Source organism: Streptomyces sp. NPDC040589, assembly GCF_055594445.1.
Map to the genome: position 1 here is coordinate 166,481 of NZ_JBVIWP010000005.1, position 57,074 is coordinate 223,554.

The following is a 57,074-nucleotide window of genomic DNA, read 5'->3' on the forward strand; positions in this document are numbered from 1 at the left end:
GGTTGTACTTCCAGGCCGACGATCTGACCGTGCCGGAGGAGTACCGGGGTATCGGGGTGCGGATCGAGGACGACATCCTCGTGACCGAGAGTGGGAACCGGAACCTGAGTGCGGCGCTGCCCCGGCGGTCGGACGAGGTCGAGGCGTGGATGGCCTCCTTGAAGACCGACTAGAGCAGACGGTCCAGGAACAGTGCGCCCGCCAGTAGGGGCGCACTGCCGCTCGGGCTCCAGGCTCGGCTGGTGAGGTCGGCGTCCAGAGCTCGCAGAGCCTCGGTACCCGGCTCCGTCGCCGTGCCGCCCGCCTCCAGCACCCCCCGCGCTCCCGCCTGGACAAGGCGCAGGCCGATCGGGCCCGCGGTGTGGAGCAGTTCGGTGTCCTGGAGGGTGGACATCACCGTGAGCAGGGCGTTCAGGCGGGCCTCGGGCTCGTCCGCGCCCTGGGCGCGGGATGTGGCGAGGGCGGTCAGGGCGCGGCGGACATGAGGGAAGCCGGCCCTGGCCTCTCCCCTCGCGCCGGCCGCGCCGTAGCGGGCCGACACCGTGGAGCCGCGTGAGGGGCGGCGTGGGGCGCGGCGGTCCGGGTGGGCGGCGATCTGCTTGGCCAGGGCCGTCGTGTCGGCCGGTCGCGCCCCCGGTTTCAGGGCCGCCGCCGCGACCAGCAGGCCGAGCGTCCACAGGGCGCCCCGGTGGCCGCCGCCCGTCAGACCCACGGTGTGTTCGGTGGAGCGGCCGATCGCGCCCAGTTCCGCGCGGAGCCGGGCGCTGGGCTCGCCCGTGCGGCGGGCCGCCGCTGCCATCGCCGTGAGGCCGGGCAGCAGCGCCCTGGCCGACCAGCGCAGGGCGCTGTGGTCCCGGCGGGTGGCCCGGGCGGTCAGATCGCGCGGGTCGGGCAGGCCCGGCTTGGGGGCCAGGGCCAGTTGGCCGACCAGCGCGTCGACGGCGGCCTGCGCGAGCGACTCGTCCTCACGGCTGTTCATCGCCGTACCTCAGGAAGAGGGGGAGGACGAGGGGTTGGGGGCGCCCGTCGGCGGTTCGCCCGTGGGGGCGCCGCTCGAGGGTGTACCGCCGCCTCCGCCGCCGCTGCCCGCGCCCGTGTTCTCGGCATCGGGGTCGATGCCCAGGGTGAGGAAGCCCTTGTAGCCCTTGGACGGGTCCTTCTTGTGCACCGCTGTGAGCGTGAGCAGGCCGCTGGACGCGCCGCCACCGTCGTAGACCATGTCGTCGGCGAGCTTGGTGTAGCTGCCGCTGTGCTTGCTGTACGGCTCCAGGGCGAAGATCGACTCGGCGATCTCGTCGTCGAAGAACAGCTGGCCGGTGAAGTTGACCTTGCCGCCCTCGTAGGTGCCGTCCTCCTTCGCGCCGCCGGTGTGGACCTTCAGGTGGATGTGGCAGGTGCGCGGGGTGTACCAGCCCGGCACGATCGTCTCGAACTTGACGACCCCGTTGGCGTTGGCGACCTGGTAGCCGCGCAGATAGGTCTTGTCGTTCGCGGTGGAGCCGTCCTCGCTCTCGGCGGGGGCCGAGCCGCCGGGGTTCGCGGTGGTGTAGCCGGAGTAGTAGCCCCAGGCGTCGCAGTGCCAGATCTCCACGGCCGCGCCGGGGACCGGGGTGCAGCCGTCCGTGGCGTCCACGACGGTCAGGCGCAGCGTCAGCGGGACGCCGCTCTTGCCCTCGGTGATGTTCTTGCGGACCAGCGCGCCGTCGAGGTAGTACGGCCCCTCCGTGACGCTCGACATCAGCTGCATGCAGGTGCCGGAGCTCGCGGAGGAGGTGGTCGTAGCCGTGGTCGTCGCCGTGGTCGTGGACGTTGTCGTGTCCGCGAAGGCCGACTGGTAGCCGGCCGCGGCCAGGCCGCCCGCGGCGACCGTGCCGCCCGCGACCGCGAGGGCACGGCGCCGGGTGATGGAGGTGTTCTTGTGGTTTCCCGTCATGGACGTGGAACCTAAGGACGCCGGCCGTCAGGTTCGTGAGGCTGGGCTGAGAGCCCGCTGTGAATCGACCGGAGGCATCCGGCCAACGGGCCGCAGGTCAAAAAACAGCAGGTCAGCGGTAGTTGGCGTGTGAGATCATGGCCGACCTTGCCGGGCCGACTCGGGGAACAGGCGATTCGATCATGAAGAACGTCCAGACGGCGCTGACCATGCAGGACGCCGTCCTCACCCTGCAGAAGTACTGGAGCGACAACGGCTGCATGATCACGCAGCCGTTGAACACCGAGGTCGGAGCCGGTACGGCCAACCCGGCCACGGCGCTGCGCGTGCTCGGCCCCGAGCCCTGGAGCGTGGCCTATGTGGAGCCGAGCGTACGGCCGGACGACTCGCGCTACGGCGAGAACCCCAACCGGCTCCAGACGCACACCCAGTTCCAGGTCATCCTCAAGCCCGACCCCGGCAACCCTCAGGAGCTGTATCTGGGCAGCCTGAGGGCGCTCGGCGTCGACCTCGGCGCACACGACGTGCGGTTCGTCGAGGACAACTGGGCCTCACCCGCGCTCGGCGCCTGGGGGCTGGGCTGGGAGGTCTGGCTGGACGGCATGGAGATCACCCAGTTCACCTACTTCCAGCAGGTCGGCGGTGTCGCCCTGGATCCGGTGTCGGTGGAGATCACGTACGGCCTCGAACGCATCCTGATGAACCTTCAGGGCGTGTCCCACTTCAAGGACATCGTCTACGCGCCGGGCATCACGTACGGCGAGGTGTTCGGCCAGAACGAGTACGAGATGAGCCGCTACTACCTCGACGACGCCGACCTCGACACCAACCACCGGCTCTTCGAGGCCTACGCGGCCGAGGCCCGGCGCCTGCTCGACCTGGAGCTGCCGGTTCCGGCGTACCTGTACGTGCTCAAGTGCAGCCACACCTTCAACGTGCTCGACGCGCGCGGCGCCATCAGCACCACCGAGCGGGCCAAGGCGTTCTCGCTGATGCGCTCGCTGACGCACGAGTCGGCGAAGTTGTGGGAGCGGCGGCGGGCCTCGCTGGAGTATCCGCTCGGCGTGGCGGCCGCACCGGCCCCGGCCGAGCGGCCCGCGCTGCCCAAGGTGCCCGGCGTCGAGACACTGCTGTTCGAGATCGGCGTGGAGGAACTGCCGTACGCCGACGTGCCCGCCACCACCGAGGCGGTGCGCGAGTCGGTCACCGCCAAGCTGGCCGACACCCGGCTGGGGCACGGCGCGATCACCGTGATGGCCACACCGCGCCGGATCGTCATCACGGTCGACGGCGTGCAGCCGCGTGAACGGGACACGATGCGGACCGTGCGCGGGCCGAAGGTCGCCGCCGCCTTCAAGGACGGCGCTCCCACCCCGGCTTTGCTGGGCTTCGCCCGCAGCCAGGGCGCCGAACCGACGGACGTGCGGATCGTCGACGTCAACGGGGTCGAGTACGTGACGCTCACCCGTCACGAGGAGGGGCGCTCGGCCGTCGAGGTGCTCAGCGAGCTGCTGGCCGAGGTCGTGTCCGGGCTGCGTGCCGGACGCAACATGCGCTGGAGCGACCCGGGGCTGTCGTTCTCGCGTCCCGTGCGCTGGCTGCTCGCCCTGCTGGGGCGTACTCCCCTGCCCGTGGTGGTCTCCTCCCTCTCCGCGGGCGACACGACCCGGGTGCAGCGTCAGGCCCCGTATCCGGAAGTCCGGGTGACATCCGCCGAGGGCTACCCGCACTTCCTGCACATGCACGGCATCCTGCTCGACCGGGATTCCCGGCGCGGCGCGGTGGTCCGCGGTGCCGTGGAGGCGGCAGCCGAGGTCGGCGGGCGGATCGACGTGGAGGGCCAGGCCGGCCTGATCGACGAGATCACCGACATCCTGGAGTTCCCGTACGCCGTGCGGGGGTCGTTCGACGAGCGCTATCTCGAACTGCCCGCGAGCGTCCTGACCACCGTGATGCGCAAGCACCAGCGCTATCTGCCGGTGCTGGACGGCGAGCGCCTCATGCCGCACTTCGTCACCTTCGCCAACGCCCTGTGCGACGACGACGTGGTGCGGGCGGGCAACGAGGCGGTGCTGCGGGCCCGTTACGAGGACGCCGCGTTCTTCTGGCGGGCGGACCTGAAGGTGCCCCCGGCGGAGTTCCGGAGCCGGCTGGACAAGCTGACCTTCGAGGACCGGCTCGGTACGGTCGCCGACCGCGCCGAGCGCCTCGCCGTCCTCTCCCTCGATCTGGCCGGGCGTGCCGGGCTGCCCCAGGAGGCGGTGGATGTCGTCCGTCGCGCCGGTGCGCTGGCGAAGTTCGACCTGGCGTCCCAGATGGTGATCGAGTTCTCGGGACTGGCCGGGGTGATGGCCGAGGAGTACGCCCGCCGGGCCGGTGAGTCCGCGGAGGTCGCCCGGGCCCTCGCCGAGATGGAGTTGCCGCGCTCCGCCGGCGGTGCCCTTCCCGCCGGGGACGCGGGTGCCGTGCTGTCGCTCGCCGACCGGTTCGACCTGGTGACGGGCATGTTCATCATCGGGGCCGCACCGACCGGGAGTTCCGATCCGTACGGGGTGCGCCGGGCCGCGATCGGGCTGCTCAACGTGTTGCGGAGCCTGCCCGCCGTGGGCGGGGTACGGGTGAGCGACGGGCTGCGCGCGGCGGCCGTACGGTATGCGGCGCAAGGCGTGGAGGTGCCTGTCGAGCGGGTCGCCGAGGCCGCCGAACTGATCACCCGGCGCTATGAGCAGCAGCTCACGGACGCCGGGCACGAACACCGGCTCGTTCAGGCCGTCCTGGTGTGGGCCGACCGGCCCGCCCACGGCGACCGGACGCTGGCAACGCTGGAGCGGCACATCGGCACGGAGGCGTTCGAGGCACTCGCCGCCGCGTTCCAGCGGGTCGTGCGCATCCTCCCCGAGGGCGGCGTCGAGGCGGCGGACCTGTCCCTGCTGACCGCGCCCGCCGAACTGCGCCTCGCCGAGAGCGCCGAGGCCGTACGCGAGGCGCTGCACGGCCGCGAGGACGACCTCGGGGCACTGATCGAGGTCTCCGGGCCGCTGGTCGACGCGATCAGCGCGTTCTTCGACGAGGTGCTGGTGATGGACCCCGACCCGGCGGTCCGTGCGGCCCGGTTGGCGCTGCTCACGCAGGTGGCGGGGCTGGCGCGGACGACGTTGGACTGGGGTGCGCTGTAGGGGCAGACATGGCAGCAGATGTTTCACGTGAAACACGGCGGTGGTGGTTCACACGGCGTGGTGTTTCACGTGAAACAGCACCGCGGGGTCAGACCGCCATCAGCGGCGCGGCGCCCTCGCGCCACTTGAGGACCTTGTCGAAGCTCACCACGGCCCCGCCCCGACCTGGCTTGTTGCCGATGTGAACATGGTCGGCGAGCTCCTGGATGAGGCACAGTCCTCTGCCGTCCTCCGCGTCGGAGTGCGCGGGCCGGATCTGTGGGCGGGACCGGGAGACGGATGACGCGGGGAAACCCGGGCCCGCGTCGGCGACCTCGATCCGGCACTTCTCGCCGTCGAGGTAGGCCGTGACCCGGTACGCCTCGGACCCAGGGCCGCGCGCCATGTCCCCGCCGTGCTCCACGGCGTTCGCGCAGGCCTCGCTGAGGGCCACGGAGAGGTCGTAGGAGATGTCGGGGTCGACGCCCGCGGACTCCATCGTGCCGATGAGCAGGCGCCTGGCGAGGGGCACGCTGGCAGCTTCGCGCCGCAGATGGAGTGACCACCAGATGCTCATGCTCCAGCCTCCTGGCTGCGGCTCGACATACCGTTACGTATTGCCCCCAGCCCCCGCATGTAAGCGTGAAGTTGACGTGATGCCGCCCATACGGCGGATGCGCGCTGGTCCTGATCGGTGTATGCGGGAGCGAACATCGGTGTAAGTAGGGGCGGGCGGGGCCAGAGGGTGACGTTCCGGTCGTACGGCATCTTGCGGACCTGCCGCACGAGGCCCGCAGGGCCAGTGCGATGATGAGCCCGCCATGACTGCCCCCCACGCGCGCGTGACGCGCTCCGGACACCCGCTCCGGATCCTGCGGGCCGCGGTGTTCGCCGCGGTCTGCGTCGTGCTGGCCGGGGCAGGTCACGCGCTGGCGTCGTGCGAGGGCATTCCGCTGTGGACGCTGGGCGCCGGGTTCCTCGGGGTGGTCGCGGTGGCGGCCCCGCTCGCGGGACGCGTGCGCTCGCTGCCGGGCATCGCGGCACTGCTCGCGGCCGGCCAGACGGTGCTGCACACCCTGTTCGGACTGGGCCAGCACGGTACGGCCGCGGCCACCACGTCCTCGGTGCCGGCGGGCGCGAGTGACGCCGCGCTGGTCCAGCAGGCCGCGCGGCTCCTGTGCGGCACCACGGCGGCGGCGATCAGCCCGGCGCAGGCCCACAAGATCCTCACCGACGCCCGGCTCCAGCCGACGGGCGGCACCCACACGCATGTGGCCACGGACGCCGCACCGGCCTCGCTGTGGCCGTCCCTGCCGATGCTGCTCGGCCATGTCCTCGCGGCGGTCGCCGCCGGCTGGCTGCTGCGCCACGGCGACCTGGCGCTGCTGCGGCTCACCGAACTGTCGGCGCAGGGCGTCACCGAAGGGGCACTGATGCGCTCCCTGCGGGCGGCGTTCGCGCTGGTGCGCGCCCTGCGGGCCGGCCTCCCGGGAGCGCCGGAGGCACGTCCGTGCCCCGCGCCCGCCGTGCGGCCCGTGCCGGAGACGCCGTGCACCACCGCACTGCAGCACACGGTGATCCGGCGCGGCCCGCCCGCCGTCACGGCTCCCGCATCCGCACTCGCCCTCGCCGCCTGACGCGACGCGACCGCCACTCCGCTTCTTCGGATTCGAGGAGGGGCCGCCGTCGTGCGGCACGCGCGTGTGCGTGTATCCCTCTTCCTCATCCCGACCCGACTCACAGCGGAGTGCTCCTTCCATGAAGGCTTCCCGTATCGCCGCGGCCGGTGCCGCCGCCGGCGTCGCCGTTCTCGCCCTGTCCGCCCCCGCCTTCGCGCATGTCACCGTGCAGCCCGAGGGGACGGCCGCCAAGGGCGGCTACGCGGTGGTGGACTTCAAGGTCCCCAACGAGCGCGACGACGCCTCGACCACCAAGCTCGAGGTCAACTTCCCCACCGACCACCCGCTGGCCTCCGTCATGCCGGAGCCGGTGCCCGGCTGGGACATCAAGGTCACCAAGTCCAAGCTGGACAAGCCGCTGGAGATGCACGGCGAGAAGATCTCCGAGGCCGTCACCAAGGTCACCTGGACCGCCGACGGCGACGGCATCAAGGCCGGCTTCTTCCAGAAGTTCCCGGTCTCCATCGGCACCCTGCCCGAGGACGCCGACGAACTCGTCTTCAAGGCCCTGCAGACGTACTCCAACAAGGAGGTCGTCCGCTGGATCGAGGTGCCGCAGGAGGGCAAGGAGGAGCCCGACAACCCGGCCCCGGTGCTGGAGCTGTCCGCCGCCTCCGAAGACGGGCACCACGGCTCGTCGGGCGACGAGGCCTCCGACTCTGCGCCGGCCGAGAAGGCCTCCGCCAAGACCGCCGCCGCCGAAACCGGCTCCTCCGACGGCACCGACACCACCGCCCGCGTCCTGGGCATCGTCGGCATCGTGGTCGGCGCGGCGGGCGTCGCCTACGGCGTGCTCGCCGGGCGTCGGCGCTCCAACGCCTGACGCCGCTTCCGTTGCACGGCGCGCACCGGGTCCTCGCCCCTCGGGCGGGGACACCCCGGTGCGCGCCGGGTCACCGACATCTGGGATTTTCTATGCGCACCAAGACCTTCGCCGCGGCCGCTCTGCTCGCCGCCGCCTCTCTGACCCTGACCGCCTGCGGCAGCGGCGGCGACAGCGACAAGCCCGTCGCCGTGGTGTCGGAGGAGGCCGGCACCGAGAAGGCCGCCACCGTCCTCGACAAGCCGTTCGAGAAGCCGGACCTGGTCCTCACCGACACGCAGGGCAAGAAGTACGACCTCCGCAAGGAGACCGAGGGCAAGCCCACCCTGATCTACTTCGGCTACACCCACTGCCCCGACGTGTGCCCGTCGACCATGAGCAACATCGCCGTGGCCAAGAAGCAGCTGCCCAAGGCCGAACAGGACGACCTGCGCGTCGTGTTCGTCACCACCGACCCGGACCGCGACAACCCGGCCGAACTCGGCAAGTGGCTCAAGGGCATCGACCCCCAGTTCATCGGCCTCACCGGCGACTTCGCGACCATCCAGGCCGGCGCCCGCACCCTCGGCATCTCCCTCGACGCGCCGCGGAAGGACAAGAACGGCAAGATCATCTCCGAGCACGGCACCCAGGTCATCGCGTTCTCGCCGAAGACCGACGGCGGCTATGTGCTCTACGGCGAGGAAGCCACCGTCGACGACTACACCAAGGACCTCCCCAAGATCGTCAAGGGAGCGAACCCGTGAGGCGTCGACTCGGCCCGGCGGCCCTCGCACTGGCCGGGGCGCTGGCCCTGGCGGGTTGCGGCGGCTCGGACTCCGGCAGTGACTCCGCGGACGGGAAGGCGGAACTCTCCGTCGGCTCCGCGTACATGCCGCAGCCGGTCTCCGACGAGATGGCGGCCGGCTTCTTCACCGTCACCAACAAGGGCGGCGCCGCCGACGAGCTGACCTCGGTCACGAGCGATGTCGCCGGGCAGGTCACCGTGCACGAGACCGTCGGCGGAGCCATGCAGGAGGTCAAGGACCTGAAGGTCCCCGCCCACGGTGAACTGGTGCTGAAGAGCGGCGGCGACCACCTGATGTTCGAGCAGCTGAAGCGCAAGCCGAAGGAAGGCCAGACGGTCACCGTCGAGCTGCGGTTCGCCCGCTCCGGCCCCGTCAAGGTCGAGATGCCGGTGAAGTCGGCGACCTACCACCCGAAGACCGGACACTGAGGGAGGGACCCCTGTGACGCAGACCATCGCCCCCCGCGTCCGGAACCTGGTGCTGCTGCTCCTGGCCGCGGCCTGCGCACTCCTCGCGGGAGCCGGCCCGGCCTCCGCGCACGCCGCGGTGACCGGCAGCGACCCCGGGCAGGGGGCGGTGGTCCAGGAGGCCCCGGCCCGGATCTCGCTCACCTTCTCCGAGCAGGTCGCGCTGTCCGACGACTCGCTGCGCGTGCTCGACCCCGACGGCAAGCGCGCCGACACGGCCGAGCCGTCCAACGTGAGCGGCACGACGTATGCCGTGGGGCTGAAGCCGGGCCTGCCCGACGGCACGTACACGGTGGCCTACCAGGTCGTCTCCGCCGACAGCCATCCCGTCGCCGGCGCCTACACCTTCTCCATCGGCGCTCCCTCCAAGACATCCGCGACGGTCTCCCAGCAGGCGACCGACGACGGGGTCGTCGGCTGGCTGTACGGCACCGGGCGGTATGTGTCGTATGCCGGGTTCATCGTGATGGCCGGCGGCGCCGCCTTCGTCCTCGCCTGCTGGCGACGCGGCGCCGGGGTGCGGCCGGTGCAGCGGTTCGTCGTCTCCGGGTGGCTCGCGCTCACCGCCGCGACCCTCGCCCTGCTCCTTCTGCGCGGCTCCTACACCGGCTCCGGGAAGGTCGCCGACGTCTTCGACCTGTCCCTGCTCGGGCAGGTGCTGGAGACCAAGACCGGCGCGGCCCTGGTGTCCCGGCTGCTGCTGCTCGCCGCCGCGGCACTGTTCATCTCCGTGCTGTTCGGGGCGTACGACAAGCGCGAGGACGCCCAGGAGAAGCGCGACCTGACCTTCGGTCTCGCCATCGGCGGCGTCGTCGTGGCGGCCGGGCTCGCCGCGAGCTGGGCGATGTCGGAGCACGCCTCGGTCGGGCTCCAGGCGGGCATCTCCATGCCGGTCGACGTCATCCACCTGCTGGCCGTCGCCGCGTGGCTCGGCGGGCTGGGCGCGCTCCTGGTCGCCCTGTACCGGGCACCCGCCGACGCACCCGTCGACGCGGCGGCCGTACGCCGCTTCTCCCGTGTCGCCTTCGGCAGCGTGCTCGCGCTGATCGCGACCGGGACGTACCAGTCCTGGCGCCAGCTCGGCTCCTGGTCGGCCTTCACCGACACCCGGTACGGGCAGCTGCTCCTGGCCAAGATCGCCCTCGTGGTCGTCCTGGTCGGCGTCGCGTGGATCTCACGGCGTTGGACAGGGCGGCTGCTGGAGACGGTGCCGGCATCGGCGGAGCGGGAAATGGCGCGTGTCGGCGCGGGGGCTGAGGCCTCCGGCAGCACAGACTCCGACGCTTCCGGCGGCGACCGGACCGGCACGGACACCGACAGCGAGACCGGCGCCGACAGCGAGACCCGCGCCGACACCGACGCCGACGAGCAGCCTCCTTCCGAGCCCGGCGAAGAAGCCGAGCCCGCCGACGCCGAGCGCGCCGCGCAGCTCGCCCGGCAGCGGGCCGCTCGGGACACCGCCCGGCAGAGGCAACTGCGGGACGCCGACCCCAACCGCTTCGGCCTGCGCCGCTCCGTGCTGGCCGAGGCCGGCATCGCGGTCGTCCTGCTCGCCGTCACCACCGTGCTGACGCAGACCGAGCCGGGCCGTACGGAGCAGGAGGCCAAAGCGGCCGCCTCGTCCTCCGCATCCGCCTCCGCCGACACCGGAGCATCCGGGGCGCTGACCCTGAACATGCCGTTCGACACCGGCGGCGAGGACGGCAAGGGCATCGTCACGGTCGACCTCGACCCCGCGCGCGTGGGCGACAACGAGATGCACGTCTACGTGGAGCGGCCCAACGGCCGAGCCTTCGACATCCCCGAGGTGAAGGTCGACTTCACCCTGAAAGCCAAGGACATCGGGCCCCTGCCCGTCGCCCCCGACCACATCGCTACCGGACACTGGTCGGCGAACGGAGTGCAGATCCCCATGGCCGGCGACTGGCAGGTCGACGTCACCGTGCGGACCTCCGACATCGACGAGGTGACCGTCTCCAAGAACGCGCAGATCGGCTGAACGACCATGGTTGACCAGTCCATTCCGGAGGCCCGCACTCCCGGCACCGCCCCGGGGGAGACCGAAGCGGCCTCCGCCGGCGGCATCTCACGGCGCCGGATGCTCGGCACCGCCGGTGCCACCGGGCTCGTGCTCGGTACGGCGGGCGCGGCCGGGGGATACGCCGCCGCGCCCTCCGAGGCCGCCGCGCCCCTCACCTCGCTCGGCACCGACCGGGCGATGTTTCACGGGAAACATCAGCCCGGCATCACCGACGCCCTCCAGGCCCGCGGCCACGTCGTCGCCTTCGACCTGGCGGCGGGCGCCGGCCGCAAGGAGGCCGCCGCCCTGCTGCGCCGCTGGTCGGAGACGGCCCGGCGGCTGATGGCGGGCGAGCCGAGCGGGCACGACGACACCGACGTGGCCCGGGACGCCGGACCCTCGTCGCTGACGATCACCTTCGGCTTCGGCCACAGCTTCTTCGCCAGGACGGGCCTGGAGAAGCAGCGCCCGGCCTCCCTCGACCCGCTGCCCGAGTTCTCCTCCGACCACCTCGACAAGAACCGCAGCAACGGCGACCTGTGGGTGCAGATCGGCGCCAACGACTCCCTGGTCGCCTTCCACGCCCTGCGCGCGATCCAGAAGGACACCGGCTCGGCGGCCCGGATCCGCTGGCAGATGAACGGCTTCAACCGCTCGCCGGGCGCCACCGCCCACCCCATGACGGCCCGCAACCTGATGGGCCAGATCGACGGCACCCGCAACCCGAAGCCTGCCGAGTCCGACTTCGACCAGCGCATCTTCGTCCCGGAGAAGGGCGAACCCGCCTGGATGGCGAACGGCTCCTACGCCGTCGTACGCCGGATCCGCATGCTCCTCGACGACTGGGAGAAGCTCTCCGGCACAGCGCAGGAGGATGTGATCGGGCGCCGCAAGTCCGACGGGGCGGCACTGTCCGGGGGCACCGAGAAGACCGCGATGGACCTGGAGAAGACGGACGCCAAGGGCAACCTGGTCGTCCCGATCAACGCCCACGCCCGGATCACCCGGCCCGACCAGAACGGCGGCGCGGCGATGCTCCGCCGCCCGTTCTCCTTCCACGACGGCATCGACACCGACGGGGTGCCCGACGCGGGTCTGCTCTTCATCTGCTGGCAGGCCGATCCGCTGCGCGGCTTCGTGCCGGTGCAGCGCAAGCTCGACCGCGGCGACGCCCTGTCGCAGTACATCCGGCACGAGTCGAGCGGGCTGTTCGCGGTGCCGGGCGGGGCCGCGGAGGGCGAGTACGTGGGGCAGAAGTTGCTGGAGGGGTGAGAGTTCGTCTCTGGGCGGTCTTGTGGGGGATGTCGATTCCGCGAGCCCATTAGGGTGAGGTCATGCCAGCGAGCTATGCGTATCTCGGCCCTGAGGGCACCTTCACCGAAGTCGCCCTGCGCACGCTTCCCGAGGCCGCCACCCGGGAACTCACCCCGTACGTCTCCGTCCAGTCCGCGCTCGACGCCGTACGAACCGGCGAGGCCGAGGCCGCGTTCGTGCCGATCGAGAACTCCGTCGAGGGCGGCATCACCACCACCCTCGACGAGCTGGTCGCCGGCGCCCCGCTGATGATCTACCGCGAGGTGCTGCTGTCGATCACCTTCGCGCTGCTCGTCCGCCCGGGCACCAAGCTGTCGGACATCAAGACGGTCTCCGCCCACCCGGCCGCCCAGCCGCAGGTGCGCAACTGGCTGAAGAAGCATCTCCCGGACGCGCACTGGGAGTCGGCCGCCTCGAACGCGGACGCCGCCCGGCTGGTCCAGGAGGGCCAGTACGACGCCGCCTTCGCCGGTGAGTTCGCGGCCGCCCGCTATGGCCTCGAGGCCCTGGAGACGGGGATCCACGACGCGGAGAACGCCCAGACACGGTTCGTGCTGGTCGGCCGGCCCGCCCGGCCCGCGGCGCCGACCGGCGCGGACAAGACGTCCGTCGTGCTGTGGCAGCGCGACGACCACCCCGGCGGTCTGCGCGACCTGCTGGGCGAGTTCGCCACGCGTGGCATCAACCTGATGCTGCTCCAGTCCCGGCCTACCGGCGCGGGCATCGGCAATTACTGCTTCTGCATCGACGCCGAGGGCCATATCTCCGACCGCCGGATGGCCGATGCCCTGAAGGGCCTGAAGCGGATCTGCCTCCAGGTGCGCTACCTCGGCTCCTATCCGCGCGCGGATATGCGGCCCGGGGATGTCCAGCCACCGCGGCTGGGGACGTCGGACGAGGAGTTCGTGGAGGCGGCGGACTGGGTGGCGCGGTGCCAGGACGGCCGGTTCTAGGCCGGTTCCAGACCGGTTCCAGACCGGTTCCAGGCTGTCGTACCTGCTGATTGTCGTTATCCACAGAAGTTATCCACAGGTTGGCTTCTCGACCTGGGGACAAGTCGACAACGAAGTATGAGTCAGTCGACAAATCGCCCTACAGGCCCCTGATGCGTCCATCGACGGGCAGGTCACCCTTCGTCCACCGTTTTCCTTTGCGTAACTCTTCGGGGTGACCTGAATCCACTCGAAAGTGAGGATGGAGCGGGTTTGCACCGCGAATTCTGAGGGGTGAGCGACCCTTCCGGAGTGATCAATTCCGAAGTCCACAGATCTTCCACACAGCCTGTGGATAACTCTTCAACGGGTGTGGATCCCTGTGGACAACTTGACCCCAAGTCCCGTCCCCCGCAAGGGATTCGAGTCAATGCGGCGCCCCAGGGATGCCCCGTTCCGGGGAGAGACGGGCCGTTTATTGACACTGCGCGCAATTCCCTCATAACGGTACGTAACGCGCAGCCGGAATAGTGAGTCGTGGGCGGTCATCGCGCACCGGTAGCCTTGGGCGCGTGATTGACCTTCGCCTGCTCCGTGAGGACCCCGACCGTGTGCGCGCCTCCCAGCGCGCCCGTGGAGAGGACGTCGCGCTCGTCGACGCCCTCCTGTCTGCCGACGAGCGGCGCAGGTCGTCCGGCGTCCGCTTCGACGAGCTGCGCGCCGAGCAGAAGGCGCTCGGCAAGCTCATCCCCAAGGCGGCCGGGGACGAGAAGGCCGAGCTGCTGAAGAAGGCGGGCCAGCTCTCCGCCGACGTCAAGGCGGCCGACGCGGACCGCGACGCGGCAGACACCGAGACCCAGGAGCTGCTCCAGAGGCTCGGCAACCTCGTCCACCCGGACGTGCCCGTGGGCGGCGAAGAGGACTTCGTCACGCTGGAGACGCACGGCACGATCCGCGACTTCGCCGCCGAGGGCTTCGAGCCCAAGGACCACCTGGAGCTCGGCCAGATCCTCGGCGCGATCGACGTCGAGCGCGGCGCCAAGGTCTCCGGCTCGCGGTTCTACTTCCTGACGGGCATCGGCGCGCTCCTGGAGCTCGCCCTGGTGAACGCGGCGATGGCCCAGGCCACCGCGGCCGGCTTCACCCCGATGCTCACGCCGGCCCTGGTCCGCCCCCAGTCCATGGCGGGCACGGGCTTCCTCGGCCAGGCCTCCCAGGACGTCTACCACCTCGCCGACGACGACCTCTACCTGGTCGGCACGTCCGAGGTGGCGCTGGCGGCGTACCACATGGACGAGATCCTCGACGCCGACCGCCTCCCCCTGCGCTACGCGGGCTTCTCGCCCTGCTTCCGCCGCGAGGCCGGTTCGCACGGCAAGGACACCCGGGGCATCTTCCGCGTGCACCAGTTCGACAAGGTCGAGATGTTCTCCTACGTCGCTCCGGAGGACTCGCAGGCGGAGCACCAGCGGCTGCTGGAGTGGGAGAGGCAGTGGCTGACCTCCCTGGAGCTGCCCTACCGCGTGATCGACGTGGCCAGTGCCGACCTCGGCTCCTCGGCCGCCCGCAAGTTCGACTGCGAGGCGTGGATCCCGACCCAGGGCAAGTACCGCGAGCTGACCTCGACCTCGGACTGCACCGAGTTCCAGTCCCGCCGGCTGTCGATCCGCGTCCGTGACGGCAAGCAGGTCAAGCCGCTGGCCACGCTCAACGGCACCCTGTGCGCCGTACCGCGCACGATCGTGGCGATCCTGGAGAACCACCAGCAGCCCGACGGCTCGGTGCGCGTGCCCGAGGTGCTGCGCCCGTACCTGGGCGGCCGGGAGGTCCTGGAGCCGGTGTCCAAGTGACCACCGGTTTCCCCTACAAGCTGATCGCCACCGACCTCGACGGGACGCTGCTGCGCTCCGACGAGTCGGTGTCGCCCCGCACCCGTGACGCGCTCGCCGCGGCCACCGCGGCGGGCGCCGCGCACATCGTCGTCACCGGTCGCGCGGTCCCGTGGACCCGGCACATCCTCGACGACCTGGGCTACCAGGGGCTGGCCGTCTGCGGCCAGGGCGCGCAGGTGTACGACGCCGGCGCCCACCGCCTGCTGACGTCGGTGACGCTGGACCGGCAGCTGGCCGGGGTGGCGCTGGCCAAGATCGAGGCGGAGGTCGGCCCGCTGTATCTGGCCGCGAGCCGCGACGGTCTCGACGGAGAGGTCCTGGTGGGCCCCGGCTACGCGGTCCAGGGCACCCTCCCCGCGACCCCCTTCACGGACGCGTCGGACCTGTGGACCGCGCCGCTGAACAAGATGTACATCCAGCACCCGACGCTGTCGGACGACGAGCTGTGCGAGGTGGCCACGCGCACCGCCGGCGGTTTCGTCACCGTCGTCATGGCGGGCGAGGGCATCGTCGAACTCCTCCCCCTGGGCCTGTCCAAGGCGACCGGCCTGTCCCTCGCGGCCCGCCGGCTCAAGGTGAAGGCGGCCGACACGATCGCCTTCGGCGACATGCCCAACGACATACCGATGTTCGCCTGGTCCTCCTACGGTGTCGCCATGGCGGACGCCCACGAGGAGCTGAAGGCGGTGGCCGACGAGGTGACGTCCTCGAACGAGGAGGACGGCATCGCGGTCGTGCTGGAGCGGTTGCTGGGCTGAACGTCTGGCCTGTTGCTCGGTGCTCGGTGCTCGGTGCTCGGTGCTCGGTGCTCGGTGCTCGGTGCTCGGTGCTCGGTGCTCGGTGCTCGGCGGAGGATGCACGGATCGAACGTGCGCGGGCTTCCAGCCCGACCGTGACTCGCTTCTGATCGAACACGGCGCGAGCCAGTGCCTTACCACTCGGCCAATCCTCCGGGTGGGCGGCCCACGCGAGTGCGATTCGCGTGCTCGAAGCGGCCGCCCCGGGCAGCTCCCCGTATGGGGCGAGCTCTACGGAGTGGGGTAGCGACTACTCCGGAGCCCGCCGCGGGCTGCCCTGAAGGGAGCTGGACGTACTGCCGTGCATGGGCATCGTCCCGCTCCTCTCCCAGAACTCGGCGCCGGACTTCCTTGCCCGGCGGGGTGAACACAACCACTCTGCCCGCCGGGCGAATTGGACGCCACCGATTAAATCGCCCGGCCTCAGCGCCTGCGCCACCTGCGCCGCCGGACCTTGCTGAAGAACCAGCCCGCGGGCGGCTCGTCGGAGCGCCAGGGCTGCGGCTCCGGCTCCTCACGGCGCCAGCGCTCGGCGAGCATCCGGGCCCGGGCGGACGGCTCGGAGGTCCCGGCGGAGCGTATGAAGTCGTCGTCCAGAACGAGGTCGTCCCAAGCATGCTCTCCGGCCCGGGCCCCGGGCTCGGACCCCGACCCGGGCTCGGACCCCGACCCGGGCTCGGACCCGGCCTGACCGCCGTCCTCGTGCTGAGCCTTCTCGCCCGCCATCCCCGTCTCCTCCCAGCCGTCCAACTCCCGTGTGGTTCCCCTACATCCCGTTTGCCCAGTGTGCCCCGACAGGGGTGAAGTCCCCGTCAAGGCCCGGGCACGTCACTCCTCGCCGGCGAGGGTCAGCGAGCGCAGCTTCTGACCGGCGTACCAGGTGGCCAGGACCGTGACGCCGACCAGCAGCACCGTCGCCGTGGTCAGGCCGACGTCCGAGGTCACCAGGTCCCCGCCGGACACCTTCTGGGCCACGGCCAGCGACCACTGCTGGACGCTCAGCGTGCGGGCGCCCGGCACCAGGGAGCCGAACAGGGCCTCCCAGACCAGCGCGTAGACGAGACCGAACACCACCGCGTGCCGGGAGACCGTGCCGAGCAGCAGGAACAGAGCCGCGTACGCGATGGACGCGACGAGCGCCGCCACCGTGTAGGCCACGGCGATCTGCTGGCCGTTGCCGTTCAGGATGAAGCCCGCGATGAGCGTCGGCACCGCGGAGAACACCATCGTCACGGCGACGGCGACAATCAGCTTGGTGAAGATGATGGTCGGCCGTTTGATCGGCTTGGACAGCAGGTACACCACCGAGCCGTCGTCGATCTCCGGCCCGATCGCGCCGGTTCCGGCGATGACGCCGATGAGCGGCACCATCGTGGCGAGGGCGAGGCCGCCCAGCAGGTCCGAGGCCGTCTGGTCGTCCGCCCCGGCGAGAACGCGCACCGCCACGGCGATGACGATCAACAGCAGGGGCAGGGCACCGAGGATGAGGGCCCGGCGCCGGCCGAGCAGGGCCCGGTAGGTGAGCCGGGCGACTGTGGGGTCATACATCAGGGCCTCCTACGCCGCGACCAGGTACGAGAAGACGGACTCGAGAGACTCGTCGGACGGCGAGACCGTGAGCAGGCGGATGCCGTGCTCGCGCGCCACACGCGGCAGCAGAGCCGTGAAGCGGCCGAAGTCGACGGCCTGGATGCGCAGCGCGCCCTCGGCGTGGTCGACCTCGATCCCGGACGTCGACGGGTCGGCGATCAGCGCGGCCGCGAGGGCGCGGTCGTCGCTGGAACGCACCAGGTAGCGGTGCGGCCGGTCGGTCATCAGGCGCCGGATCTTGCGGAAGTCACCGCTGGCAGCGTGCCGGCCGGCGACGACGACCTCGATGTGCCAGGCGAGTTGCTCGACCTCTTCGAGGATGTGGGACGAGAACAGCACCGTGCGGCCCTCGTCGCCCATGCGGCGCAGCAGGTCCATCAGCTGCATGCGCTGGCGCGGGTCCATGCCGTTGAAGGGTTCGTCCAGCAGGAGCAGGGACGGGTCGTGGACCAGGGCGGAGGCCATCTTCACGCGCTGCCGCATGCCCTTGGAGTACGTCTGGATCTTGCGGTCCTGCGCGTACTCCATCTCGACCGTGGCCAGAGCCTTCTGGGCCGCCTTGGCGCCCAGGCCGTGCAGCTCGGCGTTGGCCAGGACGAACTCCTTCCCGGTGAGGAAGTCGTACATCGCCTCGCGCTCGGGGACGACGCCGATGTGGCGGTAGATCTGCTCGTTGCGCCACACGGGCTGGCCGTCGAGGGTGACCGTGCCGGTGGAGGGGGCCAGGAAGCCGCCCATCATGTTGATGAGGGTGGACTTTCCGGCGCCGTTGGGGCCGAGGAGGCCCGTGACGCCGGGGCCGATGGTCATGGTGATGTCGTTGACGGCGACCACGTTGCCGAACCAGCGGGAGACGTGGTCGATGGAGAGCGTGGTCACAGTCCCACCTTCTTGTAGCGGCGCATCAGGAGGCCGTAGCTCGCCGCGATCAGGCCCAGGGCGACGAGGACGAAGACGACGCCCTCGGCGTTGCTCGGGCCCACCCCGCCGGGGAAGGCGGAGGTCGCGCCCAGGAACGCGGACTGCACCCCGTCGACGAGGGTGATCGGCGAGAACAGCCCGATCAACGGCACGGCGTCGCTGCTGCCCTGGACCTCGGCGATGGCCTGCAGGGTGGAGACCGCGCCGTAGGTGATGGTCAGCACGGCGATCACGGCCGCGATGCCGAAGCCGCGGCGCGGGGTGAAGGACGCGATGACCAGGCCGATACCGGCGAACAGCAGTGAGAGCAGTGCCACGGAGACGAGTCCCTGTGCGAACCCCTTGGTCTGGTCCGCGAAGTCGAGCTCGGCCAGCAGCGCGCCCACGTAGAGCACGAGCAGGGGAGCGGCCGTGAGGACGAAGAGCGCCGAGGCCAGCGCCGCGAACTTGGCGCGGACGTAGTCGGCGGTCTCGATGGGCCGCGAGAAGTACAGCGGCACGGTCTTGAAGCGCAGGTCCCGCGAGACGGACTGGGGTGCCTGCGAGGCGACGTACAGGCTGATGACCGCCTGCATGACGATCGCGTAGCGCGTGTAGTCCACGGGCAGGGCGTTGGCCTTGGTGGCGACCGCGACGGCGACCATGATGGCCGCGGGCACGCACATCACCACGAACAGCAGCATCGGCAGCACCTTGGACTTCACCGAGCGGCCGAGGCCGTAGGAGCCGCGCAGGGACTGCGAGTACAGGGAGCGGCGGGCGTAGGCGCGGCCCAGGCGGGGGCCGTCGTAGGTGCGGTAGCCGATGTTGTGGATGCGGGTCTGGTCGCCCGGTGCCGGGGCGGATGCCCCCGTGGAGTGCTCAACCGCCATGGCCGACCGCCTCCTTCCGCTGCTCGCGCTCGTCGCTGCTCGTGAAGACCTCGGAGATGTGGTGCCGGCGCTGCTCCATGCGCACCAGGCCGAGTCCGAGGTCGGCGATCACGTCCCGGACCAGGTCGTACGTCTCCTCGCCCTGGGCGGTGAGCAGCAGGACGTGGCCGGCGCCCGGCAGGCCGCTGCCGTCCTCGACGCTCACCCCGCGCGCGTGCAGCGCGTCGCGCACCGCGCGGGTGCCGTCCGGGTGCTCGTCGGTGTCGGTGACCTCGATCGCGAGGGTCGTCGTGGTCTGGGTGAAGTCGGTGGTGGAGCTGGAGCGCAGGAGCTTGCCGCCGTCGATGACGACGACGTGGTCGCAGGTGCGTTCCAGTTCGCCCAGCAGGTGCGAGGTGACCAGGACCGAGATGCCGAAGTCGGTGTGGATCCGGCGGATCAGGCCGAGCATCTCGTCGCGGCCGACCGGGTCGAGGCCGTTGGTCGGCTCGTCCAGGAAGACCAGCTGCGGGTCGTGCACCAGGGCCTGGGCGAGCTTGACGCGCTGCTTCATGCCGGTCGAGTAGCCGCCGATGGGGCGATAGCGCTCCTCGTACAGGCCGACGTGGCGCAGGGTGTCGGCCGTGCGCTCGCGCGCCGCGGTGGGCGGCAGGCCGGACATGCGCGCCATGTGGACGACGAACTCGGTGGCCGAGACGTCCGGCGGCAGGCAGTCGTGCTCGGGCATGTAGCCGACCCGCTCGCGGATGTCGGCACCCTTGGTGGCGACATCGAGGCCGAGCACGTCGGCGCGGCCCTCGGTGGCGGGGGACAGACCCAGCAGGATCTTGATCAGTGTGGACTTGCCGGCTCCGTTGGCTCCGACGAGTCCGGTCACACCGGGCCCGACGTCCACGGAGAGCCGGTCAAGCGCGGTCACCCTCGGGAACCGCTTGCTCAGGCTTTCGGTCGCGATCACAGTCACCCTTCGAAGGTAGGGGCCGTGAGCGTGGCGGGCGTCACTCCGTGGAGCTGTATTCGGGTCAGCCCTGAGTATTACGGGCCCCTAGGGGAGCTGGTTCTCGAGAGTTACCACGCCGGGTGGGGCCGGAGCAGCCCCCTATTGACGAACTCTCTAACAACTGCCAGATTCGCCGGATGACGTTGCTCACGGGCGCGCGGGAGCGCTGGGTACGGACCGGCGAAGTCGAGCTGTGCGTGGCCGAGCTGGGCGATCCCCGTCGCCCGACGGTCGTCCTCGTGCACGGCTACCCCGACAGCAAGGAGGTGTGGTCCGAGGTCGCCGCCCGTCTCGCCGGGCGGTTCCACGTGGTGGCGTACGACGTCCGCGGCCACGGCCGGTCGACGGCGCCGCGGCCGCTGCGGGGCGGGTTCACGCTGGAGAAGCTGACGGACGACTTCCTGGCCGTCGCGGACGCGGTCAGTCCGGACCGGCCCGTGCACCTGGTCGGGCACGACTGGGGCTCGGTGCAGGCCTGGGAGTTCACCACCGTCCGGCGCACCGAGGGCCGTGTCGCCTCCTTCACCTCGATGTCCGGGCCGTCCCTGGACCACTTCGGGCACTGGATCGACCGGCGTGTGAAGCGGCCCACCCCGCGCCGGGTCGGCCAGCTCCTCGGGCAGGGCGCGAAGTCCTGGTACGTGTACCTGCTGCACACGCCCGTTCTGCCCGAGCTGGCCTGGCGCGGCCCGCTCGGCAAGCGATGGCCGAAGGTATTGGAGCGGGTCGAGAAGGTTCCGCGCGGCGGCTACCCGACCTCGTCCCTGCCGTCGGACGCGGCGCACGGCGCCTGGCTGTACCGGGACAACGTGCGGCCCCGGCTGCGCAGGCCGCGCCCGGACGCGCACGCCCACGCGCCCGTGCAGCTCATCACGCCCCTGGAGGACCGGTTCCTGTCGGAGCGGCTCCACGACGAGCTGGAGCAGTGGGTTCCGCGGCTGACCCGCAGGACGCTCCCGGCGGGGCACTGGATCCCGCGCACCCGTCCGGATCAGCTCGCTTCGTGGATCGGGGATTTCGTGACGTCCGTCGAGGACGGCCGGTCCCCGGCGGCGGCGAGCGGGAAGCACGCCGAGCGGTTCGCCGGGCAGCTCGTGCTGGTCACCGGGGCGGGCAGCGGCATCGGTCGGGCGACGGCGCTCGCGTTCGCGGCGGCGGGCGCCCGTGTGGTGGCCGTCGACCGGGACGCGGAGGCCGCGGCCCGCACCGCCGAGTCGTCCTGTCTCATGGGCGCCTCGGCGGCCTGGGCGGAGACGGCCGACGTCTCCGACGAGCAGGCCATGGAGAAGCTCGCCGAGAAGGTCATCGAGTACGGGGTGGTGGACGTCCTGGTGAACAACGCCGGGATCGGGCTGTCCGGGTCCTTCTTCGACACCACGCCGGAGGACTGGAAGAAGGTCCTCGACGTCAATCTGTGGGGCGTGATCCACGGCTGCCGGCTCTTCGGCCGGCGGATGGCCGAGCGCGGGCAGGGCGGCCATATCGTCAACGTGGCTTCTGCGGCGGCGTTCCAGCCGTCCCGGGCCCTGCCCGCCTACAGCACCTCCAAGGCGGCCGTGCTGATGCTCAGCGAGTGCCTGCGGGCGGAGCTCGCCGGGCAGGGGATCGGCGTGACGGCGGTCTGCCCCGGCATCGTCAACACCGCCATCACGTCGACGGCGCACTTCGCGGGGGTCGACGCCCGGGAGGAGACGCGGCTCCAGCAGCGCGCCGCCCGTCTGTACGGGCTGCGGAACTATCCGCCGGAGAAGGTGGCCGCCGCGATTCTGCGGGCGGTGGTGCGCGACGAGGCGGTGGTTCCGGTCACGCCGGAGGCACGGGGTGCGCGGGTGCTGTCGCGTTGGGCGCCGGGGGTGTTGCGGGGGATCGCGCGGGTGAAGCCGCCGATGTGAAAGGCTGCGCGGCGGGCCCAAGGCCCTTGTCTTGAGGGCCTGTTGTCCACAGAACCGCCAATTCCCCTGTGGATAACCATACTTAGCTGTGGATCAAACCTCGGAAGCAATACTCGATCGCGTGATTCCCGTCTCTCCCGCACTCTGGTGGGATGGACGAAAGACGCACCGTCAAGGTGTCGAAGTACCTCTCGAAGCATCTGCGCCACCAGCCGGAGCGGATCGGGCTGGCGCTCGACAAGGGCGGCTGGGTGGAGATCGACACGCTGATCGCAGCGGCCGCCGCGCACGGCTTCCGGTTCACCCGCGACGAACTGGACCATGTCCTCACCACCAACGACAAGCGCCGTTTCGCCGTCGAGGGAACCCGGATCCGCGCCAGCCAGGGCCACAGCGTCGAGGTCGACCTCGGGCTGCCGCAGGCGACCCCGCCCGCGCACCTCTACCACGGCACCGTCGCCCGCCACCTGGACGCGATCCGTGTCGAGGGACTCAGGCCGATGAACCGGCACGACGTGCACCTCTCACCCGACCGCGAGACGGCGACCCGCGTCGGTGCCCGCCGGGGCCGGCCGATCGTCCTGACGGTGGACACGGCCGCCATGCACCGGGACGGCCATGTCTTCCGCGTGAGCGCGAACGGCGTGTGGCTGACCGAGGCCGTACCGCCGCGCTATCTCCGCTTCCCCGTACCCCACTGACCTGCTGAGCGTGACCAGCCGCCGACGGTGACTTGTTTCACGTGAAACACGGGCCACCCGCAGGGCTCCTTTAGGCTCCTTGCCATGAGTCTGCATCTGAGCACCGTGATCCTCCCGTACCGCCGCTGGAACGAAGGCGGCCGTACGACCTGGACGCGCGCCGAGCAGCTCGGCTTCCACACCGCGTACACCTACGACCATCTGTCCTGGCGCAGCTTTCGGGACGGTCCGTGGTTCGGTGCCGTGCCGACCCTCACCGCCGCCGCGGCCGTCACCGAACGGCTTCGGCTCGGCACACTGGTGACCTCGCCGAACTTCCGGCACCCGGTGACCCTCGCCAAGGAGCTGATCTCCCTGGACGACATCTCCGGCGGGCGGGTCACGCTGGGCATCGGCGCGGGCGGCTCCGGTTTCGACGCCACCGCGCTCGGCCAGGACCCGTGGACCCCGCGCGGACGCGCCGACCGGTTCGCCGAGTTCGTCCCGCTGCTCGACCGGCTGCTCACCGAGGACACGGTGTCGTACGAGGGCGACTTCTACTCGGCTCACGAGGCGCGGAACATCCCCGGCTGTGTGCAGCGCCCCCGGCTGCCGTTCGCGGTCGCCGCGACCGGTCCGCGCGGGATGCGGCTCACCGCCCGGCACGGCCAGGCCTGGGTGACCACCGGCGACCCCAAGCTGTACGAGAACGGCACCCCCGAGCAGTCGATCCAGGCCCTGCGCGGGCAGGCCGAGAAGCTGGCCGACACCTGCGCCGAGGTCGGCCGGGACATGACCGGCCTCGACCGGGTCCTGCTCACCGGGTTCACGCCGGACCGCACCGGCCCGCTCCAGTCGCTGGACGCCTTCGTCGACTTCGCCGGCCGGCACGCGGAACTGGGCTTCACGGAACTCGTGATCCACTGGCCGATCCCGGACTCGCCCTTCGCGGCGGACGAGAAGGTCTTCGAGCAGATCGCCATGGAGGCGCCGGCACAGCTGCGCTGAGGCCCGGGGGGCGTCTTCCTGGGGAAAGCCCTGGTGAGAGCGGCATCCACTCACCTGTGCGGAGCCCCGCACGCCCGTGCGGGCATCTGCGGGACAATGACCCGGTGACCTCAGCGACCCGACAGCCCGATACCGCGGCCGAGACCCTCCCGCCGCGGCTGATCGCCACCGACCTCGACGGCACCCTGCTGCGCGACGACAAGTCGGTGTCCCCCCGCACGGTGGCCGCGCTGGCCGCCGCCGAGGAGGCGGGCATCGAGGTCTTCTTCGTCACCGGCCGCCCGGCCCGCTGGATGGACGTCGTCAGCGACCACGTGCACGGCCACGGACTGGCGATCTGCGGCAACGGCGCCGCCGTGGTCGACCTGCACGGCGGCCCCGGCGCCCACAAGTTCGTCAAGGTACGGGAGCTGGAGCGGGAGAACGCGCTGGACGCCGTACGGCTGCTGCGCGACGCGGCGCCGGGCACGGTGTACGCGGTGGAGCAGACCTACGGCTTCTACCAGGAGCCGGCGTACCCGAAGCTGCACATGGAGATCCCCGACAGCCTCGCCCCGGCGGAGGAACTGCTGGGCCCGGACCACCGGGCGGCCGGGGAGCCGGTGCTGAAGATCCTGGCCTACCACCCGGAGATCGACCCCGACGCCTTCCTGACCCTGGCCCGGCTCTCCATCGGCGACCGCGCCAGTGTGACCCGCTCCAGCCCCAGTGCCCTGCTGGAGATCAGCGGCCCCGGGGTGTCCAAGGCCAGCACGCTCGCCCTGTGCTGCGCCGAGCGCGGCATCTCGCACGAGGAGGTCGTCGCCTTCGGCGACATGCCGAACGACGTCGAGATGCTGACCTGGGCCGGCCGGTCGTACGCGATGGGCAACGCCCACCCGGACGTGATCGCCGCGGCCTCGGGACGGACGGTCGCGAACAACGAGGACGGGGTCGCGGTCGTGATCGAGCAGTTGGTGGCCGAGCGGGTGTAGGTGTCGCCCGCTTTTTCGGAAGCGGGCGAGCCGCTCCGTCAGAGCGACACCCCGCGCGCCTCCAGCCACGACACCGGGTTCACCGCCGAGCCCATCTCCGGTGTGACCCGGGTCTCGAAGTGCAGGTGCGGTCCGGTGGAGTTGCCCGTGGTGCCCGACTGGCCGATCCACTGGCCGGGGCTGACGTGCTCCCCCTGGTCGACCGCGACGGAAGCGAGATGGGCGTACTGCGTGTAGTAGCCGCCCGCGTGCTTCAGCACGATCTCGATGCCGAAGGGGCCGCCGCAGGACACCCTCACCACCCGGCCCGTACCCACGGACCGCACCGGCGTGCCGATCGGCACCGCGAAGTCCTGCCCGGTGTGCCGGCTCGACCACCGCGCCCCGCCGCTGCCGTAGGACGCGGACAGCTCGTACGTCTCCACGGGCGCGACCCACGCACGCGTGAACCCGGTCTCCGGCTGGTCGAGCCGGACGGCCCCACGGCACGCCCCGGCGGCGACCGAGGCGTCCGCCTGCCCCTGGAGCTGCGAGCGGGCCGCTTCGAGCTTCTGCTCGATGTCCGCCTTCAGGTCGGCCAGTTGGACGTTCCGCTTCTCCAGCGCCTCCCACTCGGCGGCGGCCTTGGCCTCGTCCGCGGTGAGCCGTGCCTCGGCCCGGCGGCTCTTGGAGATCGCGTTGTTCACGGCGAGGTTCGTCTGTGAGAAGGCATGCTGACCCCGCATCAGGTCGTCGGGGCTGTCGGCGAGGATCATCTGCGCGGCCACCGGCAGACCACCGCTGCTGCGGTACTGGGCACGGGCGATCCGGCCCAGGTCCTCGTTCAGGCCCGCGATGTGCCGCCGCTGAATGTCCAGGAGAGCCTCCGCCCGCTGGGCTTTGGCCCGCTGCTCATCGGCCTCCTTGCGACCGGCCTCGTACTGCTGCGTCGCCACCGCGGCGTCCTCGTACAGCCGCGCCACCTCGGCGCTGCTGCCCGTGTCCCCGCCGCCCCCGGGCTCCTTGTCCGCCGCCGTCGGCCGGGCCGCGAGAGCCGCCAGCGCGCACAGCAGGGCTGGAACGAGCAGACGATAGCGGCGATATGAGCGCATGTCAGTGATCCTCGCCCAGCCCTGCGGGCCCGGTCCTGTTCACGTCGTACGGCTGGGGGACCGGCTGCTCCGAATGGATCAGTGCGCGCGGACCCGTCAGGGTTCACGCCACTACCGCGCTCCCGCCAGTTCCTCCGACGCCGCCTCCCGCTCCGCCATCTCCCGCAACGGCCCGTCCACCGTCACCAGCTCCGGGTACGACCCGCGCTGCACCACCCGTCCCTGATCCAGCACGAGCACCTCGTCGACCGCCTCCAGGCCCGCCAGCCGATGCGTGATGAGCAGGGTCGTACGGCCCTCGGTGGCGGCCAGCAGATCGGCGGTGAGCGCGTCCGCCGTCGGCAGGTCGAGGTGCTCGGCGGGCTCGTCGAGCACCAGGACGGGGAAGTCGGCGAGCAGCGCGCGGGCCAGCGCCAGCCGCTGGCGCTGCCCTCCGGACAGCCGCGCCCCGTGCTCGCCGACGAGCGTGTCGAGCCCGTCGGGCAGGCCGCCTGCCCAGTCCAGCAGCCGGGCCCGGCCGAGCGCGGCACGCAGCTCGTCCTCGGTGGCGTCCTTCTTGGCGAGCAGCAGGTTCTCGCGCAGCGAGCTGTCGAAGAGGTGCGCGTCCTGCGCGCACAGCCCGACGAGCTTCCGTACGTCGTCACTGTGCAGCGCGTACGCGTCCACGCCCGCCAGCGTGTACGCACCCGCCCGCGCGTCCAGGAACCGCAGCAGCAGCTGCGCCAGCGTCGTCTTGCCGGAGCCGGACGGTCCGACCACGGCGACCCGACGGCCTTCCTCGAGGGTCAGGTCGAGCCCGGCGAGCGCGTCCCGGTCCTGCCCCTCGTACCGCGCGGTCAGCCCCTTGACGGCGACCGGGAACGGCGACGCGGGCGCCTGCCGGGGGCGCTCCGGCTCCCCCACGGGCTCCGGGGCGTCCAGCACCTCGTACACCCGCTCGGCGCTCCGGCGCACCCGCTGCCGGTACTGCACGGCGAGCGGCAGCCCGAGCACGGCCTCGAAGGCGGCCAGCGGGGTGAGGACGACGACGGCCATGGTCACGCCGTCCAGCCGCCCGGCCGCGACCGCCTGAGCGCCGACCAGGGCGGCGGCCGCGACGGTCAGGCCGGAGATCAGCGCGGTGAGTCCGTCGCCGAGGGCCGTGGCGGTGGCGGCGCGCGAGGCGATCCGGGTGAGCGCCCCGTCGGCCTCGCGTGCCCGGGCGGTCCGCGCGGGCAGGGCACCGGCGACGGTCAGCTCCGCGGTGCCGGTGAGCAGATCGGCCACCCGCGTCGCCAGTACGCCGCGGGCGGGGGCCAGCCGCTGCTCGGCCCGCCGCGCCACGGCACCGGTGATCAGCGGCACACCCACGCCCGCCGCCAGCAGCCCGGCCGCGAGCACGGCCCCGGCCTCGGGCAGCAGCCACGCCGTGAAGCCGACGGACGCGGCCGACACGACGACGGCCGCCCCGGCCGGCAGCAGCCACCGCAGCCAGTAGTCCTGCAGCGCGTCCACGTCCGCGACGAGCCGGGAGAGCAGATCGCCCCGGCGGGTCCGGCGCAGCCCGGCGGGCGCCAGCCGCTCCAGCCGGCGGAACACCGCGACCCTGGTGTCCGCCAGCATCCGCAGTACGGCGTCGTGCGAGACCAGCCGCTCGGCGTACCGGAACACGGCCCGCCCGATCCCGAAGGCCCGCGTCGCCGTCACGGCCATCATCAGATAGAGCACGGGCGGCTGCTGCGAGGCCCGCGAGATCAGCCACCCGGAGGTGGCCATGAGCCCCACGGCGCTCCCGAGCGCGAGACTGCCGAGCAGCAGCGCGAGTCCCAGCCGCCCGCGCCGGGCGCCGGACATGGCGCGAACGCGCCTGAGGACATCGCCCGAAGCGGCTTCCCCGTCGGGCTCGGCCGGAACGAACGGGACGGTCAGCTCGCCCTCGACGGAACCCGGCTTGTGTACCGAGGCCCGCGCGACCGGCACAGCGGTCGTCTCGGGCTCGGCCAGGCGCACCACCCGGTCCGCCACCCCCAGCAACGCCGGCCGGTGCACGACCAGCAGCACCGTCCGCCCGGCCGCCAGCCGCCGTACCGCTGCCACGACCTCGGCCTCGGTGGCCCCGTCCAGCGCGGCCGTCGGCTCGTCGAGCAGCAGCACCGGCCGGTCCGCGAGAAACGCCCGGGCCAGCGCGAGCCGCTGCCGCTGCCCCGCCGACAGCCCGGTCCCGTCCTCGCCGAGCACGGTCTCCGCGCCCTCCGGCAGGGCGTCCACGAACTCAATTGCCCCGGCGTCCCGCAGCGCCCGCCGTACGGCGTCGTCGTCGGCGTCGGGCCGCGCCAGTCGTACGTTCTCGGCGATCGTCCCGGCGTACAGATGCGGCCGCTGCGGCACCCACGCGATCCGGGAGCGCCACTGCTCCAGGTCGGCATCGGCCAGGTCGACTCCCCCGGCCCGCACCCGCCCCTCGGCTGGCCGCACAAACCCCAGCAGCGCACTGAGCAGCGTCGACTTTCCGGCCCCGCTCGGCCCGACGAGCGCGACCGTCTCCCCGGGCTCGACGGTGAAGGACACGTCCGACACGGCGTCCGCCGAACGCCCCGGGTACCGGACCGTCACACCCTCGAACGCCAGCGCACCCGCGGGTACGGCCTCGGCCCCGGACGCCGGAACGGGCGTCTCCAGGACCTCGAAGATCTCCTCGGCCGCGGCGAGCCCCTCCGCCGCCGCGTGGTACTGCGCCCCGACCTGCCGCAACGGCAGATACGCCTCCGGCGCCAGGATCAGGATGACCAGGCCGATGTACAGGTCCATCTCGCCGTGCACCAGCCGCATACCGATCGTCACAGCGACCAGCGCCACCGAGATCGTGGCGAGCAGCTCCAGCGCGAAGGAGGAGATGAAGGCGATCCGCAGCGTCCGCATGGTCGCCCGCCGGTACTCGCCGGTGATCCGCCGGATAGACTCGGCCTGCGCCTTGGCACGGCCGAAGACCTTCAGCGTCGGCAGCCCCGCGACGACGTCCAGGAAGTGCCCGGACAGCCGGGACAGCAGCCGCCACTGACGGTCCATCCGGGACTGGGTGGCCCAGCCGATCAGGACCATGAAGACCGGGATGAGCGGCAGGGTGCCCACGATGATGGCCGCGGAGACCCAGTCCTCGGTGACGACCCGCGCCAGCACCGCCACCGGCACGACCACCGCGAGACCCAACTGCGGCAGATACCGCGAGAAGTAGTCGTCGAGGGCGTCGACGCCCCGGGTGGCCAGGGCGACCAGCGAACCGGTCCGCTGCCCGCTCAGCCACCCGGGCCCCAACCGCACGGAACGCTCCAGCAGCCGCCCCCGCAGCTCGGACTTCACCGCCGCGCTCGCCCGGTGCGCGGCCAACTCGGTGAGCCAGCCGACCAGCGCCCGGCCGGCCGAGACGGCAGCCAGCAGGAGCAGGGGAGTGCCGAGTTCGGACACCGGCATACGGTGCTGGAAGGCGCCGACCACCACCTCGGCGATGAGCATCGCCTGCGCGATGACCAACCCCGCCCCGACGGCACCCAGGGCGACGACCGCCCCCAGGAAGACCCGGGTGGCACGGGCGTACCGGAGCAGACGCGGATCGATTGGTTTCACGTGAAACACACCTCAGTGCGCGGTCTCGGCGATGTGCTGCGTACCGATCCGCTTGCGGAACACCCAGTACGTCCAGCCCTGGTAGAGCAGGACGATCGGGGTGGCGATCCCGGCACACCAGGTCATGATCTTCAGTGTGTACGGGCTGGACGAGGCGTTGGTGACCGTCAGGCTCCACTCCGGGTTCAGCGTCGACGGCATGACGTTCGGGAACAGCGTCAGGAAGAGCATCGCCACCGTGGCCACGATGGTGAGCCCCGACAGGGCGAACGCCCAGCCCTCACGCCCGGCCCGTGCCGCGACCAGCGCCACGAGAAGGGACGCGACGGCCACGACCACCGCGACGAGCGACGCCGTATCGCCGCGGTCGGCCTGCGTCCACAGCAGGAAGGCGAGGGCCAGCAGGGCGGTCACCAGCCCGACGCGCAGCGCCAGCGTCCGTGCCCGCTCCCGGATCTCCCCGACGGTCTTGAGGCCGACGAACACCGTCCCGTGGAAGGTGAACAGCGCCAGTGTGAGCAGACCGCCCAGCAGCGCGTACGGGTTGAGCAGATCCAGGACGTTGCCGGCGTAGTTGAAGTCCTGGTCGATCTTCACGCCCCGCACGATGTTGCCGAAGGCCACACCCCACAGGAACGCGGGGAGCAGCGAGGTCCAGAAGATCGCCGTCTCCCAGTTGCGCTGCCAGCTCTCCTCGGGCCGCTTGACGCGGTACTCGAAGGCCACACCCCGGACGATCAGGCAGACCAGGATGAGCAGCAGGGGCAGATAGAAGCCGGAGAAGAGCGTCGCGTACCACTCGGGGAAGGCGGCGAAGGTGGCACCGCCCGCCGAGAGCAGCCAGACCTCGTTGCCGTCCCAGACGGGTCCGATGGTGTTGATCAGCACCCGCTTCTCGGGCCGGTTGCGGGCGAGCAGCTTCGTGAGCACACCGACCCCGAAGTCGAAGCCCTCCAGGAAGAAGTAGCCGGTCCACAGGACGGCGATCAGGACGAACCAGACGTCGTGCAGTTCCATGACTGTGCAGCTCCCTCGGCCTAGTACGAGAAGGCCATCGGCTTGTCGGCGTCACGGGAGTCGCCGCCGATCTTCGTGGGCGGGTTGAGGTCGGCCTCGGTGAGCTCGGGCGGGCCCGCCTTGACGTACTTGACCAGCAGCTTGACCTCGACGACGGCGAGGATGGCGTACAGCGTGGTGAAGACGACCATCGAGGTGATGACCTCGGCCTGGGAGACACCGGGGGAGACCGCGTCACGCGTCTGGAACAGGCCGTAGACGACCCACGGCTGGCGGCCCATCTCGGTGAAGATCCAGCCCCAGGAGCTGGCGATCAGCGGGAAGCCCAGGGTGAGGATCGCCATGCGCCAGTACCACTTGGTGAGGGTCGGGCCGAGCGCCTTCTTCGGCAGGAGCACGAGATGCGGCACCTCGTCCTCGCCCACCCTCAGATGCTGTGGCAGCAGGAACTTCTTCCGGGTCAGCCACAGCCCGGCCAGGCCGATGGCGAACGACGTCATACCGAAGCCGATCATCCAGCGGAAGCCCCAGTAGGCGACCGGGATGTTGGGCCGGTAGTCGCCGGGGCCGTACTTCTCCTGCTCGGCCTTGTTGACGTCGTTGATGCCGGGTACGTACGAGGTGAAGTCGTCCTTGGCGAGGAAGGACAGCAGGCCGGGGATCTCGATGGCGACCTTGTTGTGTCCCTTGTCGACGTCACCGACGGCGAAGATCGAGAAGGGCGCGGGCTTCTCGCCGTCCCACAGAGCCTCGGCCGCGGCCATCTTCATCGGCTGCTGCTCGTACATGATCTTGCCGAGGACATCGCCGCTGATCGCGGTGAGCATGCCGCCGATGACGACGGTGACCAGGCCCAGCCGCAGTGAGGTCTTCATCACGGGGACGTGCTTCCCCCGGACCAGGTGGAAGGCGGCGATGCCGACCATGAAGGCGCCGCCGGTCAGGAAGGCCGCGGTGAGCGTGTGGAAGACCTGGGCGAGCGCGGTGTTCTGGGTCAGCACCAACCAGAAGTCGGTGAGCTCGGCGCGCCCCTTCGCCTCGTTGATCCGGTAGCCGACCGGGTGCTGCATCCAGGAGTTGGCCGCGAGGATGAAGTACGCCGACAGGATCGTGCCGATCGAGACCATCCAGATGCAGGCCAGGTGGATCTTCTTGGGCAGCTTGTCCCAGCCGAAGATCCACAGGCCGATGAAGGTGGACTCGAAGAAGAAGGCGATCAGTGCCTCGAAGGCGAGTGGCGCACCGAAGACGTCACCGACGAAGCGCGAGTAGTCGGACCAGTTCATGCCGAACTGGAACTCCTGCACGATGCCGGTGACCACGCCCATCGCGATGTTGATCAGGAAGAGCTTGCCCCAGAACTTCGTCGCCCGGAGGTACTTCTCCTTCTCCGTCCGCACCCAGGCGGTCTGCAGTCCGGCCGTGAGGGCGGCCAGCGAGATCGTCAGGGGGACGAACAGAAAGTGATAGACGGTGGTGATGCCGAACTGCCATCGCGCCAGGGTCTCCGGCGCCAGAGCCAGGTCCACGTCGCCGCTCCTTACCTACGCTTGTGAAAGCGTTCACATTCACAAGCCATTATGCAGCACGGACTTTCGAGCCCCAAAGGGGGGCCCTCCTGGCGGCCCCAAAGGGCCCCTCCTGGCCCGCTCTGCACCTCACCGCGACGGCCGTTTCACGTGAAACGGCCGCCCGGCAGGTCGTAGAGCCGTCTGACTCAAAGCCTGACTCACGGAGCGCTACAGCTCCTTGCGGAACCCTTCCGCCGCCTTCAGGAAGATGTCGTTCGCCTCGGTCTCCCCGACCGTGACCCGCACACCCTCACCCGGGAACGGCCGGATCACCACGCCCGCCTGCTCACACGCCTGCGCGAACGCGACCGTGCGCTCCCCCAGACGCAGCCACACGAAGTTGGCCTGGGTCTCGGGCACCGTCCAGCCCTGGGCGCGCAGCCCGTCGACCACGCGCGCACGCTCACACACCAGCGAACCGACCCGGCCCAACAGTTCGTCCTCGGCACGCATCGAGGCGATCGCCGCCTCCTGCGCGAGCTGGCTCACCCCGAACGGCACCGCCGTCTTGCGCAGCGCCGCCGCCACCGGCTCGTGGGCGATGGCGAACCCGACGCGCAGACCGGCCAGGCCGTACGCCTTGGAGAAGGTCCGCAGGACGCAGACATTGGGCCGGTCGCGGTAGAGCTCGACACCGTCCGGCACCTCGGGGTCGCGGATGAACTCGCGGTAGGCCTCGTCGAGCACCACCAGCACATCTCCTGGCACCCGGTCGACGAAGCGCTCCAGCTCCGCCCGCCGCACGACCGTTCCGGTCGGGTTGTTGGGGTTGCAGACGAAGATCAGCCGGGTCCGGTCGGTGATCGCGTCGGCCATCGCGTCGAGATCGTGCACGTCACCGGCGGTCAGCGGCACCTGGACCGATGTCGCGCCGCTGATCTGCGTGATGATCGGGTACGCCTCGAAGGACCGCCAGGCGTAGATCACCTCGTCGCCGGGGCCGGAGGTGGCCTGGATCAGCTGCTGGGCGACACCGACCGACCCGGTGCCGGTGGCCAGGTGGGAAAGGGGCACGCCGAACCGCTCGGACAGCTCGTTCATCAGCGCCGTACAGGCCATGTCCGGGTAGCGGTTGAAGTTGCCGGCCGCCGCCGTCACGGTCTCCATCACGCCCGGCAGCGGCGGGTACGGGTTCTCGTTGGAGGACAGCTTGTAGGCCACCGGCCCGCCCGCCGCAGCGGGCTTTCCCGGCTTGTAGGTGGGGATTCCCTCCAGCTCGCCGCGCAGCTTGGGGCTCGTCTCGCTCACCGCAGTCCTCCTCGCGAAGACCGGCGGCCCATGACCGCCGCCGACATCCAATACTCCTCACCTTATGAGGATTCGGCGCCGCTGCGTACACCCGCGGCGGAGCGGTGAACGCCGGACTCCCACGTCCCACCGGCATCAGGGGCATCGCCGCACGAAGGCGTACGAACCCGGGGGCGCGCCATACATATATCTACGCGCCGGTGGTGTACGCCGTGGCGCGCATCCCCCGTGCAGGTGAGTTGAGACCTCTTCGCAACCTCGCCCCCTTGGCAGGCTCGTGCGGGCCGACAAGCCACGTACTGACATGGGAGCGCTTAACTCCCTTGGTTTCCAAAGTAATTGGGGGTAAATGATCATGCAAAAACGTGCCTGTCAACGTGTGCATATGCGTCCGCACTACCCCACCGCATGAGCCCTACTATCGGCTCGCCATGACAGCAGCAGGGAAGCACCAGGTGAGCCGCGCGGAAACCTCACGTCGAGGCAGTCGGCCGGGTCGGGCGGGTATCAGAGACGTGGCCGCCGCCGCCGGAGTGTCCATCACGACCGTCTCCGACGCCCTCAACGGCAAGGGCAGGCTCCCGGACGCCACCCGGCGCCATGTCCGCGAGGTGGCCGACCGGCTGGGCTACCGGCCCTCGGCCGCCGCCCGGACACTCCGTACCGGCAAGTCGGGACTCATCGGCCTGACCGTGACGACGTACGGGGATGAACCTTTCACCTTCACGGAGTTCGCATACTTCGCCGAGATGGCCCGAGCCGCCACCTCCGCCGCGCTCGCCCGCGGCTACGCCCTCGTCATCCTGCCCGCGACCTCCCGCCACGACGTGTGGTCGAACGTCGCACTGGACGGCACGGTCGTCATCGACCCCTCCGACCAGGACCCGGTCGTCAGCGAACTCGTCCGGCAGGGTCTGCCGGTCGTCTCCGACGGCCGCCCGGCCGGCTCCCTGCCGGTCACGGCCTGGGTCGACAACGACCACGAGGCCGCCGTCCTCGGCATCCTCGACCACCTGGCCGCCGCCGGCGCCCGCCGCATCGGCCTGTTGACCGGCACGACGACGGACACGTACACCCATCTGTCGACCACCGCGTACCTGCGCTGGTGCGAGCGCGTCGGCCAGGATCCGGTGTACGAGGCCTATCCGGCGCACGATCCGTGCGCGGGCGCCGTCGCCGCCGACCGGCTCCTCGCCCGCCCCGACCGGCCCGACGCGGTCTACGGGCTGTTCGACCCGAACGGCACCGACCTGCTCGCCGCCGCCCGACGCTACGGCCTGCGCGTACCGGACGACCTGCTGCTGGTCTGCTGCAGCGAGTCCACCGTGTACGCCAACACCGAGCCCCCCGTCACCACGCTCTCCCTGAAGCCGCGCCGCATCGGCACGGCGGTGGTGCAGCTCCTCATCGACGCCATCGAAGGAGTGGAATCCGACCGCCCGGTGGAGCAGGTGATACCGACGGAGCTGATCGTGCGCACCTCGTCCCAGCGACGCCCGCCGCGCACGACGGTCAGCCCGCCGCGATCCCCCGAAGGGGCGTAGTTCCGGTCCCCGGGAACCCCCGGGGACCGGCACCTCGGCCCCGCGCCGGGGGAAAGTCCCGTCCCTGGGGAGAAACAGGGCCGGTCCCCCGGAGAGAAGGGATCGTTCTCGCGAAGAGAAGGAAAGCGAGGACGGTCACACGGTGGTCAAAGCCCGGCCCAATCGGGGCGAAAGCCGCGGTGAACTGGACTCTTGCTCTGATTCACCACCCCTGGGTCATCACATGGCGCGATCCGCATTCCTATGATGGGCCCACGACACCGGCGGGCCGCTACGACCAGGCAGTCCGCTGCGGTGCAGATGCGGCTTGATGGTGGAGGGGTCGATGACTCAGGGGGCCGGTCAGGGACCCGAGGTGGAGCGCACGGCGACGTTGCGCGACTTCCGGGTGCCCGCGTACGTCCACGAGACCGGTCCGTACGTCCAGAGCGCGAGCCCCGGCGAGGTCGCTCCGCCGCCCGAGGAGACCTATCCCGAGGGATACACGCCGACCCAGCGCGACCTTCCCGTGGTCAACCGGGGTGACACTGTCCAGGTGACCGTCGACCCGGAAACCGCCGCGGCCCCGCCCCCGAACACCGGACAGGGCCCGCTGTACGTCGTGGGCGACGTGCACGGCTATCTCGACCAGCTGGTGGCCGCTCTGCAGGAGAAGGGCCTCCTCGACGCCGACGGCCGCTGGTGCGCGGGCACCGCGCGGCTGTGGTTCCTCGGCGACTTCACCGACCGGGGTCCGGACGGCATCGGCGTCATCGACCTGGTGATGCGGCTGTCCGCCGAGGCCGCGGCCGCCGGCGGCTACTGCAAGGCGCTCATGGGCAACCACGAGCTGCTGCTGCTCGGCGCCAAGCGGTTCGGCGACACCCCCGTCAACTCCGGCGCGGGCACCGCCACCTTCCAGGCGGCCTGGCTGCTCAACGGCGGCCAGAAGACCGACATGGACCGCCTCCAGGACCACCACCTGCAGTGGATGGCCCGTCTCGACGCCGTCGAGGAGGTCGACGGCCACCTGCTCGTCCACTCCGACACCACCGCCTACCTCGACTACGGCCGCTCCATCGAAGAGGTCAACGACACCGTCCGCGAGACGATCACGCGCAACGACGCGGACGAGGTCTGGGACCTGTTCCGCAAGTTCACCAAGCGGTTCTCCTTCCGCGACGAGGGCGGCGCGGACGCCGTGCGCTCCCTGCTCGATACGTACGGGGGCACCCGCATCGTTCACGGGCACAGCCCGATTCCGTATCTGCTGGGCGAGGTCGGCTCCGAAGAGGACGAGGACAGCGGCGACCCGGTGATCGAGGGACCGCACGTCTACGCCGACGGACTCGCCATCGCGATGGACGGCGGCGTGACCATGGCCGGAAAGCTGCTGGTCCAGCAACTGCCGCTGGATACGTGAACGTTCACCGGGCAGGCGTTTCCCGTCATAGGACTGGACGGGTGAAGGGCCAATTTCGGTAAACCCCCTGTCACCGCCTACCTCCACGGCTCTACCATCGGCTTATCCGTAGCAGGCTCCCCTCCGTTTCTGCCCGACGGCTCGTCAGCATGCCGAGCCCCAAGCCCTACGGAGCATCGGGGGATGCACATGAACAGCGTTCCGCAGCACCTGCTGAGCGAGGACCGCCAGGAATACGAGCGGATCCTCGACGAGGTGCTGCGCTCCGCACCACACCGTCCGGAACTGACCGCTGTCGGACAGCGGCTGAACTCGGAACAACTGCGCACCATGGCGCTGAACGCCACCGCACTCATCACGGCGGCCGCGTCGACCGAATACCAGCACTACGTCAAGGTCCGTGAGGAACTGCGCCAGCCGGCGTCGTCCAGCCCGCCGGCCGTGCGCGAGTCCGGCTCTTCCGAGTCGGGCACGGGCCCGGCGGGACTGGCCGCTGCCATGGGAGAGGTCGCCGAGACCGCCGGCGCGGGCGCCGTCGCCGTCGTCGCCGTCCTCGCACCCGTCCTGGCCGGAACCGCCGCCGCGATCTTCCTGCTCGTCGGCTACATCCTGCAGATGCTCGACCCCCAGCAGGCGTTCGCCCGGACCATGCTCACCACGGGCTGGGTGTTCGGCGCCGTGACCGCGGTGGCGATCCTCGTCGCCGCGGTGGGACTGCTGCTCACCGCCCTGCGCAACAAGCCGACGGCCGAAGGCGGTCCGCACGGCGAACCGCAGGGGGAGGTGGCCCTGGCCAGGGACGCCTGGCACGAGGCCCTGCTGGAGCGGGGCATCCTGCCGTTCCTGCGCGAGGCACTCGTCAGCCCGGACGCGGCCGCCGCGCTGCACCACACCTCCTCGTCCACGCCGATCAGCCGCATCCCGCACCTCGGCTACGACCGCCCGGGTTTCACCAGCCCGGACGAAGGCCACCGCGGCTCGCGGCCGAGCTACAGCAGCCCGGACTACACCAGCCCGGACTACGGAGGACCGGAACACCAGCCGGAGTAGCCGGGACCCGCAGGCCAAGGGACCAGAGGCCGGGGCCAGGGGCCAGGGGCCAGGGACCATGTGTCCCCAGCCCTCGGCCCTCGCGGTCTGTGTGCGCCCGGCCTTGCGGCCTCTGTACGCCCGGATCAGTCCGCGATCGGCAGATACACCCGGTTCCCGCTCGCCGCGAACTCCTTCGACTTCTGGGCCATGCCCTCCTCGATCTCGGTCCGTGTGCCGCCGTGTTCACGGCGGATGTCCTGCGAGATCTTCATACTGCAGAACTTGGGACCGCACATCGAGCAGAAGTGAGCCGTCTTGGCGGGCTCCGCCGGCAGGGTCTCGTCGTGGAACTCCCGTGCCGTGTCCGGGTCGAGGGCGAGGTTGAACTGGTCCTCCCACCGGAACTCGAAGCGGGCGTCGGACAGCGCGTCGTCCCATTCCTGGGCACCCGGGTGTCCCTTGGCGACGTCGGCCGCGTGGGCGGCGATCTTGTAGGTGATGACGCCGGTCTTGACGTCGTCACGGTTCGGCAGGCCCAAGTGCTCCTTGGGAGTGACGTAGCACAGCATGGCCGTGCCCCACCAGGCGATCATCGCGGCGCCGATGCCAGAGGTGATGTGGTCGTACGCCGGCGCGACGTCCGTGGTCAGCGGGCCGAGCGTATAGAACGGAGCTTCATCGCAGATCTCCTGCTGAAGGTCGATGTTCTCCTTGATCTTGTGCATCGGGACATGGCCCGGGCCTTCGATCATGGTCTGTACGTTGAAACGCTTCGCGATCCGGTTGAGTTCCCCGAGCGTGCGCAGTTCCGCGAACTGTGCCTCGTCGTTGGCGTCCGCGATGGACCCGGGCCGCAGGCCGTCGCCGAGCGAGTACGTGACGTCGTACGCGGCGAGGATCTCGCAGAGCTCCTCGAAGTTCTCGTACAGGAACGACTCCCGGTGGTGCGCGAGGCACCAGGCGGCCATGATCGAGCCGCCCCGGGAGACGATGCCCGTCTTGCGGTTGGCCGTCAGCGGCACATAGGCCAGGCGCACGCCCGCGTGGACCGTCATGTAGTCCACGCCCTGCTCGGCCTGTTCGATGACCGTGTCCTTGTAGACCTCCCAGGTCAGATCCTCGGCCCGGCCGTCGACCTTCTCCAGGGCCTGGTAGAGCGGCACGGTGCCGATGGGGACGGGGGAGTTGCGCAGCACCCACTCACGCGTGGTGTGGATGTTGCGGCCGGTGGAGAGGTCCATGACCGTGTCGGCGCCCCAGCGGGTCGCCCAGGTCATCTTCTCGACCTCCTCCTCGATGGAGGACGTCACGGCCGAGTTGCCGATGTTGGCGTTTACCTTCACCAGGAACCTCTTGCCGATGATCATCGGCTCGATCTCCGGGTGGTTGACGTTGGCCGGCAGCACGGCCCGGCCCGCGGCGATCTCGTCGCGGACCACCTCGGGCGAGACGTTCTCCCGGATGGCCACGTACTCCATCTCGGGCGTGATCTCGCCGCGGCGGGCATACGCGAGCTGCGTGACCGCCTCGCCGTCCCGGCTGCGGCGCGGCTGGCGCGGGCGGCCTGGGAAGACCGCGTCGAGGTTGCGGAGGCCGCCGCGGGGCGAGGTGTGCTTGATGCCGTCGTCCTCGGGACGGACGGGACGGCCCGCGTACTCCTCGGTGTCGCCGCGGGAGATGATCCAGTTCTCGCGCAGCGGCGGCAGGCCCCTGCGGACGTCGGTGTCGACGAGTGGATCGGTGTACGGGCCCGACGTGTCGTACAGCGTGACCGCCTGGCCGTTGGTGAGATGCACCTGACGAACCGGCACGCGCAGGTCGGGGCGGGTGCCCTCGACGTACGCCTTGTGCCAGCCGATGGACTTCCCGGCCTCCTGGGACTGTGCGTCCTGAACGGAGGCAGGCGTGCGTGCGTCCTTGTCGGTCATGAGACCTACTCCCTACGCCGGCATTACCCGGTAACAGGTTCGGCGGTCGACGCAGCGGTTTCCGTCTGCCGACGTTCCGTGTGAAACATCACTCGACTTCGGTGATGTTTCATGTGAAACATCGCTGGGACGGAGGTCAGCGCCCTCTCAGCCCGGTGCTCCGAGCTCCCGCGTGTACAAAAGGTGCCTCCACGCTAGCGGCAATCTTGGCGCGGTGAACAGAGGGCCCCCCTCGTTCTTGCGATGATCGGTCGGTGACCACGACACAGCGTCCCCCTTACCCACCACCCGAGCCGCCTCGCGGATCCGGCGCCGGAAACGGCAACGGCCGGGGAGACGGCCACGAATTCGTCCCCGGGGCCGGGTATGGGCCCGGGGCGGGTTACGGGCACGGCGCCGAGGCCGGTGGTGAGCGTGGTACAGGCTCTGCCGGGGGATATGGGCCGGGCAACGGCCAGGGGGGCGGCTCAGCCGGTGGGCATGGAGCCGGTCCCGGCGACGGGCAGGGTCCGGGCTCCGGAGGCGGTCACGGGCACGGTTCCGGAACCGGCGGAGGCGACGGGCACGGACACGGCCCCGGTGCCGACCCCGGTCCCGCGCCAGGTGGCGGACACGGGCACAGTCACAGCCACGGTCCGGCCGCGCCCGTCTCCATGCATCTGCGCAAGATCATCGCGGCGATCCTGATCCCGTTCGGCGCGGCCGTGCTGATCGGTCTCGCCGTGCTGTGGCCGGGCGGCGCCCCGCCGCACGAGCGCACCGGCGTCGGCTTCGACCGGCAGACCGAACAAGCGTCGGTCACCAAGGTCGTGGAGATCAGCTGCAAGGAGGCCGGTGCCTCGGGAGTCCCGCCGACCGGCGACACCTCCACCGCCGAGGGCTCCTCCGCGGAGCAGCAGGAGAAGGGCACCTGCAAGCGGGCGACGATCCGGGTCGACAGCGGCAAGGACAAGGGCCGCACCTTCACCGAGATCATCCAGCCGGACCAGTCCCGCCAGTTGCACGAGGGCCAGAAGGTCGTGGTCGCCTACGAGCCCTCCGCGCCGAAGGACCTGCAGTATTCGGTCACCGACATCAACCGCCGTCTGCCCATGGGCCTGCTGGCCGGCATCTTCGCGCTCGCCGTCGTGATCGTCGGGCGGCTGCGGGGGGTGATGGCCCTCATCGCACTGGCCATCAGCTTCCTGGTGCTGAACTTCTTCATCCTGCCCGCGATCCTGCAGGGCTCGAACCCGCTGATCGTGGCGGTGGTGGGCGCGAGCGCCATCATGCTCATCGCCCTGTACATGTGTCACGGACTGTCCGCGCGGACCTCCGTGGCGGTGCTCGGCACTCTCATCTCCCTGCTGCTGATCGGCATCCTCGGCTCGCTGTTCATCGACTGGGCCGCGCTCACCGGCAACACCGACGACAACACCGGTCTGATCCACGGCCTCTATCCGACGATCGACATGAGCGGTCTGCTGCTCGCCGGCGTCATCATCGGTTCGCTCGGTGTGCTCGACGACGTGACGGTCACACAGACCTCGGCGGTCTGGGAGCTGCACGAGGCCAATCCGTCGATGGGCTGGCGCGGGCTCTACCGCGCGGGCATCCGGATCGGCCGCGACCACATCGCCTCGGTCGTCAACACGCTCGTCCTCGCCTACGCGGGTGCCGCCCTGCCGCTGCTGCTGCTGTTCTCCATCGCACAGAGCGGTGTGGGGACGGTCGCCAACAGCGAGCTGGTCGCGGAGGAGATCGTGCGCACGCTGGTCGGTTCGATCGGCCTGGTCGCCTCGGTGCCGGTCACCACCGTTCTGGCCGCGCTCGTGGTCTCGGCCGACCGCACCGGGGAGGAGCGCGCCGTGGAAGCCTCGGCGGTCCCGGCCCCGGCACGTGGAGGGAGGGGGCGGCGGCGTAAGCGCTGACGTCTCTGAGCCAGACGTCCCAGCGCCACAACGCCGAAGCGTTCCCGCACGGCCCGGCGGCATCCGGTGAAGCGTTACTCCACCGTGCCGCCCGACGGGTGTCTCACCCGGCGCCCTGTTCCGCCAGGATGCGGTCCAGCGCCTCGTCGAGGTGGGCGTCGAAGTCGGCGAGCGAGCCCTCCTGGCCCAGCGGCACCAGCTTGTCGGTGCGGTCGAGGAAGGCGACGAGCGGTGCCGTGGAGGATCGGAACAACGCCTGGTCGCTGCCCACCTGAAGGCGGATCAGCACCTCGCCCAGCGTGTCCGGTTCGACGGGGGTGACCCGCACATCGCCTTCGCCGCACGGCCGGCCGACGCCGTCGATCAGCAACTCCCGGCCGAAGGCCCACGTCACCGGGGCGTCACCGGGCAGGTGGAACGTCAGCCGGACGGCATAGGGATCACCGGTCTCATAGCGCAGCTCCACCGGAATGCGGAAGGAGAGCTCCTCGGACACGAGGAAGCTCATCATGACCTCTGCTTGTACGGACTCGCGCATCGCTAACCCCGTCATTCGCCGTGACTGGCCGGGAACGAACCTCTGACACTTGGTGGAATCTTGCTGAACGTACACAGCAGATCACAAGGAGTGAGTTTTCACATGCTGATAGAGAGCGCCAGCGACCCGAGTCGCCGCCCGATCTCGCTCTGCAACTGCCGGGCCGCGGGCAGCAGCCGGTCCTCCTGGTGGGCGGGCAGGGAGATGGCCATCGTCGCGGCCGTGGTGCCCAGAGTGAGCGGAATCGCCGCGCAGACCGCGCCCAGGGCGTACTCCTGACGCTCGGTCACGGGTTCCATCCGCCGCATCCGCTCCAGACGCCGCAGCAGGCTGTGGTTGTCCCGCACCGTGTACGGCGTGAGGGGCTGCACCGGATAGCGGTCGAGGTGGTCGCGGCGGGCCTCCCCGTCCAGTTGGGACAGCAGGCACTGCCCGATGGCGTGCGCGTGCCCGGTCTCCCGGAAGTCGGCCCACTCCTCGACCGCAGGGGTGCCCGGGGTCTGGGAGACGCACATGACCTCGATCTCGCCCTCGCGGTACGCCGCGTAGTAGACGGGGACGCCGAGCAGGTCTCGCCACTGCGCGAGCGTGTCGACCACCGTGCTGCGACGTTTCTGCCGCGCCCCGCTGCTGCTCAGCCGCTCGGCGGCCTCGCCGAGGAAGAACAGGCCCTTGTCCCGGCGCAGATAGCCCTCGTGCACGAGGGTGCGCAGCAGGTGGTAGGTCGTGGGCAGCGCCAGCCCGGTCTCGCGGGCGAGTTGCTTGGCGGGGGCGCCGTAGACGTGCCCGGCGACGGTTTCCAGCAGGCGCATGGCGCGCTGTACGGATCCGATGAGGGTCGCCGGAGGCGGAGGTACGGCGGGAGGCGGTGGTGTGGTGGGGGGCGGTGATGCGGAGGGTGCCGCCGAGCGCGGTTGCGCGGGAACGCTGCGCAGGTGAGCCGGTGCGGTGTCTGCCGGGGCCAAGGGTCACTCCCGAAGCGCGAGGGGCCGACCCGTGCGGAGGAACACGGGTGGGGGTGTATGCCGCTCACGGGGAAGTCCCCGCGTCGAGCCGGACTCTATTCGCCTGCCACCGCACGCAGACGGCCCGGCCGGGAAACTTCCCCCGCCCGAGGGAACGGGTCATGCCCAGCGTTTCCCGCTACCCCCACCGGTTTCCCACCGGTCTCACCAGTCGCTGCGCGACGAGGAGCTCGACGTGAACTTCCGTACGACGTAGATCAGTCCGCCGACCAGCGCCACGAAGACCAGCACCTTGAAGAGCAGTCCGATGACGAACCCGACCACACTGGCGATCAGCCCGCCGAACACGACCAGGGCGATGACCGGCACCGCGATCCACTTCACCCACCACGGCAGTCCCGTGAAGATCTCTCGCATCGCCCTCGTCCTTACCTCTCCACCCGTTCGAGTGCCGGGTCCTGTCGGTCTCCTGATGTTCTGCACTCGATGCTAGGTCCGGGAGGGGGTCGGGCGGGGGCTTCGCACCCCTTGTCCTCCCCTGACCGAACCCCTAGGGAACCCCGAGGCGGTCCGTCAGCTCTCGGGCGGAGAGAACACCACCAGCACCCTGAGGTCCTCGGTGATGTGGTGGAACTTGTGGGCGACGCCCGCCGGTACGTAGACCACGCTGCCGCGTGCCACCTGGGTCGTCTCCAGGCCGACGGTGATCGCGGCACGGCCGCTCACAACGAAGTAGACCTCGTCCTGATTGTGCGGCTTCTGTGGATCCTGCTCGCCCGCGTCGAGGGCGTACAGACCGACCGACATGTTCTGCGCCCGCAGAAACTGCAGGTAGGCGCCCTCGTTGGCGGCGCGCTCCGCCTCCAGTTCGTCCAGCCGGAATGCCTTCATCGCCGAGTCCGCCCCTGCCTCTAGTGCCCGTGCCCGATCAGGTCTGCCACGATCAGACACATGAAGAATTTCGTAGTCAAGACGATCGCCAACGCCGGTGCCCTGGCGGTCGCCGTATGGCTGCTCGACAAGATCACCCTGACCGGTGACAGCACGGGCATGAAGATCGGCACCCTGATAATCGTCGCGCTGATCTTCGGCCTGGTGAACTTCCTGGTCAAGCCGCTCGTCAAGCTGCTCAGCCTCCCGCTGCTGATTCTGACGCTCGGCCTGTTCACCCTGGTCGTCAACGCGCTGATGCTGCTGCTCACCTCGTGGCTTGCCGACCAGTTCGACCTGAGCTTCCAGGTGGACGGCTTCTGGACGGCCGTCCTGGGCGGCCTGATCATCTCTGTCGTCTCCTGGGCCCTGAACGTCGTCCTGCCCGACGGGGACTGAGCGCGTATGACATACCGAGTCTGCTTCGTCTGCACGGGCAACATCTGCCGTTCCCCGATGGCCGAGGTCGTCTTCCGGGCCCGCGTGGCGGAGGCCGGACTCGACGGCCTGGTCGAGGTCGACAGCGCCGGCACGGGCGGCTGGCACGAGGGCGACGACGCCGACCCGCGCACGGTGGCCGTCCTGGAGGAGAACGGCTACGACACCGGCCACACGGCCCGGCAGTTCCAGCCGTCGTGGTTCTCCCGCCTCGACCTGGTCATCGCCCTCGACTCCGGCCACCTCCGCGCCCTGCGCCGCCTCGCGCCCACGGAAGAGGACGCGCGGAAGGTGCGACTGCTCCGCTCGTACGACCCCTCCGCCGGCGACGACCTCGACGTACCCGACCCCTACTACGGGGGCGCGGACGGTTTCGAGGAGTGCCTTGAGATGGTGGAGGCGGCGAGCACCGGGCTGCTTGCCGCAGTGCGTGCGGACGTGGAGGGACGAGTGGCATGAGTGAATCCGCGACGGGTGACCAGGGCGGATCGTCGGGCGGGACGGCCCGGGCGTCGAGCGACGCGGCCCCGGTCGCCGCCGACGCCGGTGACGGCACGCGGGCGGTGCGGGCCGGGCTGCCCGAGGCGGTCAAATACGAGCCCACGCTGCCCGGACCGGTGTTCGCCGCCCACTTCCATCTGCCGGGCGACCCGACCGGCCCGTACACCTACGGCCGTGACGAGAACCCGACCTGGACACTTCTGGAGCGCGCCGTCGGCGAGCTGGAGGCGCCCGGCCGGGACGATGCCGAGACGCTCGTCTTCGCGTCGGGCATGGCCGCGACCTCGGCGGTGCTCTTCTCCCAGCTGCGCGCCGGCGATGTGTGCGTCCTGCCCGACGACGGCTATCAGGCACTGCCCCTGGTGCGCGCCCATCTGGAGACGTACGGCATCGAGGTGCGCACCGCGCCGACCCGCGGGGACGCCCAGCTCGACGTCCTGGACGGCGCGAAGCTGCTGTGGATCGAGACACCGTCGAACCCCGGGCTCGACGTGTGCGACATCAGGCGGCTCGCCGAGGCGGCACACGCGCGTGGTGCCCTGGTGGCCGTCGACAACACCCTCGCGACACCGCTCGGCCAACGACCGCTGGAGCTCGGCGCCGACTTCGCGGTGGCCAGCGGCACCAAGCAGCTCACGGGGCACGGCGACATCCTCCTGGGCTATGTCGTCGGCAGGGACGCCGAGGCCATGGCCGCGGTACGCCGCTGGCGCAAGATCGTCGGAGCGATCCCCGGGCCCATGGAGGCCTGGCTCGCGCACCGTTCGATCGCGACGCTGCAGCTGCGGGTCGACCGGCAGAGCACGACAGCCCTGGCGGTCGCCGAAGCGCTGCGCGAGCGTCCTGAGGTGACCGGACTGCGCTATCCCGGGCTCCCCGACGACCCCGCGCACAAGATCGCGGCTCAGCAGATGCGGCGCTATGGGTGCGTGGTGTCGTTCACCCTGCCCACGCGCGAGCGGGCCGAGCGTTTCCTCGACGCGCTGCGGCTCGTGGACGACGCGACGAGCTTCGGGGGAGTACGGTCCACGGCCGAACGACGCGGCCGCTGGGGCGGCGACGCGGTCCCGGAGGGCTTCATCCGCCTGTCGGTCGGCGCCGAGGATCCGCAGGACCTGGTGGCGGACGTGCTGCGCGCACTGGACACGTCGACCGCCTGACCATCCCCCACGGACGGTCCGAGCCTCCCCCCTCGTGGCTCGGACCGTCCTCCGGTTCCGCGCGCAAGAACCGCGCGACCAAGGCTAGTTGACTCTCTGTCAGTGTCCAATCACAGTAGCGACAGAGACCTATCGACTTATTTATAGTTGAGCGCGGCCGGAGGGCCAGGAGCAGGGCCGAAGAGGGGAGAGCGTGCGGTGGATCTGGCCTTGCTGCGGACCTTCGTGACCGTGCACCGGGCCGGCTCCTTCACCCGCGCCGCCGCCCTGCTCGGCCTCTCCCAGCCAGCCGTCACCTCGCAGATACGGACGCTGGAGCGGCAGCTGGGCCGCCCCCTGTTCCTGCGGCAGGCCCGCGGCGTGACCCCGACGAGCATCGGCGACGAACTCGCCCACAAGGCCGCACCGCATCTCGACGCCCTGGTGGAGATAACGGAGACCGGCCTCGACGACGACTCCTCCTTACGGACGCTGCACCTGGCCGGACCTCCGGAGTTCACCGCCGAACGAGCCCTGCCCGCGCTCACGGAACTGATCGGCGAGGACGGTCAGGGCTTCGCCCTGCGCGCCTCCTTCGGGAATGCCGAGGAAACGCTGGAAGGACTGTCCGCCGGGCATCACGATCTGGCCATCAGCACGGCCCAGCCGAGGGGCGCCCTGCTCACGGCGACTGCGCTCTGCGACGAGGAGCACGTCCTGGTCGCCGCCCCGCGCTGGGCCGAACAGATCGGCGCCGGGCAGCCGGACCGCAAGCCGGAACCGTCTTTGGAGCAGGTCCCCGTGGTGGAGGTGCACGAGTCCCTGCCCTTCGTCTCCCGCTACTGGGCCTCCGTCTTCGACTCGCGCCCCGCAGCCCCGGGCACGGTCATCGTTCCCGACCTGCGCGCGGTCCTGGCGTGTGCGGTCGCGGGGGCGGGCCTGGCGGTGCTTCCGCGTTATCTGTGCGCGGCCGCGCTGGAGCGGGGTGACGTCGTCGCCCTGCACGAGCCGGCGGTGCCGCCGCTGCGGACCTACTTCCTGGTGGTCCGCACCGGGACGCTCGCGATGCCCCATATAGCGCGGGCCCACGAGTGGTTGCAGCGCGCCTCGACCGACTGGTGCTGAGGGGCCTGGAACAGTGCCTCACTCTGAGGGCTCGGCCGGTGACGGTTCGCGATGTTTCACGTGGAACCAGCCGGGCCACATTTCACACATGACCGTCCGACCCGTGGTCAAGCGCACCGCCCGTGCCGTTCTGCTGGACGGTGACGACCTGATCTTGATCAAGCGCACCAAGCCGGGCATGGATCCCTACTGGCTGACTCCCGGCGGCGGGGTCGAGCCCGATGACTCGACCGTCGTCGACGCCCTGCACCGAGAGGTGTACGAGGAACTCGGCGCCAAGATCACCGACGTGGTGCCCTGCTTCGTGGACACCGTGGAGCACATCGGGGAGGACGGCGGCGCGACCGGTGTGAAGGTGCAGCACTTCTTCGTCTGCCACCTGGAGTCCATGGACCCCTCCCTCCGCCACGGCCCCGAGGTGGACGAACCTGTCGGCGAGTACGAGATCGTGCGCGTGCCCTTCACCCGCGTCGGGATCGCCTCCGTCCACTTGGTGCCGCTGGCGCTGCGGCACTACCTGGACGGCAACATCGAGGGCGTACGGGCCATGCACTCCCCCGACCTGGGCTGACACGGGCAGCGGTCAGGACCCGGCCGCGACCAGTTCCTCCACGGAGTCGTGCCGTATGCGGTCCGACGGGATACCGATGTCCCTCAGGGCGTCCACACCGCTGCGGATCATCCCGGGCGGGCCCGAAAGATACGCGTCGAACTCGTCCCAGGGCCCGTAGGCGCGGATCGCGTCCGGCAGCTGCTGGTGCGCCTGCTGGTCGATGATCGCGCGGACCGCGAGCCAGGGATGGCTCTGCTGGAGGCGGAGCATGGTGTGGATGTCGTACAGGTCGTGATCGGTGCGGGCCCCGTAGAAGACCTCGACCGACCGGCGGTCCCCGTGCTCGGCGACGTCTTCGACGAGTGCCTTGATGGGCGCGATGCCCGTGCCGCCGCCCACGCAGAGCAGGCCGCTGTCAGTGGTGTGGTCGACGGTCATGGCGCCGGCGGGCGGGCCGAGCCGGATGATGTCGCCGGGGCGGGCGCGGTGCACCAGGGCGTTGGAGACCCAGCCCGCCGGGACGGCCTTCACGTGGAACGACAGCAGGCCGTCGGAGCGGGGCGCCGAAGCGAAGGAGTAGTGCCGCCAGATCCGGGGCCACCAGGGCGTCTCCACACTCGTGTACTGCCCGGCGAGGAAGGGGTACGGCTGGTCCGGGCGGACGGTGATGACCGCGACGTCCGGAGTTCTGAGGTCGTGCGTGACGACCTCGGCGTACCACCACGCCGGGGCACGCAGTTCGTCCGTGGCCGCCGCGTCGATCATGACCTGCGAGATGGTGGTGTACGCCCGGATCCAGGCCGCTTCCATCTCCTCGTTCCAGACCTCGGCGGCGTACTTGCTCAGCGCGCCGATGAGGCATTCCCCGACGGCCGGGTAGTGCTCGGCACGCGTTCCGTACTTCCGGTGGCCCCGGCCGAGGTTCTGCAGGTAGTCGACGAGGACGTCGGTGTTGTCGATGTGCTCGGCGGCCGTGAGCAGCGCCTTGAGCAGCCGGTCCCGCTGGGTGTCCATCGCGGCCGGGAACAGCGGCCGCAGGTCCGGATAGCGGACGAAGAGCAGGGCGTAGAAGTACGACGTGACCTTCTCGGCCACGGGCGCGACCTCGGCCATGGCGCGGCGGATGAGGATGGCGTCCGGGGACGCTTCCCTGGCCGGGGCGGAGGCGGCTTGGCCCGGGGCCGACGCGGGGGCGGGCCGCTGGGCGGGGACCCGCAGCTCGTCGGGGCCGGTTGCGGGGGGAGTGGTGGAGGCGAAGGGCGCCGGTGTGAGCGTCGTGGGCGCGGGGCCTGCTGACGAGGCCGCGGCGACGCCTGCGGCCGCGGGAGACGAGGCGTGCTGGGCCGCCAGGGGGGCGGGCGCGGATATCGCTTCCGGGGGCTCACGCCGCTGCTCCGGCCCACCGGTGCTCGCACCGCCGGTCGTCGAAGCGGGCGGCACCGCCGTGCCGTCGGCAGGAGTCTCCGGACCGGCCGTTGGCCTGCCCACGGGGCGTATCGCGGCCGGGCGACGCGCCTCTGGCGTACCGGCTTCGCTGTCCGGCGTCGTCGTCGGCTTCTTGCGGGGCGTGAACCAGCCGCCTCCGCCGCCGGAAGTGCCGTTGTCGGCCGACGTGGTGGTCGGAGCGTCCATGGTGTGCCTCGCCTCGAGCATCTTTCGGTCGGTCTGCGCACTTCCCTGTCGGAAGGTGCCTGCTTTCCCCCGTGGACGGTCTGCGTTCCCATCCATGTCGTGGCCAATGCGGCCACATTTAACCCGTATTTCGGCTCCGTACGGACAAGTAGGCAAGAGTGTGACATTGCCCGCAGTGCCCTCACCCGAGCTTCCCACTCGTCTGGACGGCTCAGTCGTGTACCCGAAAACGCGGGTCTTCGATCTCTCCGTCCCATTAGGCTGCATTGCCCTGCGCTCGGCCCACACGGAACGGGTCACCCGCCCCGAATGCGAACCGGAGTCGACCCTACCGGCCACCGCCGTGCACACAAGTCCCCCCTTCCCTCGTCACGAATGAGGGCACCGCGCGAATCATCAGCACCGCCAACTACTGGACATCACGCCCGTGTTTCACGTGAAACGTCCGGCGTCTGACCGCTCTCTGTGCAGACGGCTACAACTGGCCAAAAGCTCGTACGGGTCCGGGGAAAGAGGTGGACGTCAGGGGCCCCCGTCGGACAGCCTGACCTGCGTGCCGACTCCTTCCCTTGCCTCCCTGCCCATCCGCCGTCTGACGCTCCGCGATCTCGCCGCCTGCGCCGACTTGTCTCAGGACCGGGGGTGGCCACGGGAGGAGCACAAGTGGGGCTTCCTCCTCACAGCCGGGAAGGGCTACGGCATCGATGACCCCGACGGCGGCCTCGTCAGCGCCTGCGTCGTCACCGAGTACGGACCGCACGAGCACCCCGCCCTGGCGGCGATCGGCATGGTCCTGGTCGCCGAACGGCATGCGCGACAGGGCGTGGGACGCCGGCTGATGCGCCATGTCGTCTCAGCGATGGGCCCCACCCCCCTCACCCTGCACGCGACCCCGAACGGCCGCCCCCTCTACGAGGAACTCGGCTTCAAGGTCACCGGGCGGGTGGAGATGGTGTCCGGGCACTTCACCCCCGGCGGGCCGGATCCCGAGGTCGCCACCCGTGCCGCGACCGCCGAGGACCTCGCCGCCATCCTCCGGCTCGACGAGCAGGTGCTCGGGACCGACCGCACGCACATCGTCACGCGACTTCCCGCCTTCGCCGACCAGTTGCGCGTGGCCGAGGAGGACGGGCGGATCATCGGGTACACGGCCGCCTGGCCCAACATGGACACCCACGTCGTCGGCCCGCTCATCGCTCGCGACACGGCGGTCGCGCAGGCGCTCATCGCCTCCCTCGCGGCCCACACCGACCGTCCTCTGCGCACCGATATCGACGTGCGGCACGAAGAGCTCCTCGCGTGGGTGAAGGAGCGCGGCCTGGCGTCCGTCGCCTTCAACTCGGTGATGTCGTACGGGATCACCGAGCTGCCCGGAGACTGGACCCGCCGGTTCGCGCCGGTCACGGTCGCGGCGGGCTGAGGAGCCCCGGATACGCGGGCTGAAGGGCTGAAGGCCCCCGGACACGACGACGCCGGCTCCCCGGGGGATGGGGGGAGCCGGCGTCGTCGCGTTGCGGGGGCCGGGTCAGGCGAGGGTCTCCACGGCGGTCGTGGCGAGGGCGTGGTCCTGCTCCGGGGCGCCACCGCCGACGCCGATCGCGCCGATCAGGCGACCGTCTCGGTGCACCGGCACGCCGCCCGCGATGAACAGCAGCGGCCGGTCGAGCGCGGTCGGCAGCGTGTGGAAGGGGCCTCCGGGCTGCACGGCGTCGACGAGGTCGGCGGTGGGCGCGTTCAGCTGGAGAGCCGTGTAGGCCTTGCGGGTGCTGGTCTCGCCGGAGATCAGCACGGCACGGTCGTCGCGCCGGAAGGCGAGGAGATGGCCGCCTGCGTCCAGGACGGTGACGCTGACGGTCACGCCTGCGGCCTCGGCGGCACGGCGGGCGGCGGCGACGAAGGTGTCGGCGTCCTGGGTGGTCAGCGGGGCGACGGCTGTGGTGGTGCTCATGAGGGGGTTCTCCTTGGGACTTGCTGGTTGGTTCTGGTCCGGCTCCGGGCCGAGGACGGCCCGGTCGCTCAGTGGTGGACGGCGGCCCGCTGCTCGGCCGGCGCGGCTCCCGTGACGACGGTGCTGGGGGCACCGGCGCGGCGCTCCAGAGCGGCCGAGAGGAAGGCCAGGAGGAGGGCGCCCGCGGCCAGGGCGGCGCCGACCCAGTTGGGGGCGGTGTAGCCGAGGCCCGCCGCGATCACGAGGCCGCCGAGCCACGCTGAGAGGGCGTTGCCGAGGTTGAAGGCACCGATGTTCACGGCGGACGCCAGGGTCGGCGCGCCGTGCGCCTGGTCCAGGACCCGCTTCTGGAGCGGCGGGACGGTCGCGAAGCCCAGGGCGCCGATCAGCGCGATCGTGACGGCCGACAGCAGCTTGTCGTGCGCGGTGAGGGTGAACAGGGCCAGGACGACGGCCAGGGCGCCCAGGGAGATGTACAGCATGGGCATCAGGGCGCGGTCGGCGAACTTGCCGCCGACGAGGTTGCCGCCGACCATGCCGAGGCCGAAGAGGACCAGCAGCCAGGTGACGGAGCCGTCGGCGAAGCCGGTGACGTGGGTCATCATCGGCGCGATGTAGGTGATGGCCGCGAAGACACCGCCGAAGCCGAGGACGGTCATCGCCATCGCGAGCAGCACCTGCACGTTCTTGAAGGCGGCCAGCTCGTGCTTCAGGTGCACGCCCTCCGGCTTGGGCATGTCGGGGACGAGCCGGGCGATGCCGGCCAGGCCGATGACACCGAGGGCGGCGACGACGGCGAAGGTCACGCGCCAGCCGACGGACTGTCCGACGAGCGTGCCCAGCGGGACGCCGACGACGTTGGCGACGGTCAGCCCGGTGAACATCATCGAAATGGCTCCGGCCTTCTTGTCCGGGGCGACCAGTTCGGCCGCGACGACAGCGCCGATACCGAAGAAGGCGCCATGGGCCAGCGAGGCGACGATCCGGCCGATCAGCATGACGGCGAAGGCAGGGGCGAGAGCCGAGAGCAGGTTGCCGACGATGAACAGGCCCATCAGCACCATCAGCATCCGCTTGCGGGAGACCTTGGTGCCGAGAACGGTCATCAGCGGGGCGCCGAACATGACACCGAGCGCGTAGCCGGTCACCAGGTACCCGGCGGTGGGGATGGAGACCCCGTAGTCGCCCGCGACCTGCGGCAGCAAGCCCATGATCACGAACTCTGTCGTTCCGATCCCGAAGGCCCCGATCGCGAGGGCCAGAAGCGCGAGAGGCATGGAGGGGTTACCTTCCCAGAAGATTGCAGGAGCGCTTTACGTGCGTCCACAATAGTTGCACACGCGGGCTATAGGCAAGCGCCGTCAATTGCGATGCTGCTCTATCCTGGGTGTCAGCCGCCCCGGGACGGAGGAAACGCCAATGACAGCGACGGACCCCGCGCTCACCGCGCTCGCCCAGGGCTGGTGCGCCCTTTCCCTGCTGCACGGGAGGATCGAGGGCCACATCGAGCGCGCCCTGCAGGCCAAGCACGACCTGAGCGTGCGCGAGTACTCCCTGCTGGACGTGCTCAGCCGGCAGCACGACGGGGACGGAGGCCATCTGCAGATGAAGCAGGTCGCCGACGCGGTCGTGCTCAGCCAGAGCGCCACCACCCGCCTGGTCACCCGCCTTGAGGACCGCGGACTCCTGGAGCGCTATCTGTGCCCCACCGACCGCCGGGGCATCTACACGAACGTCACCGATGCGGGCCTCGAGTTGCTGGAAGCGGCGCGGCCGACCAATGACGCCGCCCTGCGTGAGGCTCTGGACGAGGCGGCTAAGAACCCCGAGCTGGCCCCGCTGGTTCGCGTGGTCGAGACGCTGAAGGCCCCGGTGCCCGCATAGGCCGCTTCTGCGCCGGCCTTCTCTGCGTAGGGTGCGTCCATCTCTGCGTAGGGTGCGTCCATGGGAGATCTTGAGATACGTGCCGCCGTCACCGGCGACGTCCCGGCGATCGTCGCAATGCTCGCGGACGACCCCCTGGGCGCACAGCGCGAGTCGCCGGACGACCTCGCCCCGTACCTGACCGCGCTGGAGCGGCTCAGCGCCGACCCGAACCAGCGTCTGGTCGTGGCGGTCCGGGAGGGCCGGGTCGTCGGCACGCTCCAGCTCACGATCATTCCCGGACTGTCCCGACGCGGTGCGACCAGGTCGATCATCGAAGGCGTACGCATCCACGCCGATGAGCGCGGCAGCGGCCTGGGAACACAGCTCATCGAGTGGGCGATCGGCGAATCCCGGGACTCGGGCTGCCAGTTGGTCCAGCTGACGTCCGACATATCGCGCACCGACGCCCACCGCTTCTACGAGCGGCTCGGCTTCACGGCCTCCCACACGGGCTTCAAGCTCCCGCTGTGACCGGCGTGCGAGGGGCGCTGTGTTTCACGTGAAACACAGCGCCCCTTGTCGTCACGGACTACCCGATCCCGCGCCACCCCTCCGGGTCGACCCCACCCGGCACAGGAGCCCCCTCCTCGTACGGCTGACGCGTGAACACGAACGAGCCGAGGTCCAGATGGCTCAAGGATCCGTCTGGCCGCCGTACGGCCTTCAGTGGTTCTCCGGCGTAGTAGCCCTCCAGGCCGGTCCAGGTCCCATCGCTGTTCGGACGGAACCGTGAACGCCTCCCGTTGCCGGACAACGGCTCCAGCGAGGCCAGCCCGTCGGCCGTCAGCCGCAGGGCGAACGCATGCGTCCCCCAGTACCACTGGCCCGTCAGCTCCAATGCCGACGGCTCGACCTCACGCATCGGTGTCCACGGGGCGGGGATGCGCGGCTCCGCCTCGGCGACGATACGGATGAGGTCCGCAGCGACCCCGGACGTCATGGGGCCCGAGGTGCAGTTGGCGAGAACGACCGCCGCCACGTCGTCCTCGATGCTGATGCTCATGCTCGCCAGGAAGCCCGGCAGGGATCCGCTGTGCCCCACGAGCAGTCGGCTGTGCCGGCGCTGGATCTGCAGCCCGAGGCCGTAGCTGTCACCGGACAGCACGTCGGTGGCTTCCGCCGGTGCGGACGGGGTCCGCATCTCCCTCAACGACTCGGCGCTCAGCACCCTCTCGTCGCCCCTCACCAGGAAGGCCGCGAACCGGGCCAGGTCCCCGGTAGTCGACCAGAGTTGACCTGCGGGTGCCATACGGCCCAGGTCCTCGGCGGGCTCGGGCAGCAGCACGTCCGCCCAGGGGTGCACGGCCCAGCCGCCCGCGTGCGGGGCCCGTGGTCGCACGCCGGTACGGTCGAGCCCCAGTGGTTCGAGAACTTCACGTCGTAGTGCCTCCTCCCAGGAGGACCCTCGCAGCTCCTCGACCAGCGCGCCCAGCAGCGTGTAGCCGGGGTTGGAGTAGTGGTGCCGTCGGCCGGCGGGGTGCAGCAGAGGCTGCTCACCGAGAACGTCGGACAGTTCCGGCCGCAGGGATCCCGGTGTGCGCTCCCACCACGGCCCGGGCGACTCGGCCGCCAGTCCGCCCGTGTGCGCGAGCAGTTCGGCGATCGTCGCCTCCCCCGCGCCGGTGCCCGGCACGTACTTCTCCAGTGGGTCCTCGAGCCCGAGCAGGCCTTCGTCGCGCAGGCGCATCACGAGAACGGCGGTGAACGTCTTGGTGATCGAGCCGATGCGGTACTGGACGCGCTCGTCGGGCGCGTGCCCGTCCACCGAGGTCCGGGCGCCGTGCCACACCGCCCGCCCCTCCCGGACGACGGCTGCGACCAGCGACGGTGCCCGCCCCTGTGCCTGCGCCACGGCGATCCGGTGGAGCAGCGCACGACTGGTTGCGGGAAGCAGCTCTTCCTGAGGTGACGTCATGGCCCAAGTCCACCTGGCCGGGCCTTGCGAGTCGACCTCATTTCGCCGTCGGCGCCGGATCAGGTCTGCGCCATGTCGACGAACCGTGAGTAGTGGCCCTGGAAGGCGACCGTGATCGTCGCCGTCGGGCCGTTTCGGTGCTTGGCCACGATCAGGTCGGCCTCGCCCGCGCGCGGCGACTCCTTCTCGTAGGCGTCCTCGCGGTGCAGCAGGATGACCATGTCGGCGTCCTGCTCGATGGAGCCGGACTCACGCAGGTCGGAGACCATGGGCTTCTTGTCCGTGCGTTGCTCGGGACCACGGTTCAGCTGGGAGAGCGCGATGACCGGGAGCTCCAGCTCCTTGGCCAGCAGCTTGAGGTTACGGGACATGTCCGAGACCTCCTGCTGACGGCTCTCGGCCCGCTTGGACCCACCGGACTGCATCAGCTGGAGGTAGTCGATGACGACTAGTCTGAGGTCGTTGCGCTGCTTGAGGCGGCGGCACTTGGCGCGGATCTCCATCATCGACAGGTTCGGGGAGTCGTCGATGTAGAGCGGCGCCGCAGAGACGTCCGGCATCCGGCGGGCCAGACGCGTCCAGTCCTCGTCCGTCATCGTGCCGGACCGCATGTGGTGCAGGGCGACCCGGGCTTCGGCGGACAGCAGACGCATCGCGATCTCGTTGCGCCCCATTTCGAGCGAGAAGATCACGCTCGGCAGGTTGTTCTTGATCGAGCAGGCTCGCGCGAAGTCCAGCGCGAGCGTGGACTTACCCATGGCGGGACGTGCGGCGATGACGATCATCTGGCCCGGGTGCAGGCCGTTGGTGAGCGAGTCGAAGTCCGTGAACCCCGTGGGCACACCGGTCATCTCACCGCTGCGCGAGCCGATCGCCTCGATCTCGTCGAGCGCGCCCTCCATGATGTCGCCGAGCGGCAGGTAGTCCTCGCTGGTGCGCTGCTCGGTGACCGCGTAGACCTCTGCCTGGGCGCGGTTGACGATCTCGTCGACGTCGTCGTCGGCCGCGTATCCCATCTGGGTGATGCGCGTACCAGCCTCGACCAGGCGCCGCAGGACGGCACGCTCGTGGACGATCTCCGCGTAGTAGGCGGCGTTCGCCGCCGTGGGCACCGTCTGGACGAGGGTGTGCAGATACGAGGCCCCGCCGACCTTGTTGATCTCACCGCGCTTGGTGAGCTCGGCGGCGATGGTGATGGGGTCGGCCGGCTCGCCCTTGGCATAGACGTCGAGGACGGCCTGATAGATCGTCTCGTGGGCCGGCTTGTAGAAGTCGTGGCCCTTGAGGATCTCGACGACGTCGGCGATGGCGTCCTTGGACAGCAGCATGCCGCCGAGGACGGACTGCTCGGCCTCGATGTCCTGCGGCGGTACCCGTTCGAACGCCGTGCTTCCGCCGCCGTCCCACTCGCCGCTGTCCCTGCCACGCTCGTGCTGCTCGTCACGGCCCCGGGCGCCGTCACCACGTCGGCGGGAGGAGGGCAGACGATCACTGGGCCCGCTGTCGGCCCACGGGTCGTCCAAGGGCTCGGAAATGCTCACCGAGCCACCTCCTCCCGTCCGCCGCAGCAGACCTAGCCGTGCCTCTCTTTTCTACGGCACGGCACTGACAAATGAGAGGCCCAACTCCGGTTACTGGACGTCGGTTTTGTGACGTTTGCGAAACCGATGGACGGAGCGGGCGCCGGACTACCGTAGGCCCGTCGGCACCGTCAGCCAATCTGGTTATCCACAGGCCATGTGGACGACGGCCCAGATGCTGTGGAGAACTCGGCGAAACCTGTGCACGACCCGGTGGACAGGCCTGTGAACAAGCATCGACCCATCCCAGAGAAACCCCTCTGAACTGCAACTTTGTCGTCCACGGGCTGTGCAGAAGAAAAACTTCCCCAACCGGCCCAAGATCACTTCGAATGGTGCACAGCAGTGCGCACCTCTGGGCGAATGGTAAGGGTCACAAAAGCTTTGCATCTCTTACCTGTGGACGATTAGATTGGTGCACATGACACAGGCCCCCGCGCGCCCTCGACCCGGCCGGAGACAGCACGACCGAGAGATCGTCGCACTCGCCGTGCCGGCCTTCGGCGCGCTCGTCGCCGAGCCCCTCTTCCTCATGACCGACACCGCCATCGTCGGCCATCTGGGCACGGCCCAACTCGCCGGTCTCGGCGTCGCCTCGGCCCTGCTGATGACCTCCGTCAGCATCTTCGTCTTCCTCGCCTACGCCACGACAGCGGCGGTCGCCCGCCGCGTCGGCGCGGGTGATCTCCCGGCCGCCATCCGCCAGGGCATGGACGGAATTTGGCTGGCCCTGATCCTCGGCGCCGGTGTCGTGGCCGTCGCGCTGCCCACGGCACCCCACCTCGTGGACCTCTTCGGCACCTC

Annotated in this window: 51 protein-coding genes and 1 tRNA gene (2 of these 52 running past the window's edge); 28 read left to right on the top strand and 24 right to left on the bottom strand. The window is 70.5% G+C overall.

The features are described 5' to 3' along the window. Positions 1-173 carry the 3' portion of an aminopeptidase P family protein gene (locus tag ACZ58V_RS23505; RefSeq protein ID WP_471292004.1) on the top strand. 1,288 nt of this gene lie to the left of the window's left edge, so the window shows 173 of its 1,461 coding nt (coding positions 1,289-1,461); its start codon lies beyond the left edge, outside the window; it ends in the stop codon at positions 171-173. Here the strand turns inward: ACZ58V_RS23505 and ACZ58V_RS23510 are convergent. Further along, positions 170-979 carry a triphosphoribosyl-dephospho-CoA synthase gene (locus ACZ58V_RS23510; protein ID WP_468196897.1) on the bottom strand — a complete coding sequence of 270 codons (810 nt, stop codon included), beginning with the start codon at positions 977-979 and terminating at the stop codon, positions 170-172. The two genes, ACZ58V_RS23505 and ACZ58V_RS23510, sit on opposite strands and share 4 nt — an antisense overlap. 9 nt (positions 980-988) lie before the next feature. After that, positions 989-1,933: an intradiol ring-cleavage dioxygenase gene (locus tag ACZ58V_RS23515; protein WP_471292007.1), complete on the bottom strand. Its 945-nt coding sequence runs from the start codon at positions 1,931-1,933 to the stop codon at positions 989-991. 182 nt (positions 1,934-2,115) lie between these two features. On the opposite strand from ACZ58V_RS23515, the gene ACZ58V_RS23520 reads away from it, so the two are divergent. Beyond that, complete coding sequence (locus ACZ58V_RS23520) at positions 2,116-5,109, top strand: glycine--tRNA ligase (protein WP_468196901.1); 2,994 nt, start codon at positions 2,116-2,118, stop codon at positions 5,107-5,109. Positions 5,110-5,197: 88 nt separating this feature from the next. Here the strand turns inward: ACZ58V_RS23520 and ACZ58V_RS23525 are convergent, their stop codons facing one another. Then, the gene (locus ACZ58V_RS23525) at positions 5,198-5,665 is read right to left on the bottom strand and encodes an ATP-binding protein (protein ID WP_468196904.1); all 468 of its coding nucleotides are present in this window, start codon (positions 5,663-5,665) and stop codon (positions 5,198-5,200) included. A 244-nt stretch (positions 5,666-5,909) separates the two neighbouring features. Between ACZ58V_RS23525 and ACZ58V_RS23530 the strand changes: the two genes are divergently transcribed. The 9 genes from ACZ58V_RS23530 to ACZ58V_RS23570 all read left to right on the top strand — a co-directional run bounded on the left by ACZ58V_RS23530 (position 5,910) and on the right by ACZ58V_RS23570 (position 15,761). After that, positions 5,910-6,725, top strand: coding sequence for a hypothetical protein (locus ACZ58V_RS23530; RefSeq protein ID WP_471292010.1), 816 nt, complete (start codon positions 5,910-5,912; stop codon positions 6,723-6,725). Positions 6,726-6,846: 121 nt separating this feature from the next. Next, complete coding sequence (locus tag ACZ58V_RS23535) at positions 6,847-7,590, top strand: YcnI family copper-binding membrane protein (protein WP_471292012.1); 744 nt, start codon at positions 6,847-6,849, stop codon at positions 7,588-7,590. Positions 7,591-7,682: 92 nt separating this feature from the next. Next, positions 7,683-8,336: an SCO family protein gene (locus ACZ58V_RS23540; RefSeq protein WP_468196910.1), complete on the top strand. Its 654-nt coding sequence runs from the start codon at positions 7,683-7,685 to the stop codon at positions 8,334-8,336. Next, entirely contained in the window at positions 8,333-8,806 is a 474-nt protein-coding gene (locus tag ACZ58V_RS23545) for a copper chaperone PCu(A)C (RefSeq protein ID WP_468196913.1), read from the top strand. The genes ACZ58V_RS23540 and ACZ58V_RS23545 overlap by 4 nt, the downstream gene beginning before the upstream one ends. Positions 8,807-8,819: 13 nt before the next feature. Continuing rightward, entirely contained in the window at positions 8,820-10,844 is a 2,025-nt protein-coding gene (locus ACZ58V_RS23550; protein ID WP_471292015.1) for a copper resistance CopC/CopD family protein, read from the top strand. Between the two features lie 6 nt (positions 10,845-10,850). Then, positions 10,851-12,137, top strand: a complete 1,287-nt coding sequence (efeB, locus tag ACZ58V_RS23555; protein ID WP_468196917.1) for an iron uptake transporter deferrochelatase/peroxidase subunit — start codon at positions 10,851-10,853, stop codon at positions 12,135-12,137. Positions 12,138-12,199: 62 nt separating this feature from the next. Next, positions 12,200-13,132: a prephenate dehydratase gene (pheA, locus tag ACZ58V_RS23560; RefSeq protein ID WP_468196920.1), complete on the top strand. Its 933-nt coding sequence runs from the start codon at positions 12,200-12,202 to the stop codon at positions 13,130-13,132. Positions 13,133-13,683: 551 nt separating this feature from the next. Next, positions 13,684-14,961, top strand: a complete 1,278-nt coding sequence (serS, locus tag ACZ58V_RS23565) for a serine--tRNA ligase (RefSeq protein WP_471292019.1) — start codon at positions 13,684-13,686, stop codon at positions 14,959-14,961. Then, positions 14,958-15,761, top strand: coding sequence for an HAD family hydrolase (locus tag ACZ58V_RS23570; RefSeq protein WP_468196924.1), 804 nt, complete (start codon positions 14,958-14,960; stop codon positions 15,759-15,761). Before serS ends, ACZ58V_RS23570 begins: the two co-directional genes overlap by 4 nt. Positions 15,762-15,851: 90 nt before the next feature. Here ACZ58V_RS23570 and ACZ58V_RS23575 read toward each other — a convergent pair. The 6 genes from ACZ58V_RS23575 to ACZ58V_RS23600 form a co-directional block, all read right to left on the bottom strand. Beyond that, positions 15,852-15,955, bottom strand: a tRNA-OTHER gene (locus ACZ58V_RS23575). A 268-nt stretch (positions 15,956-16,223) separates the two neighbouring features. Then, positions 16,224-16,526, bottom strand: a complete 303-nt coding sequence (locus tag ACZ58V_RS23580; RefSeq protein WP_471292022.1) for an SGM_3592 family protein — start codon at positions 16,524-16,526, stop codon at positions 16,224-16,226. A 102-nt stretch (positions 16,527-16,628) separates the two neighbouring features. Beyond that, positions 16,629-17,348, bottom strand: a complete 720-nt coding sequence (locus ACZ58V_RS23585) for an ABC transporter permease subunit (RefSeq protein WP_468196928.1) — start codon at positions 17,346-17,348, stop codon at positions 16,629-16,631. Between the two features lie 9 nt (positions 17,349-17,357). Beyond that, entirely contained in the window at positions 17,358-18,269 is a 912-nt protein-coding gene (locus ACZ58V_RS23590; protein ID WP_184593781.1) for an ABC transporter ATP-binding protein, read from the bottom strand. Beyond that, positions 18,266-19,183: an ABC transporter permease gene (locus ACZ58V_RS23595; RefSeq protein WP_468196931.1), complete on the bottom strand. Its 918-nt coding sequence runs from the start codon at positions 19,181-19,183 to the stop codon at positions 18,266-18,268. The genes ACZ58V_RS23590 and ACZ58V_RS23595 overlap by 4 nt, the downstream gene beginning before the upstream one ends. After that, complete coding sequence (locus ACZ58V_RS23600; protein ID WP_399022461.1) at positions 19,173-20,141, bottom strand: ABC transporter ATP-binding protein; 969 nt, start codon at positions 20,139-20,141, stop codon at positions 19,173-19,175. Before ACZ58V_RS23600 ends, ACZ58V_RS23595 begins: the two co-directional genes overlap by 11 nt. A gap of 179 nt (positions 20,142-20,320) precedes the next feature. Here ACZ58V_RS23600 and ACZ58V_RS23605 point away from each other — a divergent pair, with 179 nt between their 5' ends. The 4 genes from ACZ58V_RS23605 (at position 20,321) to ACZ58V_RS23620 (ending at position 24,737) form a co-directional block, all read left to right on the top strand. Continuing rightward, positions 20,321-22,075, top strand: coding sequence for an SDR family oxidoreductase (locus tag ACZ58V_RS23605; protein ID WP_471292026.1), 1,755 nt, complete (start codon positions 20,321-20,323; stop codon positions 22,073-22,075). Positions 22,076-22,227: 152 nt separating this feature from the next. After that, positions 22,228-22,776, top strand: coding sequence for an RNA 2'-phosphotransferase (locus ACZ58V_RS23610; protein ID WP_471292029.1), 549 nt, complete (start codon positions 22,228-22,230; stop codon positions 22,774-22,776). 84 nt (positions 22,777-22,860) lie between these two features. Further along, positions 22,861-23,763 (top strand): LLM class flavin-dependent oxidoreductase, encoded by a 903-nt coding sequence (locus tag ACZ58V_RS23615; RefSeq protein ID WP_471292032.1) that lies wholly within the window; start codon positions 22,861-22,863, stop codon positions 23,761-23,763. Between the two features lie 104 nt (positions 23,764-23,867). Continuing rightward, on the top strand, positions 23,868-24,737 hold the full coding sequence (locus ACZ58V_RS23620; RefSeq protein WP_468196940.1) for a Cof-type HAD-IIB family hydrolase: 870 nt from the start codon (positions 23,868-23,870) through the stop codon (positions 24,735-24,737). Between the two features lie 38 nt (positions 24,738-24,775). Here the strand turns inward: ACZ58V_RS23620 and ACZ58V_RS23625 are convergent, their stop codons facing one another. The 5 genes from ACZ58V_RS23625 to hisC all read right to left on the bottom strand — a co-directional run bounded on the left by ACZ58V_RS23625 (position 24,776) and on the right by hisC (position 33,264). Next, positions 24,776-25,828: a M23 family metallopeptidase gene (locus tag ACZ58V_RS23625; protein WP_471292035.1), complete on the bottom strand. Its 1,053-nt coding sequence runs from the start codon at positions 25,826-25,828 to the stop codon at positions 24,776-24,778. 111 nt (positions 25,829-25,939) lie between these two features. After that, a complete protein-coding gene (gene cydD / locus ACZ58V_RS23630; protein WP_471292038.1) occupies positions 25,940-29,428 on the bottom strand; it encodes a thiol reductant ABC exporter subunit CydD in 3,489 nt (1,162 codons plus the stop codon). Between the two features lie 12 nt (positions 29,429-29,440). Beyond that, complete coding sequence (gene cydB / locus ACZ58V_RS23635; RefSeq protein WP_468196948.1) at positions 29,441-30,445, bottom strand: cytochrome d ubiquinol oxidase subunit II; 1,005 nt, start codon at positions 30,443-30,445, stop codon at positions 29,441-29,443. Between the two features lie 20 nt (positions 30,446-30,465). Continuing rightward, on the bottom strand, positions 30,466-31,974 hold the full coding sequence (locus ACZ58V_RS23640; RefSeq protein ID WP_189727223.1) for a cytochrome ubiquinol oxidase subunit I: 1,509 nt from the start codon (positions 31,972-31,974) through the stop codon (positions 30,466-30,468). 210 nt (positions 31,975-32,184) lie between these two features. Continuing rightward, positions 32,185-33,264 carry a histidinol-phosphate transaminase gene (gene hisC / locus ACZ58V_RS23645; protein ID WP_471292042.1) on the bottom strand — a complete coding sequence of 360 codons (1,080 nt, stop codon included), beginning with the start codon at positions 33,262-33,264 and terminating at the stop codon, positions 32,185-32,187. A gap of 431 nt (positions 33,265-33,695) precedes the next feature. On the opposite strand from hisC, the gene ACZ58V_RS23650 reads away from it, so the two are divergent. From ACZ58V_RS23650 to ACZ58V_RS23660, 3 genes are all read left to right on the top strand, one after another. After that, positions 33,696-34,808 (top strand): LacI family DNA-binding transcriptional regulator, encoded by a 1,113-nt coding sequence (locus ACZ58V_RS23650; RefSeq protein WP_468196953.1) that lies wholly within the window; start codon positions 33,696-33,698, stop codon positions 34,806-34,808. Between the two features lie 310 nt (positions 34,809-35,118). Beyond that, positions 35,119-36,210, top strand: coding sequence for a metallophosphoesterase family protein (locus ACZ58V_RS23655; RefSeq protein ID WP_267943300.1), 1,092 nt, complete (start codon positions 35,119-35,121; stop codon positions 36,208-36,210). Positions 36,211-36,393: 183 nt separating this feature from the next. Then, positions 36,394-37,260 carry a hypothetical protein gene (locus tag ACZ58V_RS23660; RefSeq protein WP_471292045.1) on the top strand — a complete coding sequence of 289 codons (867 nt, stop codon included), beginning with the start codon at positions 36,394-36,396 and terminating at the stop codon, positions 37,258-37,260. A gap of 125 nt (positions 37,261-37,385) precedes the next feature. On the opposite strand, the gene thiC is transcribed toward ACZ58V_RS23660, so the two are convergent. Continuing rightward, positions 37,386-39,170 carry a phosphomethylpyrimidine synthase ThiC gene (thiC, locus tag ACZ58V_RS23665; RefSeq protein WP_468196960.1) on the bottom strand — a complete coding sequence of 595 codons (1,785 nt, stop codon included), beginning with the start codon at positions 39,168-39,170 and terminating at the stop codon, positions 37,386-37,388. A 254-nt stretch (positions 39,171-39,424) separates the two neighbouring features. On the opposite strand from thiC, the gene ACZ58V_RS23670 reads away from it, so the two are divergent. Beyond that, positions 39,425-41,080 (top strand): YibE/F family protein, encoded by a 1,656-nt coding sequence (locus ACZ58V_RS23670; RefSeq protein WP_471292048.1) that lies wholly within the window; start codon positions 39,425-39,427, stop codon positions 41,078-41,080. Positions 41,081-41,183: 103 nt separating this feature from the next. On the opposite strand, the gene ACZ58V_RS23675 is transcribed toward ACZ58V_RS23670, so the two are convergent. The 4 genes from ACZ58V_RS23675 to ACZ58V_RS23690 all read right to left on the bottom strand — a co-directional run bounded on the left by ACZ58V_RS23675 (position 41,184) and on the right by ACZ58V_RS23690 (position 43,474). Then, positions 41,184-41,618 carry an SsgA family sporulation/cell division regulator gene (locus ACZ58V_RS23675; protein WP_193479121.1) on the bottom strand — a complete coding sequence of 145 codons (435 nt, stop codon included), beginning with the start codon at positions 41,616-41,618 and terminating at the stop codon, positions 41,184-41,186. 98 nt (positions 41,619-41,716) lie between these two features. Beyond that, complete coding sequence (locus ACZ58V_RS23680) at positions 41,717-42,583, bottom strand: IclR family transcriptional regulator (RefSeq protein WP_468196966.1); 867 nt, start codon at positions 42,581-42,583, stop codon at positions 41,717-41,719. 204 nt (positions 42,584-42,787) lie between these two features. Beyond that, complete coding sequence (locus ACZ58V_RS23685; protein ID WP_020271174.1) at positions 42,788-43,000, bottom strand: DUF5326 family protein; 213 nt, start codon at positions 42,998-43,000, stop codon at positions 42,788-42,790. A 156-nt stretch (positions 43,001-43,156) separates the two neighbouring features. Further along, positions 43,157-43,474: a cupin domain-containing protein gene (locus tag ACZ58V_RS23690; RefSeq protein WP_184593813.1), complete on the bottom strand. Its 318-nt coding sequence runs from the start codon at positions 43,472-43,474 to the stop codon at positions 43,157-43,159. Between the two features lie 60 nt (positions 43,475-43,534). On the opposite strand from ACZ58V_RS23690, the gene ACZ58V_RS23695 reads away from it, so the two are divergent. From ACZ58V_RS23695 to ACZ58V_RS23715, 5 genes are all read left to right on the top strand, one after another. After that, positions 43,535-43,912, top strand: a complete 378-nt coding sequence (locus ACZ58V_RS23695; RefSeq protein ID WP_215120340.1) for a phage holin family protein — start codon at positions 43,535-43,537, stop codon at positions 43,910-43,912. A 6-nt stretch (positions 43,913-43,918) separates the two neighbouring features. After that, positions 43,919-44,410 (top strand): low molecular weight protein-tyrosine-phosphatase, encoded by a 492-nt coding sequence (locus ACZ58V_RS23700; protein ID WP_471292053.1) that lies wholly within the window; start codon positions 43,919-43,921, stop codon positions 44,408-44,410. Further along, entirely contained in the window at positions 44,407-45,612 is a 1,206-nt protein-coding gene (locus ACZ58V_RS23705; RefSeq protein WP_471292055.1) for a cystathionine gamma-lyase, read from the top strand. The genes ACZ58V_RS23700 and ACZ58V_RS23705 overlap by 4 nt, the downstream gene beginning before the upstream one ends. Positions 45,613-45,810: 198 nt before the next feature. Further along, entirely contained in the window at positions 45,811-46,716 is a 906-nt protein-coding gene (locus ACZ58V_RS23710) for a LysR family transcriptional regulator (RefSeq protein WP_184593822.1), read from the top strand. Positions 46,717-46,804: 88 nt separating this feature from the next. Next, positions 46,805-47,287, top strand: a complete 483-nt coding sequence (locus tag ACZ58V_RS23715; RefSeq protein WP_189727213.1) for an NUDIX domain-containing protein — start codon at positions 46,805-46,807, stop codon at positions 47,285-47,287. 12 nt (positions 47,288-47,299) lie between these two features. Here ACZ58V_RS23715 and ACZ58V_RS23720 read toward each other — a convergent pair whose 3' ends face one another. Then, a complete protein-coding gene (locus tag ACZ58V_RS23720) occupies positions 47,300-48,901 on the bottom strand; it encodes a globin domain-containing protein (RefSeq protein ID WP_468196974.1) in 1,602 nt (533 codons plus the stop codon). A gap of 553 nt (positions 48,902-49,454) precedes the next feature. On the opposite strand from ACZ58V_RS23720, the gene ACZ58V_RS23725 reads away from it, so the two are divergent. Further along, complete coding sequence (locus tag ACZ58V_RS23725; protein ID WP_471292059.1) at positions 49,455-50,321, top strand: GNAT family N-acetyltransferase; 867 nt, start codon at positions 49,455-49,457, stop codon at positions 50,319-50,321. Positions 50,322-50,426: 105 nt separating this feature from the next. On the opposite strand, the gene ACZ58V_RS23730 is transcribed toward ACZ58V_RS23725, so the two are convergent. Further along, entirely contained in the window at positions 50,427-50,849 is a 423-nt protein-coding gene (locus ACZ58V_RS23730) for a GlcG/HbpS family heme-binding protein (RefSeq protein WP_471292062.1), read from the bottom strand. 68 nt (positions 50,850-50,917) lie between these two features. Beyond that, positions 50,918-52,126, bottom strand: a complete 1,209-nt coding sequence (locus ACZ58V_RS23735; RefSeq protein WP_471292065.1) for an MFS transporter — start codon at positions 52,124-52,126, stop codon at positions 50,918-50,920. A gap of 142 nt (positions 52,127-52,268) precedes the next feature. Between ACZ58V_RS23735 and ACZ58V_RS23740 the strand changes: the two genes are divergently transcribed. Both ACZ58V_RS23740 and ACZ58V_RS23745 read left to right on the top strand, forming a co-directional pair. Next, positions 52,269-52,733: a MarR family winged helix-turn-helix transcriptional regulator gene (locus ACZ58V_RS23740; RefSeq protein WP_468196983.1), complete on the top strand. Its 465-nt coding sequence runs from the start codon at positions 52,269-52,271 to the stop codon at positions 52,731-52,733. A 60-nt stretch (positions 52,734-52,793) separates the two neighbouring features. Next, complete coding sequence (locus ACZ58V_RS23745; RefSeq protein WP_471292067.1) at positions 52,794-53,246, top strand: GNAT family N-acetyltransferase; 453 nt, start codon at positions 52,794-52,796, stop codon at positions 53,244-53,246. A gap of 58 nt (positions 53,247-53,304) precedes the next feature. Here ACZ58V_RS23745 and ACZ58V_RS23750 read toward each other — a convergent pair whose 3' ends face one another. Both ACZ58V_RS23750 and dnaB read right to left on the bottom strand, forming a co-directional pair. Next, the gene (locus ACZ58V_RS23750; protein ID WP_471292070.1) at positions 53,305-54,690 is read right to left on the bottom strand and encodes a serine hydrolase domain-containing protein; all 1,386 of its coding nucleotides are present in this window, start codon (positions 54,688-54,690) and stop codon (positions 53,305-53,307) included. Between the two features lie 59 nt (positions 54,691-54,749). Continuing rightward, the gene (dnaB, locus tag ACZ58V_RS23755; protein WP_468196989.1) at positions 54,750-56,231 is read right to left on the bottom strand and encodes a replicative DNA helicase; all 1,482 of its coding nucleotides are present in this window, start codon (positions 56,229-56,231) and stop codon (positions 54,750-54,752) included. A 460-nt stretch (positions 56,232-56,691) separates the two neighbouring features. On the opposite strand from dnaB, the gene ACZ58V_RS23760 reads away from it, so the two are divergent. Beyond that, positions 56,692-57,074: the 5' portion of an MATE family efflux transporter gene (locus tag ACZ58V_RS23760; protein ID WP_471292073.1), read on the top strand. It continues 955 nt past the right edge of the window; the window shows 383 of its 1,338 coding nt (coding positions 1-383); it begins with the start codon at positions 56,692-56,694; its stop codon lies off the right edge, out of view.

What these genes read in the sequence shown, in the direction of transcription:
- ACZ58V_RS23510 (WP_468196897.1), bottom strand. Translation starts at nt 979, where the DNA reads ATGAACAGCCGTGAGGACGAGTCGCTCGCGCAGGCCGCCGTCGACGCG.
- ACZ58V_RS23515 (WP_471292007.1), bottom strand. Translation starts at nt 1,933, where the DNA reads ATGACGGGAAACCACAAGAACACCTCCATCACCCGGCGCCGTGCCCTC.
- ACZ58V_RS23520 (WP_468196901.1), top strand. Translation starts at nt 2,116, where the DNA reads ATGAAGAACGTCCAGACGGCGCTGACCATGCAGGACGCCGTCCTCACC.
- ACZ58V_RS23525 (WP_468196904.1), bottom strand. Translation starts at nt 5,665, where the DNA reads ATGAGCATCTGGTGGTCACTCCATCTGCGGCGCGAAGCTGCCAGCGTG.
- ACZ58V_RS23530 (WP_471292010.1), top strand. Translation starts at nt 5,910, where the DNA reads ATGACTGCCCCCCACGCGCGCGTGACGCGCTCCGGACACCCGCTCCGG.
- ACZ58V_RS23535 (WP_471292012.1), top strand. Translation starts at nt 6,847, where the DNA reads ATGAAGGCTTCCCGTATCGCCGCGGCCGGTGCCGCCGCCGGCGTCGCC.
- ACZ58V_RS23540 (WP_468196910.1), top strand. Translation starts at nt 7,683, where the DNA reads ATGCGCACCAAGACCTTCGCCGCGGCCGCTCTGCTCGCCGCCGCCTCT.
- efeB (WP_468196917.1), top strand. Translation starts at nt 10,851, where the DNA reads ATGGTTGACCAGTCCATTCCGGAGGCCCGCACTCCCGGCACCGCCCCG.
- pheA (WP_468196920.1), top strand. Translation starts at nt 12,200, where the DNA reads ATGCCAGCGAGCTATGCGTATCTCGGCCCTGAGGGCACCTTCACCGAA.
- ACZ58V_RS23580 (WP_471292022.1), bottom strand. Translation starts at nt 16,526, where the DNA reads ATGGCGGGCGAGAAGGCTCAGCACGAGGACGGCGGTCAGGCCGGGTCC.
- ACZ58V_RS23585 (WP_468196928.1), bottom strand. Translation starts at nt 17,348, where the DNA reads ATGTATGACCCCACAGTCGCCCGGCTCACCTACCGGGCCCTGCTCGGC.
- ACZ58V_RS23595 (WP_468196931.1), bottom strand. Translation starts at nt 19,183, where the DNA reads ATGGCGGTTGAGCACTCCACGGGGGCATCCGCCCCGGCACCGGGCGAC.
- ACZ58V_RS23605 (WP_471292026.1), top strand. Translation starts at nt 20,321, where the DNA reads ATGACGTTGCTCACGGGCGCGCGGGAGCGCTGGGTACGGACCGGCGAA.
- ACZ58V_RS23610 (WP_471292029.1), top strand. Translation starts at nt 22,228, where the DNA reads ATGGACGAAAGACGCACCGTCAAGGTGTCGAAGTACCTCTCGAAGCAT.
- ACZ58V_RS23615 (WP_471292032.1), top strand. Translation starts at nt 22,861, where the DNA reads ATGAGTCTGCATCTGAGCACCGTGATCCTCCCGTACCGCCGCTGGAAC.
- ACZ58V_RS23625 (WP_471292035.1), bottom strand. Translation starts at nt 25,828, where the DNA reads ATGCGCTCATATCGCCGCTATCGTCTGCTCGTTCCAGCCCTGCTGTGC.
- cydB (WP_468196948.1), bottom strand. Translation starts at nt 30,445, where the DNA reads ATGGAACTGCACGACGTCTGGTTCGTCCTGATCGCCGTCCTGTGGACC.
- ACZ58V_RS23650 (WP_468196953.1), top strand. Translation starts at nt 33,696, where the DNA reads ATGACAGCAGCAGGGAAGCACCAGGTGAGCCGCGCGGAAACCTCACGT.
- ACZ58V_RS23655 (WP_267943300.1), top strand. Translation starts at nt 35,119, where the DNA reads ATGGTGGAGGGGTCGATGACTCAGGGGGCCGGTCAGGGACCCGAGGTG.
- ACZ58V_RS23660 (WP_471292045.1), top strand. Translation starts at nt 36,394, where the DNA reads ATGCACATGAACAGCGTTCCGCAGCACCTGCTGAGCGAGGACCGCCAG.
- thiC (WP_468196960.1), bottom strand. Translation starts at nt 39,170, where the DNA reads ATGACCGACAAGGACGCACGCACGCCTGCCTCCGTTCAGGACGCACAG.
- ACZ58V_RS23675 (WP_193479121.1), bottom strand. Translation starts at nt 41,618, where the DNA reads ATGCGCGAGTCCGTACAAGCAGAGGTCATGATGAGCTTCCTCGTGTCC.
- ACZ58V_RS23685 (WP_020271174.1), bottom strand. Translation starts at nt 43,000, where the DNA reads ATGCGAGAGATCTTCACGGGACTGCCGTGGTGGGTGAAGTGGATCGCG.
- ACZ58V_RS23690 (WP_184593813.1), bottom strand. Translation starts at nt 43,474, where the DNA reads ATGAAGGCATTCCGGCTGGACGAACTGGAGGCGGAGCGCGCCGCCAAC.
- ACZ58V_RS23695 (WP_215120340.1), top strand. Translation starts at nt 43,535, where the DNA reads ATGAAGAATTTCGTAGTCAAGACGATCGCCAACGCCGGTGCCCTGGCG.
- ACZ58V_RS23700 (WP_471292053.1), top strand. Translation starts at nt 43,919, where the DNA reads ATGACATACCGAGTCTGCTTCGTCTGCACGGGCAACATCTGCCGTTCC.
- ACZ58V_RS23705 (WP_471292055.1), top strand. Translation starts at nt 44,407, where the DNA reads ATGAGTGAATCCGCGACGGGTGACCAGGGCGGATCGTCGGGCGGGACG.
- ACZ58V_RS23715 (WP_189727213.1), top strand. Translation starts at nt 46,805, where the DNA reads ATGACCGTCCGACCCGTGGTCAAGCGCACCGCCCGTGCCGTTCTGCTG.
- ACZ58V_RS23720 (WP_468196974.1), bottom strand. Translation starts at nt 48,901, where the DNA reads ATGGACGCTCCGACCACCACGTCGGCCGACAACGGCACTTCCGGCGGC.
- ACZ58V_RS23730 (WP_471292062.1), bottom strand. Translation starts at nt 50,849, where the DNA reads ATGAGCACCACCACAGCCGTCGCCCCGCTGACCACCCAGGACGCCGAC.
- ACZ58V_RS23735 (WP_471292065.1), bottom strand. Translation starts at nt 52,126, where the DNA reads ATGCCTCTCGCGCTTCTGGCCCTCGCGATCGGGGCCTTCGGGATCGGA.
- ACZ58V_RS23740 (WP_468196983.1), top strand. Translation starts at nt 52,269, where the DNA reads ATGACAGCGACGGACCCCGCGCTCACCGCGCTCGCCCAGGGCTGGTGC.
- ACZ58V_RS23745 (WP_471292067.1), top strand. Translation starts at nt 52,794, where the DNA reads ATGGGAGATCTTGAGATACGTGCCGCCGTCACCGGCGACGTCCCGGCG.
- ACZ58V_RS23750 (WP_471292070.1), bottom strand. Translation starts at nt 54,690, where the DNA reads ATGACGTCACCTCAGGAAGAGCTGCTTCCCGCAACCAGTCGTGCGCTG.